General features: G+C 65.2%; 57 protein-coding genes and 1 tRNA gene (2 of these 58 cut by a window edge). 21 read left to right on the forward strand and 37 right to left on the reverse strand.

Annotation, left to right across the window (positions count from 1 at the left end; all coding sequences use genetic code 11):
- Both ACT2BZ_RS20105 and ACT2BZ_RS20110 read right to left on the reverse strand, forming a co-directional pair.
- Positions 1-249 carry the beginning of an MFS transporter gene (locus ACT2BZ_RS20105; RefSeq protein ID WP_457937183.1) on the reverse strand. It extends 972 nt beyond the left edge of the window, so only the first 249 of its 1,221 coding nucleotides appear in the window; the start codon lies at positions 247-249; its stop codon lies beyond the left edge, outside the window.
- 254 nt (positions 250-503) lie between these two features.
- Positions 504-1,325: a UDP-2,3-diacylglucosamine diphosphatase gene (locus tag ACT2BZ_RS20110; protein WP_457937185.1), complete on the reverse strand. Its 822-nt coding sequence runs from the start codon at positions 1,323-1,325 to the stop codon at positions 504-506.
- 123 nt (positions 1,326-1,448) lie between these two features.
- Here ACT2BZ_RS20110 and ACT2BZ_RS20115 point away from each other — a divergent pair, with 123 nt between their 5' ends.
- From ACT2BZ_RS20115 to ACT2BZ_RS20125, 3 genes are all read left to right on the forward strand, one after another.
- The gene (locus ACT2BZ_RS20115; protein ID WP_457937187.1) at positions 1,449-2,228 is read left to right on the forward strand and encodes an SDR family oxidoreductase; all 780 of its coding nucleotides are present in this window, start codon (positions 1,449-1,451) and stop codon (positions 2,226-2,228) included.
- Between the two features lie 184 nt (positions 2,229-2,412).
- Positions 2,413-4,779: an NADP-dependent malic enzyme gene (locus tag ACT2BZ_RS20120; RefSeq protein WP_457937189.1), complete on the forward strand. Its 2,367-nt coding sequence runs from the start codon at positions 2,413-2,415 to the stop codon at positions 4,777-4,779.
- 51 nt (positions 4,780-4,830) lie between these two features.
- Complete coding sequence (locus ACT2BZ_RS20125) at positions 4,831-6,015, forward strand: DUF2865 domain-containing protein (RefSeq protein ID WP_457937191.1); 1,185 nt, start codon at positions 4,831-4,833, stop codon at positions 6,013-6,015.
- Here the strand turns inward: ACT2BZ_RS20125 and gltX are convergent.
- From gltX to ACT2BZ_RS20150, 5 genes are read right to left on the reverse strand one after another with little or no spacing between them, the layout of a single operon-like run.
- A complete protein-coding gene (gltX, locus tag ACT2BZ_RS20130) occupies positions 5,933-7,306 on the reverse strand; it encodes a glutamate--tRNA ligase (protein ID WP_457937193.1) in 1,374 nt (457 codons plus the stop codon). The genes ACT2BZ_RS20125 and gltX overlap by 83 nt on opposite strands.
- A complete protein-coding gene (locus ACT2BZ_RS20135) occupies positions 7,303-8,553 on the reverse strand; it encodes an MFS transporter (protein ID WP_457937194.1) in 1,251 nt (416 codons plus the stop codon). The genes gltX and ACT2BZ_RS20135 overlap by 4 nt, the downstream gene beginning before the upstream one ends.
- Entirely contained in the window at positions 8,550-8,954 is a 405-nt protein-coding gene (locus tag ACT2BZ_RS20140) for a GNAT family N-acetyltransferase (RefSeq protein ID WP_457937196.1), read from the reverse strand. Before ACT2BZ_RS20140 ends, ACT2BZ_RS20135 begins: the two co-directional genes overlap by 4 nt.
- 12 nt (positions 8,955-8,966) lie before the next feature.
- Positions 8,967-10,649: an NAD+ synthase gene (locus ACT2BZ_RS20145; protein ID WP_457937198.1), complete on the reverse strand. Its 1,683-nt coding sequence runs from the start codon at positions 10,647-10,649 to the stop codon at positions 8,967-8,969.
- Positions 10,650-10,702: 53 nt separating this feature from the next.
- Positions 10,703-11,416: a DNA-3-methyladenine glycosylase I gene (locus ACT2BZ_RS20150; protein WP_457937200.1), complete on the reverse strand. Its 714-nt coding sequence runs from the start codon at positions 11,414-11,416 to the stop codon at positions 10,703-10,705.
- Between the two features lie 87 nt (positions 11,417-11,503).
- On the opposite strand from ACT2BZ_RS20150, the gene ACT2BZ_RS20155 reads away from it, so the two are divergent.
- Positions 11,504-12,067, forward strand: coding sequence for a DUF1003 domain-containing protein (locus ACT2BZ_RS20155; RefSeq protein WP_457937202.1), 564 nt, complete (start codon positions 11,504-11,506; stop codon positions 12,065-12,067).
- Positions 12,064-12,645: a DedA family protein gene (locus ACT2BZ_RS20160; RefSeq protein WP_457937203.1), complete on the forward strand. Its 582-nt coding sequence runs from the start codon at positions 12,064-12,066 to the stop codon at positions 12,643-12,645. The genes ACT2BZ_RS20155 and ACT2BZ_RS20160 overlap by 4 nt, the downstream gene beginning before the upstream one ends.
- A 4-nt stretch (positions 12,646-12,649) precedes the next feature.
- On the opposite strand, the gene ACT2BZ_RS20165 is transcribed toward ACT2BZ_RS20160, so the two are convergent.
- From ACT2BZ_RS20165 to ACT2BZ_RS20175, 3 genes are all read right to left on the reverse strand, one after another.
- Positions 12,650-13,237, reverse strand: coding sequence for a hemerythrin domain-containing protein (locus ACT2BZ_RS20165; protein WP_457937205.1), 588 nt, complete (start codon positions 13,235-13,237; stop codon positions 12,650-12,652).
- Between the two features lie 41 nt (positions 13,238-13,278).
- Positions 13,279-13,638 (reverse strand): diacylglycerol kinase, encoded by a 360-nt coding sequence (locus ACT2BZ_RS20170; RefSeq protein WP_457937207.1) that lies wholly within the window; start codon positions 13,636-13,638, stop codon positions 13,279-13,281.
- Between the two features lie 140 nt (positions 13,639-13,778).
- The gene (locus ACT2BZ_RS20175; RefSeq protein ID WP_457937209.1) at positions 13,779-14,198 is read right to left on the reverse strand and encodes a GFA family protein; all 420 of its coding nucleotides are present in this window, start codon (positions 14,196-14,198) and stop codon (positions 13,779-13,781) included.
- A 311-nt stretch (positions 14,199-14,509) separates the two neighbouring features.
- On the opposite strand from ACT2BZ_RS20175, the gene ACT2BZ_RS20180 reads away from it, so the two are divergent.
- On the forward strand, positions 14,510-15,577 hold the full coding sequence (locus ACT2BZ_RS20180) for a GGDEF domain-containing protein (RefSeq protein ID WP_457937211.1): 1,068 nt from the start codon (positions 14,510-14,512) through the stop codon (positions 15,575-15,577).
- A gap of 31 nt (positions 15,578-15,608) precedes the next feature.
- Here ACT2BZ_RS20180 and ACT2BZ_RS20185 read toward each other — a convergent pair whose 3' ends face one another.
- From ACT2BZ_RS20185 to ACT2BZ_RS20195, 3 genes are all read right to left on the reverse strand, one after another.
- Positions 15,609-16,979: a class II 3-deoxy-7-phosphoheptulonate synthase gene (locus tag ACT2BZ_RS20185; RefSeq protein ID WP_457937213.1), complete on the reverse strand. Its 1,371-nt coding sequence runs from the start codon at positions 16,977-16,979 to the stop codon at positions 15,609-15,611.
- A 129-nt stretch (positions 16,980-17,108) separates the two neighbouring features.
- On the reverse strand, positions 17,109-17,747 hold the full coding sequence (locus ACT2BZ_RS20190) for an NrsF family protein (RefSeq protein ID WP_457937215.1): 639 nt from the start codon (positions 17,745-17,747) through the stop codon (positions 17,109-17,111).
- Positions 17,748-18,284, reverse strand: a complete 537-nt coding sequence (locus ACT2BZ_RS20195; protein ID WP_457937217.1) for a sigma-70 family RNA polymerase sigma factor — start codon at positions 18,282-18,284, stop codon at positions 17,748-17,750.
- A gap of 197 nt (positions 18,285-18,481) precedes the next feature.
- Between ACT2BZ_RS20195 and ACT2BZ_RS20200 the strand changes: the two genes are divergently transcribed.
- The 4 genes from ACT2BZ_RS20200 to ACT2BZ_RS20215 are packed head-to-tail and all read left to right on the forward strand — an operon-like array spanning position 18,482 to position 20,955.
- Complete coding sequence (locus ACT2BZ_RS20200) at positions 18,482-18,763, forward strand: BufA1 family periplasmic bufferin-type metallophore (protein ID WP_457937219.1); 282 nt, start codon at positions 18,482-18,484, stop codon at positions 18,761-18,763.
- 60 nt (positions 18,764-18,823) lie between these two features.
- Complete coding sequence (gene bufB / locus ACT2BZ_RS20205; protein WP_457937221.1) at positions 18,824-19,690, forward strand: MNIO family bufferin maturase; 867 nt, start codon at positions 18,824-18,826, stop codon at positions 19,688-19,690.
- A 3-nt stretch (positions 19,691-19,693) separates the two neighbouring features.
- Positions 19,694-20,467, forward strand: a complete 774-nt coding sequence (locus ACT2BZ_RS20210) for an HvfC/BufC N-terminal domain-containing protein (RefSeq protein WP_457937223.1) — start codon at positions 19,694-19,696, stop codon at positions 20,465-20,467.
- Entirely contained in the window at positions 20,467-20,955 is a 489-nt protein-coding gene (locus ACT2BZ_RS20215; protein WP_457937225.1) for a DoxX family protein, read from the forward strand. Before ACT2BZ_RS20210 ends, ACT2BZ_RS20215 begins: the two co-directional genes overlap by 1 nt.
- A gap of 19 nt (positions 20,956-20,974) precedes the next feature.
- Here the strand turns inward: ACT2BZ_RS20215 and gor are convergent, their stop codons facing one another.
- The 3 genes from gor to rpiA all read right to left on the reverse strand — a co-directional run bounded on the left by gor (position 20,975) and on the right by rpiA (position 23,815).
- A complete protein-coding gene (gene gor, locus ACT2BZ_RS20220; protein WP_457937227.1) occupies positions 20,975-22,372 on the reverse strand; it encodes a glutathione-disulfide reductase in 1,398 nt (465 codons plus the stop codon).
- A 112-nt stretch (positions 22,373-22,484) separates the two neighbouring features.
- Positions 22,485-23,093, reverse strand: a complete 609-nt coding sequence (locus ACT2BZ_RS20225; protein ID WP_457937229.1) for a DUF2059 domain-containing protein — start codon at positions 23,091-23,093, stop codon at positions 22,485-22,487.
- A 23-nt stretch (positions 23,094-23,116) separates the two neighbouring features.
- Complete coding sequence (gene rpiA, locus ACT2BZ_RS20230; protein ID WP_457937231.1) at positions 23,117-23,815, reverse strand: ribose-5-phosphate isomerase RpiA; 699 nt, start codon at positions 23,813-23,815, stop codon at positions 23,117-23,119.
- Between the two features lie 176 nt (positions 23,816-23,991).
- Here rpiA and ACT2BZ_RS20235 point away from each other — a divergent pair, with 176 nt between their 5' ends.
- Together ACT2BZ_RS20235 and ACT2BZ_RS20240 are read left to right on the forward strand one after the other, a co-directional pair.
- A complete protein-coding gene (locus ACT2BZ_RS20235; RefSeq protein ID WP_457937233.1) occupies positions 23,992-24,687 on the forward strand; it encodes an HAD family hydrolase in 696 nt (231 codons plus the stop codon).
- A gap of 55 nt (positions 24,688-24,742) precedes the next feature.
- A tRNA-Val gene (locus tag ACT2BZ_RS20240) sits at positions 24,743-24,817 on the forward strand.
- Positions 24,818-24,854: 37 nt separating this feature from the next.
- Here the strand turns inward: ACT2BZ_RS20240 and ACT2BZ_RS20245 are convergent.
- From ACT2BZ_RS20245 to ACT2BZ_RS20320, 16 genes are all read right to left on the reverse strand, one after another.
- Entirely contained in the window at positions 24,855-25,865 is a 1,011-nt protein-coding gene (locus tag ACT2BZ_RS20245; RefSeq protein WP_457937235.1) for a LacI family DNA-binding transcriptional regulator, read from the reverse strand.
- 5 nt (positions 25,866-25,870) lie between these two features.
- Positions 25,871-27,034: a dihydrodipicolinate synthase family protein gene (locus ACT2BZ_RS20250; protein ID WP_457937237.1), complete on the reverse strand. Its 1,164-nt coding sequence runs from the start codon at positions 27,032-27,034 to the stop codon at positions 25,871-25,873.
- Positions 27,035-27,051: 17 nt separating this feature from the next.
- The gene (locus tag ACT2BZ_RS20255) at positions 27,052-27,372 is read right to left on the reverse strand and encodes a Dabb family protein (protein WP_457937239.1); all 321 of its coding nucleotides are present in this window, start codon (positions 27,370-27,372) and stop codon (positions 27,052-27,054) included.
- Entirely contained in the window at positions 27,369-28,961 is a 1,593-nt protein-coding gene (locus tag ACT2BZ_RS20260; RefSeq protein WP_457937241.1) for a GMC family oxidoreductase, read from the reverse strand. Before ACT2BZ_RS20260 ends, ACT2BZ_RS20255 begins: the two co-directional genes overlap by 4 nt.
- Positions 28,961-29,719: a 3-ketoacyl-ACP reductase gene (locus ACT2BZ_RS20265; protein WP_457937243.1), complete on the reverse strand. Its 759-nt coding sequence runs from the start codon at positions 29,717-29,719 to the stop codon at positions 28,961-28,963. Before ACT2BZ_RS20265 ends, ACT2BZ_RS20260 begins: the two co-directional genes overlap by 1 nt.
- On the reverse strand, positions 29,716-31,200 hold the full coding sequence (locus tag ACT2BZ_RS20270) for a GMC oxidoreductase (protein ID WP_457937245.1): 1,485 nt from the start codon (positions 31,198-31,200) through the stop codon (positions 29,716-29,718). The genes ACT2BZ_RS20265 and ACT2BZ_RS20270 overlap by 4 nt, the downstream gene beginning before the upstream one ends.
- A gap of 6 nt (positions 31,201-31,206) precedes the next feature.
- Positions 31,207-32,319 carry an ABC transporter ATP-binding protein gene (locus ACT2BZ_RS20275; RefSeq protein ID WP_457937247.1) on the reverse strand — a complete coding sequence of 371 codons (1,113 nt, stop codon included), beginning with the start codon at positions 32,317-32,319 and terminating at the stop codon, positions 31,207-31,209.
- Positions 32,320-32,429: 110 nt separating this feature from the next.
- Positions 32,430-33,311, reverse strand: coding sequence for a carbohydrate ABC transporter permease (locus ACT2BZ_RS20280; RefSeq protein ID WP_457937249.1), 882 nt, complete (start codon positions 33,309-33,311; stop codon positions 32,430-32,432).
- Positions 33,311-34,210 carry a carbohydrate ABC transporter permease gene (locus ACT2BZ_RS20285; protein WP_457937250.1) on the reverse strand — a complete coding sequence of 300 codons (900 nt, stop codon included), beginning with the start codon at positions 34,208-34,210 and terminating at the stop codon, positions 33,311-33,313. Before ACT2BZ_RS20285 ends, ACT2BZ_RS20280 begins: the two co-directional genes overlap by 1 nt.
- Positions 34,211-34,264: 54 nt before the next feature.
- Positions 34,265-35,515 carry an ABC transporter substrate-binding protein gene (locus ACT2BZ_RS20290; protein WP_457937252.1) on the reverse strand — a complete coding sequence of 417 codons (1,251 nt, stop codon included), beginning with the start codon at positions 35,513-35,515 and terminating at the stop codon, positions 34,265-34,267.
- A gap of 50 nt (positions 35,516-35,565) precedes the next feature.
- On the reverse strand, positions 35,566-37,092 hold the full coding sequence (locus ACT2BZ_RS20295) for an aldehyde dehydrogenase family protein (RefSeq protein ID WP_457937254.1): 1,527 nt from the start codon (positions 37,090-37,092) through the stop codon (positions 35,566-35,568).
- 2 nt (positions 37,093-37,094) lie between these two features.
- A complete protein-coding gene (locus ACT2BZ_RS20300) occupies positions 37,095-37,862 on the reverse strand; it encodes an enoyl-CoA hydratase/isomerase family protein (RefSeq protein WP_457937256.1) in 768 nt (255 codons plus the stop codon).
- The gene (locus tag ACT2BZ_RS20305) at positions 37,859-39,430 is read right to left on the reverse strand and encodes an acyl CoA:acetate/3-ketoacid CoA transferase (RefSeq protein ID WP_457937257.1); all 1,572 of its coding nucleotides are present in this window, start codon (positions 39,428-39,430) and stop codon (positions 37,859-37,861) included. The genes ACT2BZ_RS20300 and ACT2BZ_RS20305 overlap by 4 nt, the downstream gene beginning before the upstream one ends.
- Positions 39,427-40,431 carry a Gfo/Idh/MocA family protein gene (locus ACT2BZ_RS20310; RefSeq protein WP_457937258.1) on the reverse strand — a complete coding sequence of 335 codons (1,005 nt, stop codon included), beginning with the start codon at positions 40,429-40,431 and terminating at the stop codon, positions 39,427-39,429. The genes ACT2BZ_RS20305 and ACT2BZ_RS20310 overlap by 4 nt, the downstream gene beginning before the upstream one ends.
- 203 nt (positions 40,432-40,634) lie before the next feature.
- Positions 40,635-42,557 (reverse strand): L,D-transpeptidase family protein, encoded by a 1,923-nt coding sequence (locus tag ACT2BZ_RS20315; RefSeq protein WP_457937260.1) that lies wholly within the window; start codon positions 42,555-42,557, stop codon positions 40,635-40,637.
- 195 nt (positions 42,558-42,752) lie between these two features.
- The gene (locus ACT2BZ_RS20320; RefSeq protein ID WP_457937262.1) at positions 42,753-43,658 is read right to left on the reverse strand and encodes an alpha/beta hydrolase; all 906 of its coding nucleotides are present in this window, start codon (positions 43,656-43,658) and stop codon (positions 42,753-42,755) included.
- A gap of 51 nt (positions 43,659-43,709) precedes the next feature.
- Between ACT2BZ_RS20320 and ACT2BZ_RS20325 the strand changes: the two genes are divergently transcribed.
- Entirely contained in the window at positions 43,710-44,162 is a 453-nt protein-coding gene (locus ACT2BZ_RS20325) for a MarR family winged helix-turn-helix transcriptional regulator (RefSeq protein ID WP_457937263.1), read from the forward strand.
- Positions 44,163-44,172: 10 nt separating this feature from the next.
- On the opposite strand, the gene ACT2BZ_RS20330 is transcribed toward ACT2BZ_RS20325, so the two are convergent.
- The 3 genes from ACT2BZ_RS20330 to ACT2BZ_RS20340 form a co-directional block, all read right to left on the reverse strand.
- Positions 44,173-45,063 carry a sulfite oxidase heme-binding subunit YedZ gene (locus ACT2BZ_RS20330; RefSeq protein WP_457937265.1) on the reverse strand — a complete coding sequence of 297 codons (891 nt, stop codon included), beginning with the start codon at positions 45,061-45,063 and terminating at the stop codon, positions 44,173-44,175.
- A gap of 88 nt (positions 45,064-45,151) precedes the next feature.
- Positions 45,152-45,763 (reverse strand): pyridoxamine 5'-phosphate oxidase family protein, encoded by a 612-nt coding sequence (locus tag ACT2BZ_RS20335; protein ID WP_457937267.1) that lies wholly within the window; start codon positions 45,761-45,763, stop codon positions 45,152-45,154.
- A gap of 79 nt (positions 45,764-45,842) precedes the next feature.
- Positions 45,843-46,196 (reverse strand): gamma-butyrobetaine hydroxylase-like domain-containing protein, encoded by a 354-nt coding sequence (locus ACT2BZ_RS20340; protein WP_457937269.1) that lies wholly within the window; start codon positions 46,194-46,196, stop codon positions 45,843-45,845.
- A gap of 192 nt (positions 46,197-46,388) precedes the next feature.
- Here ACT2BZ_RS20340 and moaA point away from each other — a divergent pair, with 192 nt between their 5' ends.
- The 8 genes from moaA to ACT2BZ_RS20380 all read left to right on the forward strand — a co-directional run bounded on the left by moaA (position 46,389) and on the right by ACT2BZ_RS20380 (position 53,243).
- Entirely contained in the window at positions 46,389-47,384 is a 996-nt protein-coding gene (gene moaA, locus ACT2BZ_RS20345; protein WP_457937271.1) for a GTP 3',8-cyclase MoaA, read from the forward strand.
- 96 nt (positions 47,385-47,480) lie between these two features.
- Positions 47,481-48,401 (forward strand): DMT family transporter, encoded by a 921-nt coding sequence (locus ACT2BZ_RS20350; RefSeq protein WP_457937273.1) that lies wholly within the window; start codon positions 47,481-47,483, stop codon positions 48,399-48,401.
- Positions 48,402-48,438: 37 nt separating this feature from the next.
- A complete protein-coding gene (gene mobB, locus ACT2BZ_RS20355) occupies positions 48,439-48,963 on the forward strand; it encodes a molybdopterin-guanine dinucleotide biosynthesis protein B (protein ID WP_457937275.1) in 525 nt (174 codons plus the stop codon).
- A gap of 187 nt (positions 48,964-49,150) precedes the next feature.
- The gene (locus ACT2BZ_RS20360) at positions 49,151-49,936 is read left to right on the forward strand and encodes an ABC transporter substrate-binding protein (protein ID WP_457937277.1); all 786 of its coding nucleotides are present in this window, start codon (positions 49,151-49,153) and stop codon (positions 49,934-49,936) included.
- A gap of 90 nt (positions 49,937-50,026) precedes the next feature.
- Complete coding sequence (locus ACT2BZ_RS20365; RefSeq protein WP_457937279.1) at positions 50,027-50,740, forward strand: ABC transporter permease; 714 nt, start codon at positions 50,027-50,029, stop codon at positions 50,738-50,740.
- The gene (locus tag ACT2BZ_RS20370; RefSeq protein ID WP_457937281.1) at positions 50,737-51,567 is read left to right on the forward strand and encodes an ABC transporter permease; all 831 of its coding nucleotides are present in this window, start codon (positions 50,737-50,739) and stop codon (positions 51,565-51,567) included. Before ACT2BZ_RS20365 ends, ACT2BZ_RS20370 begins: the two co-directional genes overlap by 4 nt.
- Before the next feature lie 63 nt (positions 51,568-51,630).
- Complete coding sequence (locus ACT2BZ_RS20375) at positions 51,631-52,500, forward strand: NAD(P)-dependent oxidoreductase (RefSeq protein WP_457937283.1); 870 nt, start codon at positions 51,631-51,633, stop codon at positions 52,498-52,500.
- Positions 52,501-52,577: 77 nt separating this feature from the next.
- Positions 52,578-53,243, forward strand: coding sequence for a DNA alkylation repair protein (locus ACT2BZ_RS20380; protein WP_457937284.1), 666 nt, complete (start codon positions 52,578-52,580; stop codon positions 53,241-53,243).
- Here the strand turns inward: ACT2BZ_RS20380 and ACT2BZ_RS20385 are convergent.
- On the reverse strand, positions 53,240-53,731 hold the full coding sequence (locus ACT2BZ_RS20385; protein ID WP_457937286.1) for an Lrp/AsnC family transcriptional regulator: 492 nt from the start codon (positions 53,729-53,731) through the stop codon (positions 53,240-53,242). The two genes, ACT2BZ_RS20380 and ACT2BZ_RS20385, sit on opposite strands and share 4 nt — an antisense overlap.
- 106 nt (positions 53,732-53,837) lie before the next feature.
- On the reverse strand, positions 53,838-53,975 hold the 3' end of the coding sequence (locus tag ACT2BZ_RS20390; protein ID WP_457937287.1) for a uracil-DNA glycosylase family protein. 483 nt of this gene lie beyond the right edge of the window; only the last 138 of its 621 coding nucleotides appear in the window; its start codon lies off the right edge, out of view; its stop codon occupies positions 53,838-53,840.

Consider the following 53,975-nt stretch of genomic DNA (forward strand, 5'->3'; position numbering starts at 1 on the left):
GTTGGCCCGGTCGCCGGCGCGGTCGGCCAGCGCGGTGAGCAGCGGGGTCGTGAAGATGCGCAGGAACATGGGCGCCGCGAGAATGATGCCGATCTCGGCGGCGCCAAACCCCTTCGCCTCCAGCCAGAGCGGGAAATAGGGAAGATGCACGCCGATCGGGAAGAAGATGGCCGCAAAGATCAGCGCAATCCGAAACTCGAATCGGCGCGGCTTGACGAGTTGCCCGGGCGAAAGTGGCGGCAATGACATGGACGTTCCGGCATCCCACTGAAGTCGCCGGGACCGAAACGGCGGGCGGCAGCCCCGCATACCATGCCAACCACGCAGGCGAAACGGTCACGCGAGCATATGCCAGCCGGAGGAGCCGGCGGCGGGAGGCGGGTGACGACGCCGAGACGCAGCGCGTGGCGGTCAGCCGGGCTTGCGGGCGATCCGCCACGGGGCACCGGCACGGTCGGCGCGACACGCGCCTGAAAAGGCAGGGGCGAAGGGCGGCAGGTCATTCATGCGGCTTTGACCGACCGGTAGTCGATGGCAACTGGAGCCACGGGTTCGGTCAGGGCCGGTGCCTCCGCCTGGATGTGCGGCCAGTGCACTATCTCCATCGTGCCATCAAAATGCTCGACCACCGCGGTGCAGCTTTCGACCCAGTCGCCCGTGTTGATGTATTCGATGTCGCCGAATCTTTCGATAGCGGCGTGATGGATGTGGCCGCAGATGACGCCGTCGACCGAAGAGCGGCGTGCCTCCTCTGCCAGCACGTCCTGGAAGGCGCCGATGAAGTTGACCGCCTGCTTGACCTTGACCTTGGCCCAGGATGAGAACGACCAGTACGGCAGGCCGAGCGCGCGCCGCGCCCGCGTCACCGCGCGGTTGGCGAAGATCGCCAATTCGTAGGCGCGATCGCCAAGATAGGCGAGCCAGCGGGCGTTCATCACGACCGTGTCGAACTGGTCGCCGTGGATGACGAGGAATTTCCGGCCGTCGGCAGTCTCGTGGATGGCCCGGTCGGCGACGACGATGCCGCCGAAATGCGTGCCCTGGAACATGCGCAGGAACTCGTCGTGGTTGCCCGCGATATAGGTGATGCTGGTGCCCTTGCGAGCCTGGCGCAGCAGCTTCTGGACGACGTCGTTGTGGATCTGCGGCCAGTGCCAGGAGCGCCTGAGGCGCCAACCGTCGACGATGTCGCCGACCAGATAGATCGTCTCGGCCTCGTGGAAGCGCAGGAAGTCGATCAGGAAGTCGGCCTTGGCCGCCCTCGATCCGAGATGGACGTCAGAGATGAACAGCGTCCGGAACTGCTTCGGTGCGGGAACAGGCATGGCGTCTCTGTACCGTTGCTCTTGCGCACGCTAGACCCGATTCATGCAACAGGCGTATGACGGTTGCGACCGGGCGGGCCGGGACATAGCCTGCTGCAAGACAGATTCTGGAGGACTACAGGCATGGATCTCGGCATTCGCGGAAAGAAGGCAATCGTGTGCGCATCGAGCCGCGGCCTCGGCAAGGGTTGCGCCATGGCGCTCGCCGAGGCGGGCTGCGAACTGACGGTCAACGGCCGCGACGCCGAAATCCTGGCCCGGACCGCGCAGGAACTGCGCGACCGCTACGGCGTGAGGGTGACCGAGGTGCCGGGCGACGTCGCCGATCCGGCGGTGCAGAAGAAGCTGCTCGCCGCCTGCCCCGCGCCCGACATCCTGGTCAACAACAACGGCGGCCCGCCCTTCCGGCCGTTTTCCGAACTCGACCGCGAGGCGATCCTGAAGGGCGTGACCAACAACATGGTGGCCCCGCTGGAGCTGATCCAGGCAGTGATCGAGGGCATGGCCGCGCGCGGTTTCGGCCGCATCGTCAACATCACATCGCTGTCGGTCTACGTGCCGATCCCCGGGCTCGACCTGTCGTCGGGCGCCCGGGCCGGCCTGACCTCGTTCCTGGCCGGCGTGGCGCGCACGGTGGCCGACAAGAACGTCACCATCAACAACATGCTGCCCGGCAAGCTCGACACCGACCGGCTGCGCGGCCCGCACGAGCCGGGGTCGGTGGAGGACCCGGCCGAAGGAAAGGCGCGGCGCGAGCGGCTTGCGGAAAGCGTGCCCGCCAAGCGTCTCGGCACGCCTGAGGAGTTCGGACAGATCTGCGCCTTCCTGTGCTCGGTGCATGCGGGCTACATGACCGGCCAGAACGTGCCGGTGGACGGTGGACTTTACGTCAGCGCCTTCTAGGCGCGGTTCACCGCGGCGGCGGCAGGCTGACTCGATTTGTCAGCCTGCGGCAGCAAGAAGCTGAATCCGCTGGCGTTTTCGCGACGAGGCCAAGGCATCCAAAATTCGGCCTGGCAACATCGAAAACTCGCCCATGCGTGCTAGAAGCGTGACAGGAAGAAGCCCGGAGGAGACCGCAAGGCGCATGGAAACCGACAAGGAAAAGAACGCCCGTTCCGATCTCGAGGAAGCCGCGCTGTTCTTCCACAAGTATCCGACCCCCGGAAAGCTGGAAATCCAGGCTACCAAGGCTCTGGGCAACCAGCGCGACCTGGCGCTGGCCTATTCGCCCGGCGTGGCCGCACCCTGCCTCGCCATCAAGGACGACCCTGCCCTCGCCGCCGACTACACGGCGCGCGCCAATCTCGTCGGCGTGGTGTCGAACGGCTCGGCCGTGCTCGGCCTCGGCAACATCGGGCCGCTCGCCTCCAAACCGGTGATGGAAGGCAAGGCGGTACTGTTCAAGAAGTTCGCCGGGATCGACGTCTTCGACATCGAGATCGACGCGCCCGGCATCGACCGCATGGTGAGCACCATCTCGGCGCTGGAACCGACCTTCGGCGGCATCAACCTCGAGGACATCAAGGCGCCGGAGTGCTTCGAGGTCGAGGAACAGTTGAAGAAGATCATGGGCATCCCGGTCTTCCACGACGACCAGCACGGCACGGCGATCATCGTGGCGGCGGCGGTGCTGAACGCGCTGGAACTCGCCGGCAAGGACATCTCGAAGGTCAAGATCGTGACGTCGGGCGCGGGTGCGGCCGCGCTTGCCTGCCTCAACCTGCTCGTCTCGCTTGGCGCGAAGGTCGGGAATATCTGGGTTACCGACCGCTACGGCGTCGCCTACAAGGGCCGCGTCGAGGAAATGGACCGCTGGAAGGACCCCTACGTCAAGGACACCGAGGCGCGCGTGCTGGTCGACGTCATTGACGGGGCCGATGTGTTCCTGGGCCTGTCGGCCGCCGGTGTGCTCAGCCCCGACCTCTTGAAGGGCATGGCCGAAAAGCCGTTGATCCTGGCGCTCGCCAACCCGACACCGGAGATCATGCCGGAACTGGCGCGTGCGGCACGGCCCGACGCCATGATCTGCACCGGGCGCTCGGACTTTCCGAACCAGGTCAACAACGTGCTGTGTTTCCCCTACATCTTCCGTGGCGCGCTCGACTGCGGTGCGCGCGCCATCAACGAGGAGATGAAGATGGCCGCGGTGCGCGCCATCGCCTCGCTGGCGCGCGAGGAGCCGTCGGACGTCGCGGCCAAGGCCTATTCCGAGGAGACGCCGACCTTCGGGCCGGACTTCCTGATCCCCTCGCCCTTCGACCCGAGGCTGATCCTGCGCATCGCGCCGGCCGTCGCCAAGGCTGCCTGCGATACCGGCGTCGCGGCGCGCAAGATCGACGACATGCCGGCCTATGTGGAACGGTTGTCGCGCTTCGTGTTCCGCTCGGGCCTGGTGATGAAGCCGGTGTTCTCGACGGCAAAGGCGGCCCAGGCCAAGCGCGTCGTCTATGCCGACGGCGAGGACGAGCGCGTGCTGCGCGCCGCCCAGGTGGTGCTGGAGGAAGGCATCGCAAAGCCCATCCTGATCGGGCGCCCGCATGTGGTGGAGGTGCGCCTCAAGCGCTACGGGCTGCGCATCCGGCCGGGCACGGATTTCGAGCTGATCAATCCGGATGACGATCCGCGCTACCGCACCTATGTGGACCTGTTGATCGAGCTTGCCGGGCGGCGCGGCGTCACCCAGGAAGCGGCGCGCCTGATGGTGCGCACCAACCCGACGGTGATTGCAGCGCTTGCGCTGAAGCGCGGCGACGCAGACGCAATGATCTGCGGGCTGGAAGGCCGTTTCGCACGGCATTTGCGCAACGTCGCGCTGATCATCGGGCCGCGCTCCGATATCCGCCGCGACCATGACCTGTCGACGCTGTCGATGCTGATCACCCAGCGCGGCGTGATCTTCCTGACCGACACCCACGTCACCGTCGATCCGACGGCCGAGGAAATTGCCGAGATGACAGTCCTGGCGGCCGAGGAGATCCGCCGCTTCGGCATCGAACCGAAGGCGGCCCTCCTGTCCTTCTCGGATTTCGGCTCGCGCGATTCGCCGAGCGCTCTGAAGATGCGCGCTGCAGCCGACATCCTGAAGAAGGCCGCTCCAGACCTGCAATGCGACGGAGAGATGCATGCCGACAGCGCGCTGTCGGAGCCGCTGCGTCAGCGCGTCTTCCCGCATTCGACGCTGAAGGGCGAGGCCAACCTGCTGGTCTTCCCGAACCTCGACGCCGCCAACATCACCCTGACCACGGTCAAGCAGATGATGGACGCGCTGCATGTCGGGCCGATCCTGCTCGGCACCGCAAAACCGGCGCATATCCTGACGCCGTCGGTGACTTCGCGCGGCGTCGTCAACATGACGGCGATCGCCGTAGCCGAGAGCGCGCACCGGGCTCCGGAGCTGCCGTTGCTCGACCGCCTAGCGGCGACAGCGCCGAGAAAGTCAACGGAAGGTTAACCCGCCCCAGTTAGGCATAGTCATCAGTTTTCGGCTCGGGATTGGATCGAGATGGCCGCCGGACCATTCGGCCTGAGGGGGATCGCAGCAATCGCTGCGCTATGCGCGGCGCTGGCCGGATCCGCCCTGCCCACCGCTGCCGCCTCGCGCGTCTGCCGCCAGCTCGAAGCCGAACTTGCCGCCACGTACAAGCCGACCGCCTCGTCGGCACAGTTGCGCAGGCAGGATGGCTCGATCGGCAAGCAGCGCGAGCAGTTGCAGCTGGCGCGCAAGCGGGCACGGCAGGAGGGCTGCGGCTTCTCGCTGTTCGGCCGCGGCGACAAGAAATGCGCGGCCCTCAACGGCAAGATCGAGAAGATGGAGCGCAATCTGGACGCGCTGCAGCGCAAGCGTACGCAGATGGCGCGCGGTTCCTCCGGCGGCAAGTCGCGAGCCAAGATCATCGCCGCGCTCGACGCCAATGGCTGCCGCGACGGCACGACCGAGGCGCGTCGCCTGCCAGGCGGAATCGACCGCAACAGGAACATCCTCGACCAGATTTTCGGCGGGCCGATCCGCCAGCGTGACAATGCGGCCGACGATGTCGTGCGCCGGCCACTCAAAGAGGGCGAAGGCGAAAAGCTCGGCGTGCTGAAGCCGCGCGACGGGCAATGGATCAACGAGAACGGCCACATCCGCTTCACGGCGCCGCCGGGAAACTACCGCACGCTGTGCGTACGCACCTGCGACGGCTATTTCTTCCCGATGTCAAACGCCTCCTCGCCGATGGACTTCGACCGCGACCAGAAGCGTTGCGAGGCGAGCTGTCCGGGCACCGAGGTGCAGCTCTATTATCACGATGCGAGGGACGAGGAATCCGGCGACATGGTCTCGCCGGGCTCAGGCGCACCCTATAGCGAGTTGCCGACCGCCTATCTCTACAAGCAGGCGGGCGTGCCGAGCCCGGCCAATTGCGCCTGCAGCCGGCAGAAGGAATTCGAGGTCATCGCCGCGAGGCCAGCCCCGGGCGCGAATGCGACCGAAACGCCGGAAACCGCACCCGAAATGCCAGCGCCCTCGTCGATCATCACCTTCGGCGGCAGACAGGGAGCGGACAAGGCGGCGGAGCACCCGGTCGCACCGGAGCGGGAGGTGAACGACGAGGACCGCAAGGTCAGGGTCGTCGCGCCATCGTTCCTTCCCGATCCAGGAGAGGCAATAGATCTGCAAGCTCCGGGCCAGACTCAAGTCCAGTAAGCGCAAGCCGCAGCGGCTTGAACAGCATGCCGCCGCGCCGCCCAGTCTTTTCCTTGACCTCGCTCGTCCAGAGCTTCCAAGTGCCGGCATCCCATGGTTCGGGCGGCAGCAGGTCGAGCGCCGTCCGGACGAACTCGGCGTCCTTGTCGGAAAACTCCGGCGGGTTGGCCGGGCCCTGGTGCACGATCCGCCACCAGGTGGCGGCGTCGGAGAGCTTTTCGATGTTGCCGCGAACGGCGTTCCAGAAGGGCTCGGCCCGATCGCCTGTGATGCCGAAGGCAACGAGCCTGTCCCGCGCGGTATCGAAGGACATGTGGAGCAGCAGCGAACGGTTGAGGGCGATGAGGTCGTCAGGATCGAACTTTGAAGCCGACTTCGACGTCGAGGTGATGTCGAAGCGCTTGGCAAGTTCGACCATAGAGGCAACGGCCTCGACGTTATCGGACGTGCCGACGAGCACCGCGAGCGAGGCAAGCGCCATCGGTTCGATGCCGGATTCACGCAGGCCCGCGATCGACAAAGCGCCGGAGCGCTTGGACAGCCCCTCGCCCGATGCCGTCGTCAGCAGGTTGTGGTGGCCAAACATCGGCGGCTCGGCGCCGAGAGCCTTGAACAGGGCGATCTGCACGCCGGTATTGGTGATGTGGTCGTCGCCGCGGATGACGTGGGTGATGCCCATCTCGATGTCGTCGGCGACCGACGGCAGCGTGTAGAGGAAGGAACCGTCCTCGCGCACCAGCACCGGGTCCGACAGCGACGCAAGGTCGACCGTTTCCTCGCCGCGCACGATATCGGTCCAGGTTACCTCGGTGCGCTGCGTCTCGAAGGGATTGTCGGCGAAGTTCGGCAGCAGGAAGCGCCAGTGCGGCTTGCGGCCGTCGGCCTCGTGTTCGGCAATCTGCTCAGGGCTGAGGGACAACGCCTCGCGGCCATAGACCGGCGGCAGGCCGCGGCTGCGCCGGACCTTGCGGCGCAGATCAAGCTCTTCAGGTGTTTCGTAGCAGGCGTAGAGCACGCCCGCATCGCGCAGGCGGTCGGCCGCAACCTCATAGGCATCGATGCGGCGCGACTGGTATTCGGTGCCGTCCTGGAAAATGCCCAGCCAGTGCAGGTCGTAGAGGATGGCATCGGCATATTCCTGCTTCGAACGCTCCAGGTCCGTATCGTCGAAGCGCTGGATGAATCTCCCGCCGTTCTGCATGGCGAAAAGCCAGTTGAACAGCGCGGTGCGCGCGTTGCCAATGTGAATGTGGCCAGTCGGCGAAGGTGCGAAGCGAACGGTGACAGTCATGCTTGGGCCGTAGACGATGCTTCGGGTGTAAACAAGGCAGATCGGCGGCGTATTTGTTTTGCCACATAAAGCATTACAAGAGAAACAATAATGCAGTATCCGCCCATGCAGAGGATCTGCAGCGGATAGCTAACGCCCCGGTCGATGAGATAACCGGTCAGCCCGGGTCCCATGGCGGTTGCGAAGACCATGACGGCAACCGTCAGCGCGCGGATCGAGCCGAGGTGGCGCGTGCCGTAAATCTCCGGCCAGAGCGAGCCGAAAAGCGTCGTCGAGAAGCCGTAGGAAAGTCCGAGCAACGCCATGAAGACGAAGGCGCTCCATTGCCCGTCGAAGGTACCTAGCACCAGGCAGGCACAGGCCAGGGGCACAAGGAAGCCCGGGAGCAGCGCGACGCCGGAAAACCGGTCGATGAGCGCGCCCGAGACCAGCGCGAAGGTGATGGTCATCAGCGCCATGACGGTGAAGGACGAGGCGAAGAGCTCGAGCGACCAGCCGCGCAGCTCGACCAGATAGACCTGGTGGAAGAAGATCGTCGTGCCGATGAAGCCGGGCGCCATGACGCCCAGCAGCAGGATGTAGAAAACCGGGTCACGCACCACCTCGGCGCGCGTCCAGTCGGGCACGGCGGCGGCACGCGGGGCTGGATCGGTGGAGCGCGGCGTGCGCTCGGCTGCAATCAGGACCGTGATGGCCGGAAGGGCAACCACCAGGAGAAGCGCCGCGGCCAGCAGCCAGGTGTAGCGCCAGCCGACCCAGGCAGTTGCCGCCACGAAGAGCAACGGGAAGACCGCCTCTCCGCCATTGTGGCCGAGCGTCACCACCGAAATGGCGCGGCCGCGCTGTGCCGAGAACCAGCGCCCCATGGCGGTGAAGGCGGTGTGGGTCATCATGCCCTGCCCGAACAGCCTGAGCAGATAGATGGTGACGACGAGTTGCGCGATATGGACCGATAAGGCCATCGACACGGCGGCGGCCGCCAGCATCGGGATGATGATGAGGGCTACCTTGCGGACGCTGTAGCGGTCAACGATCTGACCGATATAGGGCAAGGTCAGCGCGCTGCCCAGCGTGGCGACCATGTAGAGCGTGCCGAAGCCGCCATGGGTGAGCCCGTATTCCTGCCGGATGTCGCCGGCCGACAGCGCAATGAAGAAGGTCTGGCCGATCGACGAGAAGAAGGTGAAGAGCAGGCCGCCGACCAGCCAGCGCGCGTTGTCCCGCAGGAAGACGAAGAAGCTGGTCATGGGCTCACGGGCCTGTCGAGGCGCATCTCGTTGCCGTCTGTCGCCGGCCGGAAGCCGAAGGGCGTGTAGAGGCCGTGCGCGTCCGATGTATTGAGCGTGAAGGTCGAGACGGTTCTCAGCGCCGGATGCTCCAGCAGGGATTCGACAAGCGCCCTGGCGATACCCCTGCCGCGATGCTCCGGCCAGACGATGACGTCGGAAATCCTGGCGAAGACCGCGCGGTCGCCCGAGGCGCGGGCGAAACCGACCTGGCGATTGTCGATCAGCGCGATGGCGCAGAGCGAATTGGCGAAGGCGCGGCGATTGATCTCCTCGGTCCGCTGGCCGCCCCAATAGGTGGCAATCAGCAGATCGGAGGTCGCCCGGAAGTCGAGCCGGGCAAGGTCATGAGAGATTTCCATTGTCGCCTGGAGCTAGCCCCGGTCCCGGAACTTGTTGGTGATCGGATAGCGGCGGTCGCGACCGAAATTCTTCTTCGTGATCTTCACGCCGGGCGCCGCCTGCCGGCGCTTGTATTCGGCGATGTAGAGCAGGTGCTCGATGCGGTGGACCGTCTCGCGCGGGTGGCCGCGCGCAACGATCTCGTCGACCCCCATTTCGTTCTCGACCAGGCATTCGAGGATGTCGTCGAGCACTGGATAGGGCGGCAGCGAATCCTGGTCGGTCTGGTCGGGCCGGAGCTCGGCCGATGGTGCCTTGTCGATGATGTTCTGTGGGATGACGATGCCCGACGGTCCGAGCGCACCGGGCGGCACGGTGGTGTTACGCCAGGCCGACAGCGCATAGACCTGCATCTTGTAGAGGTCCTTGATCGGATTGAAGCCACCATTCATGTCGCCGTAGAGCGTCGCGTAGCCGACCGACATCTCGGACTTGTTGCCGGTCGTCACGACCATCGAGCCGAACTTGTTGGAGACGGCCATCAGGATCGTGCCGCGCGTCCGGCTCTGCAGGTTTTCCTCGGTAATGCCTTCTTCCGTGCCCTCGAAGAGCTGCGTCAGGGCATGCGAAAAGCCGTCGACCGGTTCGAAGATCGGCACGATGTCATAGCGGCAGCCGAGCGCGCGGGCGCAGTCTTCTGCGTCCTTCAGCGAATCCTTCGACGTGTAGCGATAGGGCATCATGATGGCACGCAGCCGCTCCTCGCCGAGCGCGTCGACGGCGAGCGCTGCGCAGATCGCCGAATCGATGCCACCCGACAGGCCGAGCACGACGTTCTTGAACCCGTTCTTGTTGACGTAGTCGCGCAGGCCAAGCATGCAGGCGCGGTAGTCGGCCTCCTCCTTCTCGGGGATATTCGACATCGGCCCGTCGCTGCAGGCCCAGCCCTCGCCCGTGCGCTTCCAGGTGGTGACGGCGACGGTCTCCTCAAACTGGCTCATCTGGAAGGCCAGCGAACTGTCAGCCCCGATGGCGAAGGAGGCGCCGTCGAAGACGAGCTCGTCCTGGCCGCCAAGCTGGTTGGCGTAGATCATCGGCAGGCCACTCTCGAGCACCTGGCGGATGACCACCTGCTGGCGCACGTCCACCTTGCCGCGATAATAGGGTGAGCCGTTCGGCACCAGGAGCAGCTCGGCGCCGGTCTCGGCCAGCGTCTCGCACACACCGGCATCGCCCCAGATGTCCTCGCAGATCGGGATTCCAAGCCGTACGCCCCGGAAATTGACCGGGCCGGCGATCTCGGGGCCTGCCTGGAAGACGCGCTTCTCGTCGAACTCGCCGTAATTGGGCAGGTCGACCTTGTGGCGCTCGGCGATGATCTTGCCGCCGTCGGCAAACACGATCGAATTGTGCGTGCCGCTGTCGCGCTTCAGCGGCGTGCCGATGATGACGCCCGGGCCGCTGTCGGCCGTATCGGCGGCGAATTCCTCGACGGCGCGCTCGCAGGCGGCCAGGAAGGCCGGCTTCAGCACGAGGTCTTCCGGCGGATAGCCGGCGATGAAAAGCTCGGTGAACAGAACGAGGTCAGCGCCGTGGCGGGCGGCATCCGCCCTCGCCTCGCGCGCCTTCGCGAGATTGCCGGCAACGTCGCCGACCACCGGGTTGAGCTGGGCGATGGCGATGCGGAGCACGTCGGGAGGGGTCTTGCTGTTCATGGGAGCGGTTTAGCCCGCAACAATTCAACCGGCAATGGCGTTCGCTTGTGCCACTATTCGCCGACGTGTTCGCGCAACGTCTCGGGCGAGCGGTTCTCGCCGATAGACATGGCGAGAATCCGTGACAGGTGGGCGTAAGGCAGGCCGGTGTTGTCGTGCCACTGGTTGAGCTGCATCTGTATCCGCGCCAGGTCGCGCTTCGACGTCGGCGTCCCAGCGATTTCGAGGCCGGCGTCTCGCAGCGCGAGAACCATGTCGGGCGAGAGAATGAAGGTGTCCCAGCCGAGCCAGCGCAGCAGATACTGTCCGGTATTGCCGCCGAGCCGGCTGCCATGCTTGCCGAGATAGGCCATCAGGCCGATCTGGTCGTCGGCCGGCCACTGCGCGAGGAACTTGCCGAAGCTGCCGTGGTCGCGGGACACCGCCTCGACAAAGGCGGCATTGTCGCGCACCGACCTGATTTTCTGGGGGTTGCGCACGATGCGCTTGTCCGACGCCAGATCGTGCCAGAAGTCGTCCGGCTGGAACAACAGCCGCTTCGGCTCGAAACCGAGGAAGGCCTCCTCGAAGCCCGGCCATTTCTGCCCAATCACCCGCCACACGAAGCCAGCGGAAAACACCCGCTCGGCCATGGTCGAGAGGACGCGGTCGTCGGATAGGCCGGCGAGTGCGGCATTGTCGGGCGCAGGACCGAGCAGCGCAGCGAGGTTTGCCTCGCCGCCCTTGCGGTCGGCGGCGCGGGCGCGGATCTTCGCGAATGACTGCATGGCTCTCGCTCCGGGATTTGCGCTTTCTGCGCGGCTTCCCTCATATACCGGATCGGAATTCTCGCCGATATCAGTCAGAGGCCGGACATGCCCATTACCGTAGCCGATCTTGCCAGGCGCTGGTTCAAGCGCAACCCCGACAATCTCACCGAGGCCGAGGCCAGGGTCTTGCAAAGCGCCGTCGAACGGCGGCCGCTGTCGAAAGACCTCAACGCCGTCCAGCAGACGGACCAGTCGACGGGCGAGCGGATTGCCGACAAGATCGCCAAGGTGGGTGGATCCTGGACGTTTATCCTGGGTTTCCTCGGCTTCCTGATGGTCTGGGTGGCGATGAACGTCTGGCTGCTTGGACGCGACGCCTTCGACCCTTATCCCTTCATCTTCCTCAACCTGGTTCTCTCGATGATCGCGGCGATCCAGGCGCCGGTCATCATGATGTCGCAGAACCGCCAGAGCCAGCGCGACAGGCTCGACGCCGCGCATGACTACGAGGTCAACCTCAAGGCCGAGATCGAGATCATGGCGCTGCACGAGAAGCTCGACGAGATGCGCCACAGCCAGATCATCGGCATGCGCGACGAACTTGCCCGCATAACCGAACAGCTGGCGCGTCTCGACCAGCACATCAGGGGCGAGAAGCCGGCAGAATGACCGACAGCATCCACCTTCTGATCGAAAAATACGGGCTGATCGCTGCCTTCGTCGGCTGCCTGGCCGAGGGCGAGAGCGCGGCCATCGTCGCGGGCTTCTTCGCGCACCAGCAGGTCTTCGTGCCGTGGCAGGCCTTTCTCGCCGTGTTTGCCGGCGCCTTTGGCGGCGACACGCTGTTCTTCCTGTCGGGCCGCCGGTTCGCCGACCATGCCTTCGTCGGGCGCATGCGCGAGAAGCCGGGCTTCGACCGCGCCTACCGGCTGGTGCAGGAGCATCCCGTCTTCTACGTGCTGATCAATCGCTATATCTATGGCTTCCGGCTGGTCGGCGGCGTCGCGGCCGGCCTGTCGGGCATCAGGCTGCCGCTCTTCATGACGCTGAACGCCATTTCTTCGGCGATCTGGACGGCGCTGTTCTGCGGCGTCGGCTACGTATTCGGGATCGGCGCCGAGCAGATCATCGGCCATGCGCTGCTGAAGCACGAGCGGCTGCTGATCGGTCTGGCTGCCGGGCTTGCCGTCGCTCTCGCCGCGGGACTGGCGGCACGTTATCTCAGCCGACGACGGCGCGCAGCCTGACCTCTTACTCCACGCCGAGTGCGCGATCTCCCTTTTCGAGGATCAGCGGGACGATGAGGTCCTCCTCGTCGGCGAGGTGGCGGTCGAGCATGGCGACGAGCCGCGTATTGGCGTCGGCATAGAGGTCGGCGGCGCGGCGCTGTGCGTCATTGTCGCCCTGCAGCGCCTTCAGGAAGGCGTTGGCCGTCTCGGCGTTGGCCCCGAGGCCTTCGTGGATGGTGTGATGATCGAGGTCGAGAATGTCGAAACCGCGCTTCAGCCGCGGCTCGGCGCGGGCGAAGACCGGGAAATAGTGATGGTCCTCGACATTGTGGTGGCCGTCGAGATTGCCAAGGAAGAAGTTGAGTCGGGGCGCGAAGAACTGCGCAAATTGGGGCGCGGTGGTGCGCTCCTCGCGGTAGTCGGCGATCGCCGCGGTGAGGATGCCGCCGAGCTCGCGAAACATGTCGTGGCGCTGCAGCCACATGTTGGCCATGCCGTGGATGTTGGAATGCGCCTGCCAGTCGTTGCGCGGGTATTTTTCGGCGAGAAAGCGCAGATCGTCCGGCAGGGCGTTGCGGCGCTCGAGTTCTAGAATCGTGCTGTCGGTCATCTGCAGTATCCTTTGGTAACCGACATGTAGGACGCGGCGGCCTAGAGTTGTACCCCCCAAATCGTCTCGACGAGAGCCAACAGCCAGACAGCCGCTGCGAGAATGACCGAGATGAGCACCGCCAGCGAGCCGCAGTCCTTGGCGAGCTGAATGTCGATGTCGAATTCCTTCGACACCGCGTCGCACGACGCCTCGATGCCGGTGTTGAGCACCTCGACCATGATCAGAACCAGGATCGAACCGACGAGCAGCGCATAGCCGCGCCACGTGTCGGACAGGAACCAGGCGAGAGGGATGGCGGCCATCAGCAGGATCAGCTCCTGCTGGAACGCCGTTTCCGTGCGCATCAGCCTGCCGAAGGCACGGACCGAGTTCTGCCAGGCCTTGATCAGGCGTTCCATGCTTTTCCCCAGATCGTCGGAAGGCCGAGCCTTTACAGCATCCTGCCGACCCGAGGGAAACGGTTTTTCGTCGCATTGGCGGTCAAGACCGCAAACCGGTCACACCCGCCGACGCCAGGTCGGCAAGATGCCGCGGGTGGCTAGTCGCCGGCCACCTTGATGGCGGGCGTCGAACGCTCGAACTGTGGCAGGCCGTCGTCGATGGTGTAGTAGTCGCCCTTGTCGGCGACGAAGATATGGCTCTCGGACTTTAGCCCGCTCGGCCGGTCGAATGCGCCGGCCATCACCGAGGTTTCGGCGACCTCGTTGTGCTTCCAGAACAGAGCCGAACCGCAGGTGGCGCAAAAGCCCCGCCTGGCGAATTCCGAAGCTGCAAACCAGGTGAGGTTCTCCGCCCCCTCCACTGTTAGATCGGCGTCTGCCACGTTGGTCGCCGCATAGTAGTGTCCGGACTGGCGGCGGCACTGGGAACAATGGCAGTAGACGACGCCGCGCAGCGGCCCCTTCGCCGCGAAACGGACCGCGCCGCACAGACATCCCCCGCCGTGAACCTCACCCATCGCCTGCTCCCTTGTCGGACCGTTGTGTCGAATAACCCGGAATCGCTTTCCCTGCATCGGCCAAATGGCGGCTATCATGACGCCACGGCAGAATTTGCGAGGCCGAAGGCCGATACGGCCGAAACGCTTTGGAATTTAAGAAAGTTTTAGCGCGGCGGCGTCTATGGTCACCATGTGGGGAGTGCATCAGGGGGCGCGCTCTTCACGGTTGAGCGCATTGTCGATTTGGTACTCCTCAGGCCCCAGCCCCACCGGACAGCACAACAAGCTGGCTGGGTGAGGCGCGGGTTAGTGGCAAGGTGGGAATGTCAATGCAGGCTTCGACCGCACCGTCTGAAGACAGAACGGACTTTGCCACGAGCGTAGTCGCCACCATGCGCCAGCTCGGAATCGTCGGCCTCCCCCGCAATTACGAGATTTACTACGAGGCGCTTTCGGGCTCCAACCATGAGCTCAGCCTTGAGGTTGTCAGCCTCAGCAACCGCCCGACACAGGATCAGCTCGACCGCATTGGCCGAAAGTTCTTTCCCGACAGGCACGGCACCGGCGTCGTCGAGCATGCCCGAGAGACGATCGCGCGCGAACTCGAGGAGATTGCATCCATCCTGCGCCACGAGCGCGGACACCTGGAGAAGTACGGCCGCATTCTTGACCAGACTGCCGAAGGGCTGAACAGCCGCAACGTGATCAGCAAGGAACTGCTGCAGAAGATCGTCGACGTGATGTCGGTCGCCACGGTCTCGACCATCGACCACGGCAAGCAGGTGGTGACGACGCTTGGCGACAAGACGACCGAGCTCGAAAGCGTCAAGTCCAAGCTCGAGGAGTACAAGAAGCTCGCCGACACCGACCCGCTGACGCTGATCTGGAACCGGCGTGCCTTCGACAAGGAAATCGCGCGCATCTACAACAGCAACCGCGGCATCCTGTTCAACGCGCTGATCCTTGCCGACATCGACCGCTTCAAGGAAATCAACGACCGCTACGGCCACCCGGCCGGCGACAAAATCCTGCAGCAGATCGCCGAGATCCTGCGCACCAGCACGCGCGAAGTTTTCGTTGCGCGCACCGGCGGCGAGGAATTTGCGCTTATCGTCGAGGGTGCCAGCGCCGACGCCACCATGGCGATTGCCGAGCGTATCCGCGTCGCAATCGAGGAGACGGAGTTCGGCGGCGGCCAGAGCCCGACGGTCTACTGCAAGGTTACCCTGTCGATGGGCATTTGCATGGCTTCCGAGGCCGACGGCCCCGAAGACCTCTATTCCAAGGCCGACCGGGCGCTCTATCGCTCGAAGGTAGCCGGTCGCAACCGGGTCACGCATTACAGCGCGCAGCCCGAACAGGCAGGAAAGAACTGGCTGCTCTACAAGAAGGACTGACCGGCCGCGCCAGGCGGCCGGCAGAGATGGCTCAGCCGTTGGCGACCTTGCGCTCGCTCATGTGGCTCTTCTTCAGAAGCTCCGACACCAGGAAAGCAAGTTCGATCGCCTGATCGGCATTGAGGCGCGGATCGCAATGCGTGTGGTAGCGGTCCTGCAGTTCCTCGTCACGAATGGCGCGCGCGCCGCCCGTGCACTCGGTGACGTTCTTGCCGGTCATCTCGACATGGATGCCGCCTGGATGCGTGTCCTCTGCGCGGTGCACCTCGAAGAAGGACTGTACCTCCTTGAGAATGCGGTCGAAGGGCCGCGTCTTGTAGCCGGCCGCCGTGATGGTGTTGCCATGCATCGGGTCGCACGACCAGACGACGCTGCGGCCTTCCTTCTGCACAGCGCGCACCAGCTTCGGCAGGTGGTCGCCGACCTTGTCGGAGCCGAAGCGCGCGATCAGGGTGAGACGGCCGGGCTCGTTCTCGGGGTTCAGCAGGTCGATCAGTTCGAGCAGGCCGTCAGGCGTCAGCGACGGGCCGCACTTCAGGCCAAGCGGGTTCTTGATGCCGCGGCAGTACTCGATATGCGCGTGGTCGGGCTGGCGGGTACGGTCGCCGACCCAGATCATGTGGCCCGACGTCGCGTACCAGTCGCCCGACGTCGAATCGACGCGGGTCAGCGCCTGCTCGTAACCGAGCAGCAGCGCCTCGTGGCTGGTGTAGAAATCGGTCTCGCGCAGCGCGTAGTTGCTCTCTGACGTGATGCCGACCGCCGCCATGAAGTCCATGGTCTCGGTGATACGGTTGGCCAGCACCTCGTAACGCTCGCCCTGCGGACTGTCGGAGACGAAGCCGAGCATCCAGCGGTGCACGTTCTCGAGGCTGGCATATCCGCCCTGGGCGAAGGCGCGCAAGAGGTTGAGCGTCGCGGCGGACTGGCGGTAGGCCATCTCCTGGCGCGCCGGATCCGGGATGCGCGACTTCTCGTCGAACTCGATGCCGTTGATGATGTCGCCACGGTATGACGGCAACGTCACGCCGTCCTTCGTCTCGTTGTCGGAGGAACGCGGCTTGGCGAACTGGCCGGCAATGCGGCCGACCTTCACCACCGGCTGCGAGCCGGCGAAGGTCAGCACCACCGACATCTGCAGGAAGACGCGGAAGAAGTCGCGGATGTTGTCCGCGCCATGCTCGGCAAAGCTCTCGGCGCAGTCGCCGCCCTGAAGAAGAAATGCGTCCCCGGCAGCGACAGTCGCAAGCTGCTTCTTCAGCTTGCGCGCCTCACCCGCAAAGACCAGCGGCGGAAAGGTCGCGAGCTGCTTTTCGGTGGCAGCGAGTGCGGCCTGGTCCGGATAGGCCGGCACCTGGCTGATGGGCTTGCTTCTCCACGAGTCCGGCGACCATTTCGTCATTGTCTTGATCCAGCATATTGGTGCCGCTGCAATGCGCCGCGGCTTGTGTGTCCCTGACGGGAAGGCGGCTCAATACACGAAGCGGGCAGTTGATTCCAGCCCGGAATGCCCCGGCGCGGAGCAGCGCACCTACCAGCGCGCGAAGAGTCGGCCGGCTACGAAGCCGGCAATCACCAGCATGGCGATGGCGAGCGGGTACCAGGTGGCGACGAAAAACGGGGAATCGTCGTTGCACTGGGCGGCGTAGAAGGTGGCCGAAACGCCACCGGCAAGCAGGCCGGCGACGGCGCCGGCAAGCCCCGGTCGCGTGGGCGCGGAGTAGCGCAGCGCCGTGACAAAGACGGCCAGCGGCAGGAGGCCGATCAGCGGGATGAATGTGAGGCAGACCGTGCTGTTGTTGCCGATCCAGTTGGCGCGCCAGACGTCGGACGGCAGGGCGATGAATTCGAGGCCGACGGCGCCTGCAAGCAGCGCCGGCGCGACGAGGAGAAGGCTGATCGGCAGGGCAAGGCTGGCACCTGGCCGCGCGAGCCTGACGATGAGGAGGAGCGCAGCGCCGGCGAGCGCCAGAGTGACGACGAACTTGAACAGGAAGCGCACCGTCTCGGCGGCCTCGGCAATGTCGGGCCGCGGCCCGAGCAGCACGGCAAAGACCAGGGCGGCAAGCGCGCTCGCCGCCAGGGCGGCACCGGTCCAGGTGGCCTGCAGTGACGGACCGCGAGGTGCCGTGTCGGCGTTGAGCGCCCTGATGAGATCGTCGGTCTTCATCTACTGTTGTCCAAACCGCCTGGCGATTGCCGTCAGGCCACGGTGCAAGGCAACGCGCACCGCCGTTTCCTTCATGCCGAGCTTTTCGGCTGTTTCTCCAATCGAGCGGCCATCTACCGAAATCGACGACACCACGGCCTTCTGGCCTGTGGGAAGCGTTTCCAGCACCCGCTCGATTTCGTGCTCGCTCGCCGTTTCCGGTTCATCGATGGCGAGCGTCTCGGCAATCTCGCCGATCTCCACCTCGATCACGCGCCCGCGCTTGCGGAAAGCGTCGACGAGCTTGTAGCGCGCAATGCCATAGAGCCACGGCGAGATCGGGCTCTCCTGCCGCCATGTATGGCGCTTTACGTGAACTGCAAGCAGCGTTTCCTGCACGATGTCCTCTGCGTCGATACCGCCATGAACGATCCTGCTGCGGCAGAATCCGCGCAACAGTGCAGCGGTCCGCTGCAGGAACTGCTCATAGGCACGTTCATCGCCTGCAATGGCGGCCCGCATCAGCCGGGCAAGCTCGGCCTCCTGATTGCCGCTCACAAGCGATTGCTCCTCATGCTTCGCTGATCCCGCCGTTTTGTTACTTGCCGGGCCAGAAATTGTCCAAGCCTAATGAATTGCCGGTCACGAAAGCGTGTTTGAAGCGCGGCGTAACAATCTCCCGGACGGTGCCGAAATGCCCCTTGCGAGGCCGACGAACGGCACTCGCCGCAGTGACACTCACAGGAGAAGACACGATGAACCGTCAAACGCTCGCCCTCGCCCTCGCCGGCTCGCTCGCCACCGCTTTCGCTACAGCTGCCGTCGCAGCGCCGCTGGCGCCCGAGAAAATGGAAGGCATGGAGAAGTGCTACGGCATCTCGCTCGCCGGCCAGAATGACTGCGCCGCCGGCCCCGGCACGACCTGCGCCGGCACGTCGACCAAGGACTACCAGGGCAACGCCTGGAAGGCCGTTCCGGCCGGCACCTGCACCACGATGGACGTCGACGGCCACATGGGCATGCTCGAGGCCATGTAATTCTTCCGGGCGGGAGGTTCGCCCCCCGCCCGACCCTTCCGACAAGACCGGGAGACCAGTATGCTTCGCAAATCCGCCCTACCCGCTCGCGCCGGCCTCGGTCTCAAGCCGACCCATTATGCCGACATCATGAGCGGCGAGCCGGACGTCGGCTTCTTCGAGGTTCACGCCGAGAACTACATGGGCGACGGCGGCCCTCCGCATCGCTATCTCGAAGCGATTTCAGCAATTTACCCGATATCCCTACACGGCGTCGGCCTGTCGATCGGCGCCGAGGGCCCGCTCGACAAGGCGCATCTGGCGCGGCTGAAGGCGCTGATCGAGCGCTACCGGCCGGCCTCGTTCTCCGAGCACCTCGCCTGGTCGACGCATAACAGCGCCTTCCTGAACGACCTCTTGCCGCTGCCCTATACGCCAGCGACGCTCGACCGCATCGTCGGCCATGTCGACGAGGTCCAGCAGGTGCTCGGCCAGCGCATGCTGCTCGAAAACCCGTCGACCTACGTGCTCTTCGAGGAAAGCACGATCGACGAGATCGACTTCCTGGCCGCCGTCGCCGAACGCACCGGCTGCGGCCTGCTGCTCGACGTCAACAATGTCATGGTCTCGTCAGTCAACCACCGGCTCGACCCGGTGCGCTACATTGACCGCTTCCCCGTCGAACTGGTCGGCGAGATCCATCTCGCGGGCTATGATGAGGCGATCGACGGCGCCGGCGACCGGCTGCTGATCGACGCACATGCAAGTGCGGTGCTCGACGACGTCTTCGCGCTCTATGGCCACACGCTGTCTCGCACGGGCCCGGTGGCGACACTGATCGAGTGGGACAACAACGTGCCTGACTTCGGGACGCTGTTTGCCGAGGCAGGGCGCGCCGAGGCCGTGATGGCCGGGCACGCAGCCCGCAAGACGCTTAAGGTCGCCTGAGCCATGCAGGCAGCCACAAGCCAATCCGATTTCGTCGCGTCGCTGCTCGATCCGGCCGCGGCTGCCCCCGCCGGCGTGACCACGATGCGCGGCAGCCCGGACGCCGCGCGCTTCGACGTCTACCGTAACAATGTGATGGTCTCGCTGATCGGCGCGCTGGAACAGAAGTTTCCGGTCTGCCGGCAGATCGTCGGCGAGGAATTCTTTCGCGACATGGCGCGCCTCTTTGTCAGGCAGACCAAGCCTTCCTCACCGCTGATCTTCCTTTACGGCGACGACTTTCCGACCTTCATCGACGGCTTCGAGCCGGCGCGGCCGGTTCCCTATCTCGGCGATGTCGCCAGGCTCGAAGTGGCCTGGATGCGCGCTTACCACGCCGCAGATGGCACGCCGCTCGACATCGCGGCCATCGCGGCCATCGGTCCCGAGGCGCTCGCCGCGTCACGCATCGTCTTGCATCCCTCGGCCGCGCTGCTGCGCTCACGATGGCCGGTCGGCTCGATCTGGGAGGCGCACCAGCACCAGCCGGTTGCAAAAATCGGCCGGTCGGGCGCCGAGACGGTGCTCGTCGTGCGGCCGGGCGCCGAGGTGAATGTGCACATTGCGCCACCGAGCGACCGCGCCTTTGCCGAGGCTCTGTTTGCCGGCGCAACGCTCGGCGACGCCGCCCAGGCCGGCAGCCTGGACAGGGATTTCGACTTCGGCCGCGCGCTGGTCGGGTTGGCGTCGCTCGGCATCATTTCCGGTCTGCAACCTGCTTCAGAAAGTGACAATTGATGGCCATGACCCTTGATTCGGAACGGAAATTCCTGCCAGGCGTCATCGGACGCATCGAGGCGATGCTGGCTGCCATTCCACATGCGCTGCCGCTGCTGGCGCTGCGGATCGCGATCGCGGTGCCCTTCTACAAGTCGGGCCTGACCAAGTGGGACGGCTTCCTGCAGCTGTCGAACGGCGCGCGCTACCTGTTCACGCAGGAGTTCAAGCTGCACATTTTTGGCAACCTTGTGGCCTACCCCTACCCGGTCGCCGCGGCCACGCTGGCCGGCATCGGCGAGATCGTGCTGCCGATCCTGCTGGTACTCGGCATCGGCACGCGCTTCGCGGCACTCGGCATTCTGGCCATGACAGCGGTGATCCAGATCACCGTGCCGGAGGGCTGGGCGAATTTCCACCTGCCCTGGGCGGCAATGGCGTTGACGCTGGTCGTCTTCGGCGGCGGCGCGATCAGCCTCGACCGCCTGCTCGGACGCTCGGCCCGCTGAAGCGGCGCCGGCCGTCGGGTCAGGCGGGCCCGACGCGCTCGCCGTCACGCACGAAGTAGCTCGGCTTGTACATGGTGACGAGTTCTTCCGCCGCAGTCGGGTGAACGGCCATGGTGCGGTCGAAATCATCCTTGGTCAGGCCGGATTTCAGCGCAATGCCGAGAAGCTGCGCCATCTCCCCAGCGTCTGGCCCGAGGATGTGGGCTCCCAATACCAGGCGCGTCTCGGCATCGACGACGAGCTTGGTCAGCATCTTCTCGTCGCGGCCGGCAAGGATGTTGCGCATGGGCCGGAATTCCGCCCGGTAGATCTCCAGCTCGCCGAAACGCTTCGAGGCCTCGTCCTCCGACAGGCCGACCGTGCCGATCTCCGGCTGCGAGAAGACCGCGGTGGCGATGCATTCGAGGTCCGGCTCGACCGGGTTGCCCTTGAAGGCAGTCTCGACGAAGCACATCGCCTCGTGGATCGCCACCGGCGTCAGTTGCACGCGGTCAGTGACGTCGCCGATCGCCCAGATGTTCGGGACGTTCGTACGCGACAGCCCGTCGACCACGATGTCGCCCTTCGGGCCCATCTTCACGCCTGCAGCCTCAAGGCCGAGTTCCTCGGTGTTGGGGATGCGCCCGATGGCCAGCATGACCTGGTCGGCCACCAGCACCTCGCCGCCGGTAACGATGGCGGCCAGCCTGCCGTCGTCATTCTTCTGTATGTCCTCGAAAATCGTGTGGCAGAGGATGCGGATGCCCTTTTTCTCCATGTCGGCATGCAGCATGCGCCTGAGATCCATGTCGAAACGACCGAGAATCTCCTTGCCGCGATAGACAAGCGTCGTCTCGACGCCGAGGCCGTGGAATATGTTGGCGAATTCGACAGCGATGTAGCCGCCGCCGGCGATGACGATCGACTTCGGAAGTTCGGGAAGATCGAACACCTCGTTGGAGAAGATGCAGTGTTCGTGGCCGGGCAGCGCTGCATGCGGATTGGGCCGGCCGCCGGTGGCGATCAGGATCTGGTCGGCGGTGACGGTGCGATTTTCGGCCTCGATGCGCACGGTGTGGGCATCGACCAGCGTTGCCCGGCTGTGGAATGCGGTGCCGCCGGCCTTCTCTACGCCCTGCTCGTAGAGGCCTGACAGTCGGCCGATCTCGCGGTCCTTGGCGGCGATCAGCGTCGGCCAGTCGAAGCTCGCCTCTGGCACGCTCCAGCCGTAGCCGGCGGCGTCGGCGAAATGCTCGGGAAATTGCGACGCGTAGACAAAAAGCTTCTTGGGGACGCAGCCGCGGATGACGCAGGTGCCGCCGAAACGGTACTCCTCGGCGACCGCCACCCGCTTGCCGAGGCCGGCGGCCACGCGCCCGGCCCGCACACCGCCCGAGCCGCCGCCTATGACGAAGAGATCGTAGTCGTAGCGGGTCATTGCTGGGCTTCCTTGCAGTTTGGCTGATGCGAAACAGTTAGGGGCATGGGGCCAAAATGAAAAGCCCGGCGAGAGCCGGGCTTTGTCGATCGGGTAAGGAAGTCGGCGTCGGTTACTGGACCGGCGCGTCAAGACCCTTGAGTTCAGGCGCTTCCGCCTGCGGCTCCGCGGCACTATCTGCAGGCGCAGGTGCGGGGGCCGGTTCGGACTTGACCTGGGCTGACACTTCAGCCTCGAGTTCCTTGCCGACCGCTTCGGTCAGGTCGCGCGCTATGCCGCGCTGCCAGATATCGGCCGCCTTGGCGACCTCGCGGGCGACGATCGGCCCCTCGCGCAGCAGCTTCTTGCCGGCGTCGGTCTGGTAAAAGGCAGCGATCGCATTGAGATCCGGCTCAGAATAGATGCGCGCATAGGCGAGCGCCACCTCACGCTCCAGGTCGGCGCGGCGGCTTGCCATTTCGATCGTCTTCTTGTCGACGGTCTGAACGATCATTTCCTGCAGGTCTGGGTTCTGCTGGATCAGCTGCTGCTTCAGCGCAAGGGCGGCTGACGGCAGTATGTTGTCATAGGCATCGGTGGCGTGGACCGCGCTGATTGCCGCCTTGGCCGCCTTGATGTGGCTTTCGGGGATTTCCTGGGCAGACGCCTGGGATGCAAACGCGACGAAGGCCGTCGCCACCACGACCCGGGCAGCTTGGCGAACGCTGGATACGAAATGCATGATCGGAAGGACTCCCTCTGTTTCTATCGATTTGGGCGGACGACCCTGATGCCGCCCTCGCCTGCAATTATCGCCTGTTCGGCCATCCCGAGGAACATGCCATGCTCCACGACACCCGGAACGGCATGCAGCGCGTTCGACAGCGCTCTTGTATCCGGAATACGGCCAAAAGATGCATCCAGGATCAAATGACCGCCGTCTGTAACAAATGGCTGGCCTTCCGTCATCCTCAATATAATCGGCCCCGCAAGGCCGAGATTTTCGACCGCCCGTGCGATGGCGATCTCGGTTGCGCGCAGGCCGAAGCGGTTGACCTCGATGGGCAATGGAAAGTGGCCGAGCGTCTTCACCAGCTTGCTCTCGTCGGCGATCACGATCATGCGCGCAGAGGCCGCCGCGACGATCTTTTCGCGCAGCAGCGCGCCGCCGCCACCCTTCACCAGGTTCAGGGCGGGGTCGATCTCGTCGGCGCCGTCAATGGTGAGGTCGAGTCGCGGCGTCTCGTCGAGAGTCGACAGCGCAACGCCAAGCTCGGCGCAGAGGCTTGCCGTGCGCTCGGACGTGGGCACGCCGGTGATCTTCATCCCGCCCGCAACCTTGACGGCCAGCAGGCGGACGAATTCGTCGGCGGTCGAGCCTGTGCCGATACCAAGGCGCATGCCGTCCTCGACGTGGTCCAGTGCTGCCTGTGCGGCGCGAATCTTGAGTTCTCTCGCGTTCATCTGGTGACTGCCGCCTCCGGATTGGGGTCGCGGCGCTGGTACCATCTTTGTCCCGGCTGGCAAAGGCCCCATGCCGGCACCAGATCTACCCCGGCTTGCGTCGGCGCGCCGTGCGGGCTATCCGCCATCTGCACCCGACCGAACGGGTCGAAAGAATGCATGCAGGAACGACTTCCATGAGCAAGCCGATTATCGTCTTCGACCTCGACGGCACGCTCGTCGACACCGCTCCCGACCTGCTCGAGAGCCTGAACCACACGCTGGGCACCGGCGGCGCGATGCTGACCGACACGGCTGGCTTCCGGCAATTCGTCGGCCACGGCGCCAGGGTAATGATCGAACGCGCCTACAAGGCGCAGCAGCGCGAGTTGCTGGTTGAGGAGCACGACCGGCTGTTCGACATCTTCCTCGATCACTACGGCGCCAACATTCCCGGCCGCTCGCAGCCTTACCCGGGCGTCGTCGCGGCACTGGAGCGCTTCGCAGGCGCGGGCTACATCATGGCAGTCTGCACCAACAAGACCGAGGATTTTTCCAGGCGCCTGATCGGTTCGCTCGGGCTCGATGCGCATTTCGCCGCGATCTGCGGCCAGGACACGTTCGACCACCGCAAGCCTGACCCGCGCCATCTGACCGAGACGATAGCCATGGCCGGCGGCAATCCCGGCCGCGCCCTGATGGTCGGCGATTCGCGCACCGACATCGACACCGCCAAGGCGGCGGGCATCCCGGTCGTCGCCGTCGATTTCGGCTACACCGACCGCCATGTGCGCGAGTTCGAACCGTCGAAGGTGATCTCGCATTTCGACGAGCTGACGGTCGAACTGGCAAACGGGCTGATTCAGGCGACCGCCGGCCACACGCGTTCTTGACTTAGCCGCCGGCCGCATCCTATATCGCGGCTCGCTTGGCCTTCGGGCTTCGAGCGGGCGATTAGCTCAGCGGGAGAGCACACCCTTCACACGGGTGGGGTCGCAGGTTCAATCCCTGCATCGCCCACCATTTCCTGCCCCACTTTTCCAGTGTGCCTGAATCCAGCCTAGCTCCCCGGCCGACTCGAATCGCGGACAATCAGTTCGACCGGCGTGCGGGTCCTTTCCGGCGGCAAGATGCCCTCCTCCAGCCAGGCGAGCAGCGTTTCGGCCATGCTTTCGCCGAAACCGGCGATGTCGCAGCGCACAGTCGACAGCGTCGGGTAGACCTGGGCGCAGTCCTCTATGTCGTCGAAGCCGACGATCTTGAAGGCGGAGCCGACAGCCCGGCCGATCTCGGCGCAGCCCGACAGCATGCCGAGCGCCACGAGGTCGTTGAAGCAGAGCGCGGCGTCGGCTTCCGCAAATTCGGCTGCGAGTCGGCCAGCCGCCTCGCGGCCGAAGGCGCGGCTGGCCCGGCCCGACATCACCAGCGGCTCGACGCCGGCGCTGGCAAGTGCCTCGAGATAGCCCGACATGCGTTCGTTGGTGACCGCCCTGCCCTCGACCCCTCCGACAAAGGCGATGCGCTTCGCTCCGGTCGTCAGAAGATGCTCGGTCGCCACCCGGCTGCCGGTCAGGTAGTCGGGCGCGGCGAAGGGGAAGCTTTCGGTGTCGGGCATCACCATGCGCAGAACCTGCATGGCCGGGATGCCGGCACGCGCGATCGGCCCGAATGTCGCCTGTTCATCGCCATAGGCAGGCGAGATGATGAAGGCCGAGACGCCGTGCTCGATCATTGCCGAGACGACCTGCGCCTGCAGCGCCGGGTCCTCGTCTGTGTTGGCGACGACGGCGGCGTAGCCCCGCGCCGACAGCGCCATCTGCAGGGAGGTGGCGAACTCCGTGAAGAACGGGTTGCGCAGGTCGTTAATGACCAGTCCGATCAAGCCGGCATTTGCCGAGCGCATATTGGCGGCAGAGCGGTTGTAGACGTAGCCGATACCGGCCATCGCCTCGCGCACGGCGGCGCGGGTCTCTTCCTTCACCTGCGGGCTGTTGCGCAGGACCAGGCTGACGGTGGACTTCGATACGCCCGCGGTGCGGGCGACGTCGATGATGGTCGGCCTGCGCTCCATGGCTGCTATCCGATTCCGTGCAGCTTGAGCAGGACGCCCATGCGCTGCTCGGCCAGATCGGGATGGGTCAGCAGGCCGGCGGCGTCGGCCAGGCGGTAGACCTCGGCATAATGGACGATGTCGCGGCTCGACTGGAAACCAGCCGGCATGATGAAGTGCTTCTGGTGGCCGTTCAGCCAGGCGAGGAAGGCGATGCCAGCCTTGTAGAAGCGCGTCGGCGCGCGAAAGATCTCGCGGCTTAGAGGCACGGTCGGCGCAAACAGCCGGTGGTAGGTGTCCATGTCGCCCTTGGCCAGGGCCTCCAGCGCCTGCGCGGCGGCAGGCGCGATGGCCGCGAAAATACCGAGAAGCGCATGCGAATAATGCTCGCCGTCGCCGGCGATGAGGTCGGCATAGTTGAAATCGTCGCCGGTATAGAGCCGCACGCCGTCCGGCAGGCGCCGGCGGAAGGCCTCCTCGTGCGCCTGATCGAGGAGGGAAATCTTGATGCCGTCGACCTTGGCGGGATTTTCGGCGATCAGGTCGAGAACGAAATCGCTCGCAGCCGCGACGCCCAGCGAGCCCCAGTAGCCCTTTAGCGCCGGGTCGAACATGTCGCCCAGCCAGTGCAGCACGATCGGTTCTGCGGCATTGTCGATCAGCCGGCGATAGACCTTGCGGTAGGTGCCGGGACCGGCGTCGATGGCGGTGAAGGCGCGCGAGGCCATCAGGATGAGCTGCCCGCCGGCCGCCTCGATGGCCTCCATCTGGGTCTCGTAGGCGGCGGCGATCGCCTCTGCGCTGCTAAGATCTTCGAGTCTGAGATGGTCTGTGCCGGCGCCGCAGGCAACGCGCGGCTTCATCGGGTGGCGCTTCGCCGCCGCCATGGTTCGCTCGATCAGTTCCTTGGCGGTAAGCCAGTCGACGCCCATGCCGCGTTGCGCGGTGTCCATCGCCTCGGCAAGCCCTAGTCCCTGGTCCCACAGAGACTGGCGGAAGGCGAGCGTCGCGTCCCAGTCGACTGCCGGCCGCGTGTCCCACGGGTTGCGTTCGCGCAGCGGGTCCGAGACGACATGCGCGGCGGCGAAAGCGGTCCGCGTGAGCGGCACGGTCGGCGTACGCGGCACCAGAGGCGTGCCGGAGAGGCTGTAGTCCTCGAGGCGATTGTTCGCTGTTGGCAGGGTCAGCATGGCAGGCTCCGTTGGGGTCAGGCCGTGCCGGACATGGGCAGGTCGAAGACGAGGATGCCGTCGAGCCCGCCCTGGGCACTCGCAACCAGCGCCTCGCCGACGGCACGGTGATCGGGATGCGCCTGGTAGGCGGCGAGCGCCTCCCAGCCGGCAAAATCGACGGTGAAGCCATGCATGTAGCCGCGCTCGATCTTTTCCGGGCTCTCCGAGCGCCCCGACGCGATGGCGAGCACACCCGGAACGACGCTGCGGATTGCGTCGAGGTCGGCGAAGATTTTGGCGATGGTCGCGTCGGACACCTCGGGACGGAAGCGGACGAGGACGATGTGGCGGATCATGCTGTCACCCTGTGCTGCGCCTTGATCATGTCGGCGGCCTTTTCGCCGATCATGATCGCGGCTGCATTGGTGTTGGAGGAGACGACGGTCGGCATGACCGAGGCGTCGGCAACGCGCAGCCCCTCGATGCCGTTGAAGCGAAGCTGCGGGTCGAGCACGGCCTCGGCATCGCTGCCCATGCGGCAGGTGCCGGCGGCATGGTGCGAGGTCTTGGAGTGCTGGCAGATGAAGTCGAAATAGTCCTCGTCCGTCTTCACCTCAGGCCCAGGCAGACGCTCGGCCTGGATGAAGGGCCTCAGGGGATTCTGCACCAGGATGCGCTGCGTCAGCTTGAGCCCCGCAATCGACATTTCTCGGTCGCGCGGATTGTGAAGATAGTTCGGATCGATCAGGGGGGCTGCGGCCGGATCGGCGCTTTGCAGGCGCACCGAGCCGCGCGAGCGCGGACGCAGGTAGCAGGAGTTGAGCGTCACGCCGCCCTGCGGCATGGCGGCGACGCCATGCTCGATGCCGGTACCGAGGCCGAGGTGGAACTGGATGTCGGGCGAGCGGGCCTCCGGGTCGGCATACCAGAAGCCGCCTGTCTCGAAGAGCGAGGAAGCGACCGGTCCCTTGCGGGACAGCAGGTATTGCAGACCCGCCAGCACCGACAGATGCGGCTTGGCAAAGCGGTCATAGGTATGCGGGCCGGATACCTCGCAGATGCAGTAGAGGTCGAGATGGTCCTGCAGATTGGCGCCGACGCCCGGCTGGTCGTGCACGACGGCAATGCCGAGGCTCGACAGGTGCTCGGCCGGGCCGATGCCCGAAAGCTGCAGCAGCCGCGGCGAGCCGATGGCGCCTGACGACAGGATGACTTCGGCCGAGGCGGCAAGCCTTGTGCCGTCCATCATCTCGACACCCGTGGCGCGGCCCTTTTCGATGATGAGGCGGCGCACCTGGGCGCCGGTTCGCACCGTGAGGTTCTTGCGGCCGCGATTGGGGGCCAGATAGGCCATCGCCGCGGAGGAGCGCCGCGCGTTGCGCTGGGTGAGCTGATAATAGCCGACGCCGTCCTGCGTCTCGCCGGTCAGGTCGTGGTTGCGCGGAATGCCGAGGGCGGCGGCGGCCTCGAAATAGGCCTCGCAGATCGGCAGCGGCGCGATCGGCTGGCTGACACCGAGCGGGCCGCCCTTGCCGTGGTAGCGGTCCTCGAAGGTGTCGTTGTCCTCGGCCTTGCGGAAATAGGGCAGGACGTCGTCATAGCTCCAGCCGGTGCAGCCCATCTGGCGCCACTCGTCGTAGTCCTGGGCATTACCGCGCGTGTAGATCTGGGCGTTGATGGCGGAGCCGCCGCCGATCACCTTGGCCTGGGTGTAGCGGAACACGCGGTCCTTCATGTGCCGCTGCGGCACCGAGTTCCAACCCCAGCTGCCGATGCCCTTGGTCATTTTCGCGAAGCCGGCGGGCAGGTGGTAGAAGGGATGCCAGTCGCGACCGCCGGCCTCGAGCAGCAGCACGCTGACGGCCGGGTCCTCCGTCAGCCGCGCGGCGATGACCGAGCCCGCCGAGCCGCCGCCGATGACGATGAAATCGTAGCCTTTTTCCATCACAGCCTCGCAATCGACAGGCCGCCGTCGACCGGGATGACGGCGCCGTTGGCAAAGGCCATCTGGCCGGTAGCGAGCGGAACGACGATCGAGCCGATGTCGGCGGGCTGGCCCCAGCGGCCGGCCGGCACGAGGCCGGCCTCGATGCGCGGGGTGTATTTGTCATGGACGGCAGCAGTCATGCCGGTCTCGATGATGCCCGGACGCAGCTCGAAGACGCCGATGCCATGCGGCGCGAGGCGCACGGCGAAGAGCTCGGCCATCATCGCGGCACCTGCTTTCGAGATGCAGTATTCGGCGCGCTCGACCGACACCATGGCGGCGCTGACCGACGTAACAAAGACCATCGAACGGTAGTGACCAGTCTCGCGGGCAAGCATGCGCTTCGCCACGTGCTGAGCGAGGAAGAAGCCGCCTCGCAGGTTGATGTCGAGCACGGCATCGAAGTTCTCCGGCAGAAGGTCGAGCATGTCGCCGCGCAGCTTCGCCGGGACGCCCGCATTGGAGACCAGGCAGTCGACCGCTCCGAATTCGGCCTCGACGGCGTCGAGCAGTGGCGGAACGTTGCCGAGGTCTGACAGGTCGTGGCGAAAGTAGCGCGCGTCTGCTCCCAGCTTCCCGAGCGCCGAGACAACGTCTGCATCGTCGGCCGCGGCGAGCGAGGCAAGCGCGACGGCAAAGCCTGCCTTGACCAGCGCCTCGGCGACGCCGAGGCCGATGCCCTGCTGGCCGCCGGTGATGAGCGCGACCGGCTTCATGCAGAATGATCCCGTCGAATTGTGTCGGCGGCGCGCAGCGCCATGGCCGCGACGGTCAGCGCCGGGTTGACGGCGGCGGAGGTCGGCAGGCAGGCGGCGTCGGCGACGAAGAGGTTCGAGTGGTCGAAAGAGCGGCACTCGGGATCGAGCGCGGCACTCGCCGGGTCGGTGCCGATGCGCACTGTGCCGCACTGGTGCGACGGCACGCGGCCGTCGAAAAGGCGCGACAGCACGACGGGGAAGCCGGCGGCGCGCGCAGTCGCCCTGATCTTGCCGACGAGGCGGTTGTGGGCGACCATGTTGGAGCGCCGCCAGATCAGCTGGATATCGCTGCCATTGAGCACGATGCGGCTTTCCGGGTCCGGCAGGTCCTCCGACATGGCGTAGAGGTCGACCGCGTGGCCGGAGACGTAGCTGGCAACGGGCTTTGGCAGGAACCGGACATTGGCCTGCAATATGTCGGGTACGACGCGGCCGAGCAGCTGGATGTTGCCGAGCGGCGGACCGCCCTCGCCGTCCGACAGGTACCAGTCGTTGATGCCGAAGGTCTTCTGGTAGACGGAATCGTTGCGGAAGCGCGGGTCGAAGGCGATCAGCGCGCTGGCATTGTGGTTCATGAAGCAGCGGCCGACCTGGTCGGAGGAATTGGCAAGACCCGAGGCAAGCAGCAGGACCGCCGACTGCACCGCACCGGCGCAGAGTGCCACGGTGGCGGGCGTCAGGCGGTGCGTCTCGCCATTCTTCTCATAAACGACCTCGGCGATGCGCTTGCCGTCCGGGCCGGTCTTCAAGCCGATGACCCGAGCGCCGGTGACGAGTTCGACATTGTCATGCGCGAGCGCGGAGGCCAGGCCGCAGGTCTCGGCGTCCATCTTGCCGGAGCGCGTGTCGGGATAGCCGTCCCAACCGGTCTTGCCGCCCCTTAGCCAGCGCTCGATATCGACGCCAAGCGGCAGGTCGAACGGGCGGGCGCCCGTGGCCTCCAGCCGGGAGCGCACAGCGGCGATTGCCGGTTCGTCCGGCACCGATGCAAAGGGATAGGGACCGGCATGGGCGGGTTCCGTGGGGTCCGAGCCAACGTCGCCACGCACCTGGTAGAGCTTTTCGGCAGCCTCATACCAGGGCGCCAGGGTCTCGTAGGGAAACGGCCAGGCCGGAGAGACGCCCTCGGCGTGCTGCATCTCGGCGAAGTCCTCCGCCCGGTAGCGGATCAGGACGGCGCCGTAGAGCTTGGTGTTGCCGCCGACCTGGTAGTAGTTTCCGGGCGCGAAGCGGCGCCCGGTCTCGTCGAGCCAGGTCTCGTCGGACAGGAAGGCGCTGTTGCGGAAGATGCGGTTGGGATCACGCGCCGGCGCATTGTCCGGTATCTGCGCGCCCCGCTCGAGGATGACGATGCGCGCGCCGGTCGGCGCCAGGCCGGCCGCCAGCGTGGCGCCGCCCATGCCGCTGCCGATGATGACGATATCGGGCGAGGACTGCATGGAAAATCAGCCGATCCGCAGCTCGGTCTTGGGGTCGAAGGCGACCGCCTTTTCCATGTTGATGGCGAAGGGGAAGGTCTGGCCGGCGCGCACGTCGACATCGGCGCGGAAGCGGCCGGTGACCTCGGTGCCGCCGAGATGGCTGACGACGAAGGTGTCGGAGCCGGCCGGCTCGGTGACGTCGACCATTGCCTCGATGCGGTGGATCGCCTGCGACTTGCGGTCGGCGCCGTCCTCGTCGGTGATCGCCTCCGGCCGGATGCCGAGGATGATCTCCTGGCCGTCATGCGCGGCCATGGCGTTGCGGGGGGCGAAGGGCAGCGAGACGGTCGAGTGATCGGCAAGCCCGACGCGCGCCACGGCGGCGCCGTTCTCGACCGCGACCCTGGCCGGGAAGAGGTTCATCGAGGGCGAGCCCATGAAGCCGGCAACGAAGATGTTGGCCGGGTTGTCGTAGATTTCCTTCGGCGTGCCGAGCTGCTGGACATGGCCGCCAAACATGACGGCGATGCGGGTCGACAGCGTGAGCGCCTCGATCTGGTCATGCGTGACGTAGACGATGGTGGTGCCGAGCTTCTGATGCAGCTTCTTGATCTCGGTGCGCATGTCGACGCGCAGCTTGGCGTCGAGGTTGGAGAGCGGCTCGTCGAACAGGAAGACGTCGGGGTTGCGCACCAGCGCCCGGCCCATGGCGACGCGCTGGCGCTGGCCGCCGGAGAGCTGGCCGGGCTTGCGCTTCAGGAGCGGCACGATCTGCAGGAGGTCGGCGACCCGCGCCACGGCCTTGTCGCGCTCGGCCTTCGGCACGCCGTGCATCTCCAGGCCGAAGGCCATGTTCTGCTCGACGTTCATGTTGGGGTAGAGCGCGTAGGACTGGAACACCATGGCGATGTTGCGATCGGCCGGGCGCACGCCGTTCATCGAGCGGCCCTTGATCGCGATGTCGCCCGAGGTGATCTCCTCCAGCCCGGCGATCATGTTGAGCAAGGTGGACTTGCCGCAGCCCGACGGCCCGACGAGGACGAGGAACTCGCCTTCCTCGACCGAGATGTTGGTCTCGTGCAGGACCTTGACGGCGCCATAGGCCTTGGTGGCGTTGTTGATGTCGAGGAATCCCATCAGACCTCTCCTTGAATTTCAGTTGCCGCCGGCGCCTCGTTCGGGCTCGGGGCGTTCGTCATTGAGAACGCGTCACAGGCGCGTCTTCTATCGCTACGCTCGACCATTCCTCACCCCTTCACGCTGCCGGCCATCAAGCCGCGCACGAAGTAGCGGCCGGCGACGATGTAGACGAGGAGCGTCGGCAGTGCCGCCATGATCGCCCCGGCGAAATGGACGTTGTATTCCTTCACACCCGTCGAGGACTGGACGAGGTTGTTGAGCGCCACCGTCATCGGCTGGCTGTCGAAATCCGAGAAGCTGGCGCCGAACAGGAAGTCGTTCCAGATGTTGGTGAACTGCCAGATGATGCAGACCACGGCGATCGGGCCCGACGACGGCAGCATGATGCGCAGGAAGATGGTGAAGAAGCCGGCGCCGTCGATCTGCGCGGCGCGCACCAGTTCGGTCGGGAACTGCTGGTAGTAGTTGCGGAAATAGAGCGTCGAGAAGCCGATGCCGTAGACCAGGTGAACGAAGACCAATCCAGGCACCGTGCCGGCGAGCCCCATCAGGCCGAGCATGCGGGCCATCGGGATCAGCACCATCTGGAACGGGATGAAGCAACCAAACAGCAGCAGCCCGAAGACGATGGTGTCGCCGCGGAAGCGCCACTTGGTCAGCACGTAGCCGTTAAGTGCGCCAAGCACGGTCGAGATGGCGACGGCCGGCACGACCATCAGGATCGAGTTCAGGAAATAGGGCTTCAGCCCGGTCGCCGCGACGCCGATCTGCGCCGTCGACCAGGCACTCGCCCAGGGCGCGACCGTCCATTCCTTCGGCAGCGCCATCATGCCGCCGGACTGGATTTCCGACAGCGGCTTCAGCGAGTTGACCACCATCACGTAGAGCGGCAGCAGGTAGTAGATGCAGAACAGAGCGAGCAGCGTGTAGATGACGAATCGGGCGCCGGCGCCCGTGCGCACGACTGTGGCGGTTGCGTTGGTCGCCATCACTTCGGCTCCCGCAGTTCGGACCAGATATAGGGGATCATGATCGCGGCGATCGACATCAGCATGATCGTCGCCGAGGCCGCGCCGATGCCCATCTGGTTGCGCGTGAAGGTGTAGGAATACATGAAGGTCGCCGGCAGCTCGGTGGCCGTGCCCGGTCCGCCGCCGGTCAGCGCGATGACGAGGTCGTAGGACTTGATCGCCATGTGGGCGAGCACCACGAAGGCCGACATGAAGGCCGGGCGCAGCTGCGGGATGACGATGCGGCGGTAGAGCGCCCAGTTGGACGCACCGTCGATCTGGGCGGCCTTGAGCACCTCGTTGTCGATGCCGCGCAGACCGGCGAGGAACATCGCCATGACGAAGCCCGAGGTCTGCCAGACCGCGGCGATGACGATGGTGTAGATCGCCATATCGCTGTCCTTGATCCACTCGAAGGTGAAGCTTTCCCAGCCCCAGGAGCGGACCACCGCCTGCAGTCCGATGCCGGGATCGAGGAACCACTTCCAGGCCGTGCCGGTGACGATGAAGGAGAGCGCCATCGGATAGAGGTAGATGGTGCGGATAAAGCCCTCGGCGCGGATCTTCTGGTCGAGCAGGATCGCAAGCGCGAGGCCGAGAGCACAGCAGATGACGATGTAGAGCGAGCCGAAGATCAGCAAATTGTCGATGGCGATGCCCCAGGCGCGGACCTGGAACAGGCGCGAGTAATTCTGCCATCCGACGAGCTCGAAGCTCGGCAGGATGCGGCTGTCGGTGAAGGACAAATAGAAGGTGAAGGCGATGAAGCCGTAGACGAAGACCAGCACGATCACGAGGCTGGGGCTCAGCACGATCTTTGGCAGCGCGTCGCGCAACCAGTCCCCGCCGCGACTGCGGTCCTGAACGGTCATTGTCATCGGTTGTCCTCCCGAACGGGAAAGGGCGACTGCCGCCCTTTCCCTTTTTCGCTCTTACTGGGCCAGCGAGACGGCGTTGACCATTTCCTTCACGGCGGTGTCGGAATCGTACTCGCCGTTGAAGTGTGCGGTGATCACGTCATACATCGCGTTCTTGATCGATGCCGGGTTGGCATGGCCATGCGCCATCGAACCGAACAGGTTGCCCGACGACGATGCCGCAGCCAGGTCCTTCATGCCCTCCTTGCCGCAGGCGTCGAAAGCCTCGTCCGGCACGTCGACGCGCGCCGGGACCGAGCCCTTGACGACGTTGAAGGCCGACTGGAACGACGGCGACATGATCGCCTTGGCAAGTGCTGCCTGCTCGGCCGACACCGCATCGCCCTGCTTGAACATGGCGAACTGGTCGGAGTTGAAGGTCACCTGCTGCTGCGTTCCGGGGAAGCGGAAGCAGAGGAAGTCCTCGCCCGGCTTCTTGCCGGCATTGAGGAACTCACCCTTGGCCCAATCGCCCATGAACTGGAAGGCGGCGTCGCCGTTGATGACCATGGCGGAAGCGAGGTTCCAGTCGCGGCCCGAGAAGTTGTCGTCGACGAAGGAGCGGATGACCGACATGCGGTCAAAGGTTTCCTTCATCTGGGCGGAGCCCAGCGCAGTCGGGTCGAGATCGACGAAGGCGGCCTTGTAGAACTCGGGACCACCGGTCGACATGGCGACGGCGTCGAAGATGGTGGCGTCCTGCCAGGGCTGGCCGCCATGCGCGACGGCGGTCTTGCCGGCGGCCTTGACCTTCTCCATCGCCCCGACGAGTTCGTCCCAGGTCGACGGCTGTGCGATGCCGAGCTCTTCGAGGAGAGCCTTGTTGGCCCACACCCAGTTGGTGGAGTGGACGTTCACCGGCGCGGCGACCCACTGGCCGTCATACTTGGAGAACTTCTGCAGCGCCTCCGGCACGACCGCGTCCCAGCCCTCGGCCGAAGCGATGTCGTTGAGGTTGGCAAGCGCGCCTTCCTTGGCCCAGTCGGTGATGTCGAAGCCGAGCATCTGCACGGCGGTCGGGGCGTTGCCCGAGGTGACGCGGGCGCGCAGTACGGTCATGGCCTGCGTGCCACCGCCGCCGGCGACGGGCATGTCCTGCCAGCCGATACCCTGCGTCTCGAGATCCTTTTTGAGAACGGTCAAAGCCGAAGCCTCGCCGCCCGACGTCCACCAGTGCAGCACCTCCACATCGCCTGCACGTGACAGCGACGTGGCCGATGCCAGTGTCGCTGCCGCCATCAATGTTACCTTGAAGAACCTACGCATGACTTTCCTCCTGTTTTGGTGCGTTGGTATCCATTTCCCGATGCCTGTCGTCAGCCGGCACTCACCCAGTTTGCCCGGGTCCTGCCGATGCGCATTGCGACTGTCTTGACTTCGAGAAATTCGTCGAGGCCGTAAGGCCCTATCTCCCTGCCCTGGCCGCTCTGCTTGAAGCCGCCGAAGGTCATCTCGGGATATCCGTCCATCCATGTGTTTGTCCAGACCGTGCCGGCTTGCGCGCGGCGCGCAAACTCGAGGCAGGTGTGCACGCTCTCGCTCCAGACGCCGGCGGATAGCCCGTAGGCGGCATCGTTGGTCAGTGCGATTGCTTCCTCCAGCGTGCGAAATGTCAAGACCGACAGCACCGGGCCGAACACTTCCTCGCGTGCGATAGCCATGTCCGGCGTCACACCGCGCACCACGGTCGGCTGATAGAACTGGCCGGGAAGCCCAGGAACCGAAAGCGGCGCGCCGCCGAGGCAGACATCGGCACCGGCCGCGACGGCGTCGCGGACATAGCCGTCGATCTTGTCCTGGTGCTGGCTGGTGACGATGGCGCCGACCTGCGTGTCAGGGTTGAGCGGATCGCCGAAGGCTACCTTGCGCGACAGCGCCACGACCTTGTCGACAAAGCTTGCGGCAATGTCCTCGTGCACGATGATGCGGCTCGACGAGTTGCAGCACTGGCCAACGTTGAAATAGACGCCGAAGGTGACTGCATCTGCGGCGCCGTCGAGGTCGGCGTCCGGGAAGATGACCTGCGGGTTCTTGCCGCCGAGTTCGAGCGCCACCTTCTTCAGCGTGCCGGCGGCGGCGACCGAGATCGCCTTACCGACCGCGGTCGAGCCGGTGAAGGTGACCATGTCGACCTCCGGGTGGCTGACCATCAGGGCGCCGACCGGCTGGCCGTGGCCCAGCACGATGTTGACGACGCCGGCAGGCACGCCCGCCTCGACCAGCAGCTCGCCCATCATCACCGTGGTCGACGGCGTCATTTCCGACGGCTTGATGACGCAGGTGCAGCCGGCGGCGAGCGCGAAGGGCAGCTTCTGGCTGAGGATCCAGAATGGAAAATTCCACGGCGTGATGATCGAGACGACGCCGATCGGCTCCTTCAGCACGACGCCCAGCATGTCCTCGCCGAGCGTGTTGTGGCTGTCGCCGTGCATGGTGCGCGCCAGCGAGGCGGCGTAGCGCCAGAGGTCGGCCGCGCCGCCGACTTCGCCCTTCGACTGCGAGATCGGCTTGCCGCTCTCCAGCGTCTCCAGAAGCGCGATGCGGTCGACATTGGCCTCGATGAGGTCGGCGACCCTGAGCAGGAGGGTGGCGCGCGCCTTGCCGGAAATGCGGCTCCAGACGCCTGAATTGAAAGCGGCGCGTGCAGCATCTATGGCGGCCTCCGTCTCGGCCTCGCCGCCCTTGGCGGAGCGGCTGACCAGGATGCCGTGCGAGGGCGACAACCGGTCGAAGGTCGCGCCACCGGCACTCGCGCGCCATTCGCCGCCGATCAGGTGGCGGCCCTCGAAGGGGGCATCCGGGAGATCCGCCTTCGTGGCTTCGATGAGGTTGAGCTCGGTCATGGTCATGTTCCGGGAAATTCGGGTTTGCGTTTCTCGCGGAAGGCAGTGACTCCCTCCGCGCGGTCGGCGGTTGCGGCAATGGCAGCACTTCCCAGCGCCTCGATCATCGCGCCGGCGTCCTCGCCGCGCGCGGCGTGGATCATCGACTTGGCGATTTCGACTGCGCGCGGCGACAGCTCGGCAGCGCGCGCGGCGATGGCCTGGGCTGCGGCGCGCGGATCGTCGGCGACCTCGGCCACGAAGCCGAGCGCCAGCGCCCGCTCTGCGCCGATACGGCGTCCGAACAGCGCCATTTCCTTGATCACCGGCTCGGGCAGCAGCCTCGCCAACCGCTGCGTACCGGACCAGCCGGGCACGATGCCGACGCCGGCTTCGGGCAGTGCGATCGTCGCCCTCGGCGCCATGACGCGGATGTCGCAGGCGGCGGCGAGTTCAAGCCCGCCGCCGAAGGCGTGGCCGTTGAGCACGGCAATCGTCGGCTTTGAGAGCCGCGCCAGCCGGTCGAAGATGCGGTGGCCGTCGCGCACCCAGTGGCGCGCGAACTCGGCCGGCGAAAGATCGCCCCAGCCATTGATGTCAGCGCCGGTGCAGAAGGCCTTTTCACCTTCGGCGGTGACCAGCACGCAGGCGATACCGGCCAGCCTCTCGATCGCCTCGAGATGGTCCGCCAGCTGGCCGAGCATGGCGACCGTGAAGCAGTTGAGCTTTGCCGGATTGTCGAGCCTGAGCACGGCGACAGGACCCTGTATCTGGAGGTGGACGGCGCTCATGGCGTCCACCCCATCGGGCCGGCGCCGAACAGGGTCTTGGGCATGACCTTGGCGTTCTCGGCAAGCTTCACGCGACCCTGCGAGGCGCCGACGATGTCGGTCTCGGGCACGATGCCCGGCATGATCTCGGTCGCGACGAGGCCGTCCTCGCCAAGCCGGATGACGCAGCGCTCGGTGACGTAGATGACGTCCTGGCCCTGCTCGCGCGCCCGCCGGCCCGAGAAGGTGACGTGCTCGACCTTGTCGACCATCTTCGTGAACTTTCCGGGTTTTGCGACCTTGACGCCCGCTTCGGTGAGCTCGATCTGCGCACCCGCCTCGAACCAGCCGGAGAAGACGATCTTCCTGGCATGCGCCGTGATGTCGACGAAGCCGCCGCAGCCGGCCGTCAGGTAGGGCTTCTTGCCGAGCTTCGAGACGTTGACGTTGCCCTCGGTGTCGACTTCGAGGAAGGACAGGAAAGACATGTCGAAGCCGGCGCCCTGGAAGTAGATGAACTGCTGCGGCGACGGCACGTAGGCATCGGCGTTGGAGGCGCAGCCGAAGGCGAAGTCGGTGAGCGGCATGCCGCCGACAGCACCCTGCTCGATTGCCCAGGTGACCGCGTCGGGGTGGCCTTCCTCGAGCAGGATGCGCGGCACCATGGCGCTGATGCCGAAGCCGAGATTGGCTGTCATGCCCTCTCTCAGTTCCATTGCCGCGCGGCGCGCGATGACCTTCTCGACGCCGTGCTCGGCCAGCTTGAAGCTCGACCAGGGGCGCATGACCTGGCCGGAGATCGCCGGGTCGTAGAGCGTCTCGCAGGTCTGTTTCTGATCGGGATCGATGACGACGAGATCGACGAGGTGGCCGGGCACCCGCACGTCATGCGGTCGCAGGCTGCCCGCCGCAGTCGTCCGCTTGACCTGGGCGATCACGATGCCGCCATTGTTGCGCACGGCAATCGCCTGCTCAAGGCCTCCGAGATAGGCGCCCTCGTGCTCATAGGTGAGGTTGCCGCGCTCGTCCGCCGTGGTGGCGCGCAGGATGCAGACGTCGGGCTGGATGTTGGGAAAATGCAGCCAGGTCTGGCCGCCGAATTCGACGCGCGACACGATCGGCGCCTCGGCGCCCTTCGCGTTCATCGCGCAGCCCTCACGGATCGGGTCGGCGAAGGTGTCGAGGCCGACCGTTGTCAGCACGCCCGGCCGGCGAGCGGCGGCCTCGCGGTGCATGTCGAACATGATGCCGGAAGGGACGTTATAGGCGGCGACGCGCTCCTCGACGATCATCTTCCATATCTCGGGCATCGGGAGGCTGGACGGGCCCGACGGATAGGAGCCGGCAAGCACGCGCTTCAGCAGCCCGTCCCTGGCGATGTGGTCCATGCCCTTGACGCCATACATGTCGCCGGCCGCGATCGGGTGCAGCGCGGTGATGTCGCGCGGATGACCCTCGGCCCCAAAACGCTCGCCGATAGCCTTCAGCACGAGGTCGGGGCAGCCGAGCGCCGATGAGGACGACACGGTGACGACGGCGCCGTCGGCGATGCGCGAAGCCGCTTCGGCTGCGGAAACAAGTTTGCTCATTCGATGCCACCATAATTGACGGTCTGGCGGGCACCGCTGCGGGCCGCCTCGCGCACGGCAAGCGCCACGGCGAGCGACTTGACGCCATCTCGGCCGTCGGCTGCCGCCCTGCCCTCGCCGCGCACGGCCGCGGCGAACTCCGCGACGCCCCTCTCATAGAGGTCGTAGCTATCGTATGGCACGGCCTCGCGGCCCGATGCGGTAACCAGTTCGATCTCGCCCACCGGCTGCTGGGTCATCACGCCGCACGCGAAGATCGAGCCCTCGGTGCCGTGCACCTCCAGACCGGAGCCGGCGAAGGGGTGGGTGAAGCTCTCGTGGCTCATCACCATGGCACCCGACGGCATTGTCCAGACTGACATCGCCGAGTCCTCGACCCCTTGCCCCATGCCGGACGACGCCATCTGGGCGACGGCCGTCTGCGGGTCCTCGCCAGTGAGGAAGCGGGCAACGTCGGCATCGTGCACCGTGATGTCGGGAATGACGCCGCCGCCGGCTTCGGCCGAGGTTATGCGCCAGCCCTGCAGATGGGCGGGCAGATGGACGGCGTGAAAGAGACGCAGCGACAGCACCCGGCCGATGCGGCCCGACGCAATCAGGTCTCGAATGGCGCGATGGCTGCCCGAGCAGCGCAGATGGTGGTTGGTCGCGAAGACGAGGCCGGCAGCTTCAGCGGCGCGTACCATCGACACCGCGTCTGCGACCGACATGGCGAGCGGCTTTTCGCAGATCAGATGCTTGCCCGCCTCGATGGCGGCCATCGCCTGGGCAAGGTGCTTCTCGTTGGTGGTGGAGATGTAGACCGCGTCGACCCTGGCATCGCCGAGCGCCTCGCCGAGATCGGTGCCGGAGCCCGAAATGCCATGTTGGTCGGCATAGGCCCTGCCGCGTTCGGCCGAGCCGCTGACGACACGCAGAATCTCGGCGCCCTCTTGGGCGCGGATGGCCGGGATCATGTATTGGGCAGCAATAGTGCTTGCACCGACGAGCGCCCAGCGCATCGGCTCCTCCCTCATATGGAACGTTCCAATCAAACTAATGGAACGTTCCAAAATGAGTCAATGGGCACGACCGTTTTATTGTCGCGGGTTTTCGCAGACTCTCGGAGCCCATACGTCTTCGCAAGCGAGCTGGTGCCGAAACCAATGACGCCCCGCGAATGCACGGGGCGTCGGAATGAAGCGGAGGCGGCGTCGAAATACCGTCAGCTACTCGGCGTGCGGGCTTCCTCGGTCTTCTCGAGCGCGGCCTCGAGCCGTGCGTCGCGACCGTAGACATCGTCGAAATACTCGACCTTGCCGTTCTTGTCCGGCCAGGCGGTGAAATAGGCGACGTAGACGGGAATCTTGCGCGTCGTCTTCTCCGACGAGTGCCCCTGCCGGAGCTTCGCCTCGACGTGCTCGATGCTGGTGCCCAGTACCGCCGCCGCCATGCCGCGCGGGTCCTTCAGGCGCACGCAGCCATGGCTGAAGGCGCGCGCGTCGCGGTCGAACAGCTTCTTCTGCGGCGTGTCGTGCATGTAGATGGCATGCTTGTTGGGGAACAGGATCTTCAGCTCGCCGAGCGCATTGGCCTCGCTCGGCGTCTGGCGCACATTGTAGGGGACCCTGGAGCCGTAGGCGTACCAGTTGACCGAAGAGGACGAAACGCGGCGCCCGCTCGCATCCGTCACCTCGTAGCCGGCGCGGTCGAGATAGCCGGGGTCGTTGCGCAGGCGCGGCAGCATCTCATTGACGATGATCGACTGCGGCACGCCCCAGTAGGGATTGTAGTCCACCTGCTCGATCTCGTCGTAGAAGAAGCTGGTCTGGTTTGACGGCTTGCCGACCACGACGCGCATGTTCAGCTTTTCCTGACCGTCCTCGATGTAGCGTGCGGTATAGGCCGGCTGGTTGATGAAGACGCGGTCGTCGCCAAGACGCGACGGCAGCCAGCGCAGCTGCTCGAGCGCGATGACGACCTTCTCGATTCGGTCGGCGCGCGAATTCCCGGCGAGAGCACTGACAGTGCGCGGACCGACGACGCCATCAGGCCTCAGGCCGGCCTTTTGTTGAGCCGCCTTGATGACGGGCACCAGGTCGTTGCCATAGGTCTCGGTTGTGACCGTACGCGACAGCAGTTCGCCGTATTCGCCGCCCATCTCGTCATCGAGGTCGCGGGCAATGATCTGAAGCACCTTCGGAAACTCGGCGCTCTCCTGGCCAGGCTTAAGCAAGAGGTCCGAATCGACGACGATGTCGTTCTCGGCGCTCGCCTTCAAGGCCTCAAGCTCGACGCGCAGACTGCGGTATTCTGAACCCTGCGGGTGGTGCGATTCAAGCGAGGCACGCAGGTCGGTAGCCGCGGCCAGACGCTTCAATTCGGCGACACGGTCGATCGGCTTCAGCGGAAGGTCGTAGTAGCCGGAGATGCGGTCGGCCACGACGCGCCCGTTGGTCGCGTCGCTGATATAGCGCAGAACGCGTGCCGTCAGCGTCATCTCGAAGCGGATGAGGTCCTGGTTGCGCGCCGCGTCGCCGGCGGACGACTGGCTGCGCGACGGTACGGCCAGGCTGTAGTCGACGGGCGACAGGCCGTGGCTGCCGGCTTCGCCGAGTACGCGCAGCGCCTCGCGGCCGCGCTCGTTGACGTCGTTGTCGCTGACCCAGATGAAGTCGGGATTGGCGGTATAGTAATCGACGATCGCCTTGCCAGCCTCGGACTCGGCCAAAAGCTCATAGCCGGAAAGGCCGGACACCGCCTCGCGGAAGGCCGTCGATGCCGTTCCGTCGAGCGAGGCCGACTGGCCTATCGCGGCCAGCGGCGCGAAATCCACCTTGCGCAACGCGTCGGCCCGGTAGGTGTAGTAGGACGGGGCGGAAATCTTGGCCGGCGCCGCGCGCACGACGTTGTTCCTCGGTGCGGGTTCGACCGATTCCAGCGGACGCTTCACCTGGCGCTGCGACCGGAAGGTCTGGCCGCTTTCGCGCTGGCTGCCACCGAGCGGCCGGCTGCTCAGGCTTGAACCGGAGCCGCCGAAAAGCCTGTCGAAAAGCCCCTGGGCGTCTGCCTGCGGCATGCCGAAGGAAAGTGTCGCCGCAAGCGCCGTGAGGGGAAAGAGAACCGCCTTTCGAGCAAAGATTTTCATCGATCATCCATTCCGATTTGCCGCGCAACCACTCGTAACACCAGAAGGCGGATGTAAGGCGCAACGTTATCGATTCATACCCGTATCACCAAGTTCTCACAGATTCGGCGTGCAGTGTTGCGCATCGGCTTCACAACATTGTGAGGCTGCGGCAGGTTCCACGCTGTTTCGGCGAGGCCGTTTACGGCAGAGGTCTCAGAGGGCCGTGACGGGCTCACAGATGAGGAAATCGAGGGCGCGTCGCAGGACGCCGGGATCGGCAAGGATGCGTCGGTGGCCGAGGCCTGGCGCCCAGTGCAACGCGACATGGCTGCCGGCCCTGGCATAGGATGAAGCATGATCGGCGGCGACCTCGCGGTCGTCGGGCGCATGGACGACGAGCGTTCGCGCCGGCACCAGGGCGAGCTGGCTGGTGCCGTCATAGCTTTCGAGCGGATGGCCGGCCAGCCGCTTTACGCGCGCTGCGACCGAGGCCCTGGTGCGCGGGCCGATCCCGAGCATGCGGTAGAAATCGTCGAACACGGCGGGCAGCGAACTCGGCGCGGCAATCAGGACCAGGGCGGCAGCATCGACCGGCGCAATACCGGCAACGGAACCGGCGAGCGCATTGACGGCAACCGCGCCACCGAAGGAGTGGCCGACGACAGCCGCAAATGGGCCGAACCAGTCGCCGGCAACGCGCACGGCGGCAACCGCGGCGGGCAACGTCAGGCGGCGGCCGGACGATTCCCCATGGCCCGGCAGGTCGAGAGAAACGACACGGAAGCCGGCATTCCTGTACAATTCGATCAGCGCCTTCATGAACTGCGTACGCGAGCGCCAGCCGTGCACGACGAGCACGGTGCCGGCGAAGGGCCGGCCGTCGAGCGGGCGGAATTCGTGTACCGCAAGGCAGCCGATGCCGCAGGGAATGCGGTGGTGGCGGGCCTCGGCCATGAAGCCGGCCGCGCGCTCGACCGCCCTCGCCTCGCCCGGCGACATCTTCTCCGGGTCGGGCGTACGGGCAAACAGCTCGAAGGCGACACGGCCGGCCAGACGCGGCGCGACATGCTCGGCCAGCCCGAAGGCGGTGCGGATGACCTTGACGCCGAATGATGCCATGATACTTGTCCGAAAACAGGTTCGTTCAAACATGAACATAATAGTTCAACCATGAACAGTTCGCAAGACCTCCCGTGGGACAATCCGCGCTTTCGCAACTGGGTCGCCGTGGCGCGCGCCTGCCATGCGGTCGAACGGGCGGTCGCAGTCGCGTTGGCGCCGCTGGACCTGAAACCGGCGCAGCTCGACGTCTTGATGAACCTCTATCGGCACCCCGGCATGTCACAGCACGAACTGGCGCGAAAGCTGCTGGTTGGGCGCTCCAACATCACCATGCTCCTGCCGCAGATGGAGAAACGAAACCTGCTGCGCCGCGACGGTGACGAGAAGGACAAGCGCGTGCTTCGCCTCACGCTGACCGACGACGGCGTAGCGTTGCTGATGAAGGCACTGAAGGTGCATACGGCGTTGATCGAAAAGGCGATGAGCCAGTCAACACCGGCAGAATGCGACATGCTGGGCGACCAGATGCGCCGTGTCGCCGAAGTCTTGAAGTGCGACTAGCCCGGAAACTCTAGGCAGCCGCCCGTTCAGCCCTTCGCCCGCGCGGCGCGCTGTCGCGCTTGCCGAGATAGGGGCGCGCCCAAGCGACGCATGCTGCGGCAACGCCGACAGCCAGCACCCACCAGGCCGGACGGATCGAGAAAGCGAACTGCAGGTTTGCGGCAAGGACCCTGCCCGGCGGAATGCCGGTGGCAAGCCCGTACCAGGCATATTCGATCGCCGCGGTGGCGAGCGCCGCGATGATCGCCGCACCGGCAAGCACCAGGGGCGACGACAGATCGAAGCCGCGCCAGTGGGCGACGCGGTAGAGCATCAGCAGCGCGAACAGGCCTGCCATCAGCGTCGGCTCGTAGACATCGGCCTTCGACTGGATGAAGAAGTGGAAGGCCGCGAGCAGGCCGATGGCGTAGACGATCCTGTGCAGCCGGCCCCAATTGCGGCCGAGCCGGCGGATTGCCGCGTCCGTCGAGGTGGAGCCCAGCGCGACCAGACCGAGAAGCGCGACGAAGCCGATCGTCAGGTAGTAGCGCTGCACGATCTCGAGCGCCGCCTTGAGGACGTCGAACTTCAGGTCCCATGTATACAGAAAGAGGTGCCCGAGCGCGTAAAACAGTGCCGCCAGCCCGATCATGCGGCGCACCATGATGAGCTTCGGCCAGTTGGCGATGCGGCGCAGCGGCGTGACGGCGAGCGACAGCAGCAGGAAGCGGATCGCCCAGTCTCCGGTCTCGTGGATGGCCTCGGTGATCGGCCGCGCGCCGAGCAGGCCGGGCGACCCGGCAGGCACCAGTGTGCCCTGCGCCGCGGACAGGGCCAGAAGCAGCGCCGGCAGGCACAGGCCGGCAAGCACGGCCGCCTTCAGCAGAGAGAATCTTCCGGCCCGGTCGGTCCAGGGTGTCATGTCGCGTCGGCTCCTGCGTTCATGCAGGCTATACGTTGCCGACCGCCGGTTTGTTACCGCCGGCCGGATCACATCGAGTTGAAGCAGGCTACCACATCGAGGCCTTCGCGCGTTCTGGCCATTCGCGGTCATAGGCCGCACCGTCGATCGACTTGCGGCTGGTGATTTCGAGGATGCGACCGGGCGTCGGCAGCGAAGCCGGATCGACGTGGCGCGTCGCATCCCACAGGCTGGAGCGGTGGATCGCGCGCGCACACTGGAAATAGACGTCTTCGACAGAGACCACGATGACCGAGCGGGCCGGCTTGCCCTCGACGGCGAAGGAGGCGCATAGCTCGGCGTCGACGCTGATCAGCGCGCGACCGTTGACCCGGAGCGTGGTCCCGGAGCCCGGCACCAGGAAAAGCAAGCCGACGCGCGGGTCTCGGATGATGTTTTTCAGGGAATCCGCCCGGTTGTTGCCGCGACGGTCAGGCATCATCAGCGTCCGGGGGGTGTGGACGCGCACGAAACCCGGCAGGTCGCCGCGCGGCGAGCAGTCCAGCCCCTCCGGCCCGCAGGTCGCCAGCGACACGAAGGGCGAGGCCTCGATGAAGGCGGCGTATTCGGGGATGACGTGATCGAGCTGCTTGACCAGCGAGGACTCGCCGGGCAGTCCGTAGAGCGCTTCCAGCTGCTCGATCGACGAAATCACGGACATGGCACGCTCCATCTTCGGGAAATCCATCTGGCCTCTGCCCGTGACACTATCGTGACAGACGGCGAGCAGGTCGCCTCGTCTATCGGTCGCGCGACAGTCCCTTGGCTTCGAGCGAGGCGAGATAGGCGGCCCAGACCTCGTCCTTCTCGTGGCCGAGCTGGTGCAGGTAGTCCCAGGTGAAGATGCCGGTGTCGTGCATGTCGTCGAAGGTGATCCTGACGGCGTAATTGCCGACCGGCTCGATCTTCATGATGCCGACTGTGCGCTTGCCGGGCACGGTGACGCGCTGGTCGGGCGAATGGCCCTGCACTTCCGCCGACGGCGAGGCGACGCGCAAGAGCTCGGCCGGCAGCTCGAAAGGCTGATGGTCCGAAAAGGTAACCGTCAGCGTCCGCCGATCCTTCGAGACCCGCAATTCCTTTGGCGCGCTCATCCACCGTCTCCCGAAGTTTCCAGGGGCCAAAAACGCCCGTCGCGGCGCAGCCTTAGCGCCCGGCCGCGCCGGATGCACGCCCAATCATTGCCATTTGCCATGCACCACTACCTTGAACCAATAGCCACGAGCCATCAGATGGTTGTATATGGTCGGCACAGGGTTGCCGTCACAAGCATCGGAAGCGCATTCATGGACATGATCGATCCCTTCGGTCGCACCGTCAGCTATCTCCGCGTATCGGTCACCGACCGTTGCGACTTCCGCTGCACTTACTGCATGGCCGAGAACATGGCCTTCCTGCCCAAGAAGGACCTGCTGACGCTCGAGGAACTCGACCGCCTGTGCACGGTGTTCGTCGAAAAGGGCGTGAAGAAGCTGCGGCTGACAGGCGGCGAGCCGCTGGTGCGCAAGAACATCATGCATCTGGTGCGCCAGCTCTCGCGCCACCTCGAAAGCGGCGCGCTCGAAGAATTGACGCTGACCACAAACGGCTCGCAGCTGACGCGCTTCGCGCCCGAGCTGGTCGATTGCGGCGTCAAGCGCATCAACATTTCGATCGATACGCTCGATGCCGACAAGTTCCACGCCATCACCCGCTGGGGCAATCTCGACAAGGTGCTGGAAGGCATCGACGCCGCCCAGGCTGCTGGCCTGCATGTCAAGCTCAACGCAGTCGCGCTGAAGGGCTTCAACGACACCGAAATGCCGGAGCTCATGCGCTGGGCGCATGGCCGCGGCGCCGACCTGACGGTCATCGAGACGATGCCGCTCGGCGAGATCGACGAGGACCGCACCGACCAGTACATGCCGCTCTCGCTGCTGCGCGCGCAGCTCGAGGAGCAGTTCACGCTGACCGACATTCCCTTCAAGACCGGCGGCCCGGCTCGTTATGTCGAGGTCAAGGAAACCGGGGGCCGCCTTGGCTTCATCACGCCGATGACGCACAATTTCTGCGAGAGCTGCAACCGCGTGCGGCTGACCTGCACCGGCACGCTCTACATGTGCCTCGGACAGGAGGACGCCGCCGACCTGCGCGCGCCGCTGCGCGCCTCGGAAGGCAACGAACTACTGTCGCAGGCGATCGACGAGGCGATCGGCCGCAAGCCGAAGGGCCACGACTTCATCATCGACCGGCGTACCAGCCGCCCCGCTGTCTCACGCCACATGAGCGTTACCGGCGGCTGAGCGACCACGCGAACTGATCCAAGCGGCGCACGCACCCTGCGGTTGCGGTTTCGTGGCTTCCTGCTAGAGCAGCGGAGCCGAAACGCGGAATTTCCCTTGCCACTCTCGCCCAATCTTACCGCCGCTCTCTTCATGTGCCTTTCCATGGCGGGCTTCACAGCCAATGACGTGATCGCCAAATACCTGTCCGATTCGATGAACATGGGCCAGGTGATGCTGCTACGCGGCCTGTTCGCGACGCTGTTCATCGCCGCGCTGGCCTGGCACCGGGGTGCGCTCAAGACACCGCGCCTTGTGCTTCAGCCGCTGGTCATGCTGCGTGTGGCGGGCGAAGCGCTCGCAACGATCACCTTCCTGATGGCGCTTGCCCATCTGCCGATTGCCAATGTCGCGGCGGTGCTGCAGGCCCTGCCGCTCGCCGTCACCATGGGGGCGGCGCTGCTGTTCGGCGAAGGCGTCGGCTGGCGCCGCTGGCTCGCCATTGTGGCCGGCTTTGTCGGCGTGGCCATCATCGTGCGTCCCGGATTCGAGGGTTTCAGCGCCTATTCCCTGCTGGCATTCCTGACGGTCTGCTTCGCCGCGATGCGCGACCTCGTCACCCGGCGCATCTCGCACGAGGTGCCGACGCTGTTGATCTCGACGGCGACGGCGGCCACTGTGACGCTGTGCGGCCTGTTCCTCGTCGGACCGATGGGCGGCTGGGCGACGCCGACCGCGCCGGATCTCGTACAACTTGCCATCGCGGCGGCCCTTCTGCTCGTCGGCTACCAGTTCATCATCCTGGCGATGCGCCTGGGCGAGATCTCCTTTGTCGCGCCGTTCCGCTACACCGGACTGTTGTGGGCAATCCTGCTCGGCTTCCTGGTCTTCGGCGAACTGCCGGACTTGCCGATGATGCTGGGCGCCGCCATTATCGTGGCATCGGGACTGTTCACGCTCTACCGGGAAAAGGTGGTCGGCCGCTCCATGGTATCGTCCCAAAGCGTCGGACCGGGAATGGCGCCCGACGGGCTGTGAGAGACGGGGCCGCACGGATGGCCGGGATGGCAGACTGATGCAGCGCGTGATCGGCATCACCGGTTGGAAGAATTCCGGCAAGACGACGCTGACCGAGCGGCTGGTCGCCGAACTGACGTGGCGCGGCTGGACGGTCTCGACGGTCAAGCACGCGCATCATGGGTTCGACATCGACCGGCCGGGTACCGACAGCCACCGCCACCGCGAGGCCGGCGCTCGCGAGGTCGCGATCGTCTCGGGCCGGCGCTGGGCGCTGATGCACGAATTGCTCCACGAGGAAGAACCGCCCCTCGAAACGATCCTCGCAAAGCTGTCACCCTGCGACATCATTCTGGTCGAAGGCTACAAGCGAGAGAAGCACAAGAAGATCGAAGCGCGGCGCCTTGATGCGCTCGAGCACACGCCGCTCAGTGCAAGCGATTCCGGCGTTATCGCGGTCGCCGCCGACCACGCCCTACCCGGCGAGAGCCTGCCTGTCTTCGACCTCAACGACATTCCCGCGATTGCCGACTTCGTCGAAGCGGCTACCGCGCTGTCGGCGCCGAAACGTCGGGGCGACTGACCGAGCCTCCCCTTGTGGGATGCCGCAGCGGCAGACTGATCGCCGGCTAACCTAACTTTCCGTACGAGCATTGTTTGGTATTGCTTTTTCGCTGGAAACAGGCGGATTATCGCCATCTGCAGCGGCACGAGCCGCGGCCATCGATCACCGGGCCTGCCCGGGAGAATTAAACCGAGAGGGGTTAAGTATGCTTGGAATGAAACGCGTCACGCTCGCAGTTTCGGCAGCGGCATTGGCACTTGTCTTGTCCGGTGCGACCAGTCAGGCGCAGACGGCACTGAAGATCGGCACCGAAGGCGCCTACCCGCCCTTCAACAACCTGACTGCGGACGGCCAGCTCGTCGGCTTCGACATCGACATCGCAAACGCGCTTTGCGAAGAGATGAAGGTGACCTGCGAATTCGTGACTCAGGATTGGGACGGAATCATCCCGGCTCTTCAGGCTGGCAAGTTCGACGCTATCATCGCGTCGATGTCGATCACGCCAGAGCGCGCCGAGAAAGTCGACTTCACCGGCAAGTATTACAACACGCCGCCGGCAATCGCCGCGCCGAAGGATTCGACGCTCACCGGCGTCTCCAAGGAAGATCTTGCCGGCAAGATCGTGGGCGTGCAGGGCTCGACCACGCACTTCAACTATTCCACGGCGACCTACACGGACTCGGAAATCAAGTCCTATCCGACAGCGCAGGAATATCAGCTCGACCTCGCCAACGGACGCCTCGATGCCGTCAACGATGACATCTCGGTGCTCGAGGAATGGCTGAGCACGCCGGAAGGCGAATGCTGCAAGCTGATTGGCCCGGTCCAGTCGGTCGATTCCATTCACGGCCCAGGCGCCGGCATCGCCGTCCGCAAGGGCGAGACCGAGCTTCGCGACAAGCTCGACGCCGCGATCAAGGCCATCCGCGCCAATGGAAAATACAAGGAAATCAACGACAAGTATTTCTCCTTTGACGTGTACGGCGGCTGACGGGGAAGCCCGCAAAAACAAAAAGCACAAACGGCGGGAGCCAGCTCCCGCCGTTTGCATGATGAAGGCAACAATCCGTAAGGAGTGGGGATGGACAGCGTCTGGACGCTGCTCAGTTTTGGCCCGAAGGGCTGGAGCGACGACATCGCCTATGGCGTCCTGGTCACAATTTCGCTGGCGCTGGCAACGCTGCCGATCGGCCTCGTCATCGGCTTTTTCGTCGCCGTCGCCAAGCAGTCGAGCGAACCCTCGCTGCGCATGGCCGGCAATGTCTACACCACGATCTTCCGCGGCCTGCCAGAACTCCTGACCCTGTTCGTGGTCTTCTATGGCGGCCAGATCGCCGTCGGCCAGATCATCCGCTTCTTCAGCCCCGGCACCGTCGTCGAGATCAACAGCTTCGTCGCCGGCATGATCGCGCTTGGCGTCGTCTTCTCGTCCTATTGCAGCGAGGTATTCCTGTCGGCCTTCCGTGCCATACCGGCCGGCCAGTACGAGGGCGGCTATGCCATCGGGCTCTCCAAGGGCCAGACCATGCGGCTGGTGGTGCTGCCGCAGCTGATCCGCATCGCCCTGCCCGGCCTTGCAAACCTCTGGCTGAACCTGCTCAAGGACACCGCGCTCGTCTCGGCCATCGGCCTGCCGGACACGCTGCGCCAGGCCGGCATCGCGGCGCGCGTCACCAAGGAGGCCTTCCTGTTCTTCGGGGTTGCCTGCCTGGTCTTCCTGGTTCTGGCGATGATCTCCTCGGTCGGCATCCATGCCATTGAGCGCAAGGTCGGCAGCAGCGGGGTAACGCGATGAGCGTCGCCGAGAACCTGGCAAGTCAGGTCGAGCGCCCGCCTGAGCTGCGCCGCCAGTGGACGCGCGGGCGCATTCTCGGCCACGCTCTGGTCGGCCTCTGGATCCTGCTCGGGATCGGCCTTGTGACCTATCTCTTCGGCGCCTGGAATCCCGCGCTCTTCGAACGCTACCTGCCGCTCTACTGGTCCGGCCTGCAGGTGACACTGGCGCTGGTCGGCGCCTCGATGGTCATCGGCGCGCTGCTCTCAGTGCCGATTGCCTATGCGCGCATGTCGAGCAACCGGCTGCTGAACAGCCTTGCCTACGCCTATGTCTACTTCTTCCGCGGCACGCCGCTGCTGGCGCAGACCTTCCTCGTCTATTACGGGCTCGGCTCCTTCCGGGCCGAACTCGACGCGGTCGGGCTCTGGACCTTTTTCCGCGACGCCTGGTACTGCGGCGTTTTTGCCTTCTCCCTGAACACGGCCGCCTACCAGGCCGAAATCCTGCGCGGCGCCATCGAGAGCGTGCCGCGCGGCCAGTGGGAGGGTGCGGAATCGCTCGGCCTGCACAGGTTGCAGACGATGTGGAAGGTGATCCTGCCGCAGGCGATGATCGTGGCGCTGAGGCCCTACGGCAACGAATTTATCCTGATGGTCAAGGCCTCTGCGATCGTCGCCATCATCACCGTTTACGACCTGATGGGCGAGACACGGCGCGCCTATGCCCAGACCTTCGACTTCCAGACCTATATCTGGGCGGGGCTGATCTACCTGTCGATCGTTGAGGCCTTGCGCCATTTCGTCGACTGGGTCGAGCGGCGCATCACGATCCACCTCAAGCGCTGACTCCAACCGTCTCGCATGATGCGCTAACAACACCGGACAACCGGACTGAAAGGATTCACAAAAATGGCAACGGTCGCATTCCTGGGACTTGGCGTGATGGGTTACCCGATGGCGGGGCACCTGAAGAACAAGGGCGGGCATGACGTGACCGTCTACAACCGGACGACGGCCAAGGCCGAAAAATGGGTCGCCGAGCACGGCGGCGCATTCGCCGCGACGCCGGCAAAGGCTGCGGAAGGAAAGGATTTCGTGTTCTCCTGCGTCGGCAATGACGACGACCTGCGCTCGGTCACCATCGGCCCGGACGGCTGTTTCCAGGCCATGGCCAAGGGAGCCATCTATGTCGACAACACCACCGCTTCGGCCGAAGTGGCGCGTGAACTCGCAGAAAAAGCCGACGCCGGCGGTTTCGGCGCGCTCGACGCACCGGTTTCGGGTGGCCAGGCAGGTGCCGAAAACGGCGTGCTGACCGTCATGGTCGGCGGCGAGCAGGCGGTTTTCGACAAGGCACGCCCGGTGATCGACAGCTTTGCCCGCATGGTCGGCCTGATGGGCCCGGCCGGCGCCGGCCAGTTGACCAAGATGATCAACCAGATCGCGATTGCCGGGCTGGTGCAAGGTCTCGCCGAAGGCATGCATTTCGGCAAGAAGGCCGGTCTCGACCTTGAGAAGGTGATTGAGGTGATTTCCAAGGGCGCCGCCGGCTCCTGGCAGATGGAGAACCGCCACAAGACGATGATCGCCGGAAAGTACGATTTCGGCTTTGCCGTAGACTGGATGCGCAAGGATCTCGGCATCTGCCTCGACGAGGCCGACCGAAACGGCGCGAAGCTGCCGGTGACCGCGCTGGTCGACCAGTTCTACAAGGAAGTGCAGCAGATGGGCGGCAAGCGCTGGGACACGTCATCGCTGCTGGCGCGGCTCGAAAGGTAAGCTTGGCAGCCGGGCCCGACCTCTCCCGCCTTTCGCCTGCCTCGACGGCGCAGGACGTTCTCCGATTTCTCCGCGAAATGGGCTCGGAGAAAAACCGCCAGGGCATGCGCCGCTATGGCATCAGGGTCGAACTAGCGGTTGGCGTGTCGCATGGCGTGCTGCGCCAGGTCGCGCGACGCATCAGGCGCAATCACGAGCGTGCATTCGATCTGTGGGCGGGCGGCATCAGGGAGGCGCAGTTCATCGCCGCCATGACCGCGGACCCTGAGCGCTTCACCAAGGAGAACGCCCGGGCCTGGGCGGCCGATTTCGATTCCTGGGACATCGTTGACGGCGTCTCCGACCTCTTCGTCGACACGGACCACTGGCAGACGCTTATCCAAGAGTACGCAGCAGACGATCGTGAGTTCGTGCGGCGCGCTGCATTTGCAATGATCGCCTTGTCGACTGTGCACCGGAAGCAGGAGCCCGAGGCAGTATTCCTCGATTTCCTTCCGCTGATTGAACAGCACGCGACTGAACCGCGAAACTTCGTCAGAAAGGCAGTCAACTGGGCGCTGCGCTCGATCGGCAAGCGATCGCAGACACTCAACGCCGCAGCACTCGAGACCGCCCGCCGGCTGGCGGATTCAGCCGACAAGACATCGCGCTGGAACGGCAAGGATGCCATCCGGGAACTGACGGCCGAAAAGACGCTGGCTGGAATTGCGAGACGTGAAGCGAGCCGCCGAGTCGGACGCTAAGCGGACTTCGCGCCACTCTCCTTGTCGAGCACCATGTAGTCGAGCGGCATTTCGGTCGTGTACTTGATCTGCTCCATGGCAAATGACGAGGACACGTCGCGGATCTCGATCTTGGCGATCAGGCGCTTGTAGAAGGCGTCATAGGCGGCGATGTCGGGCACGACGACACGGATCAGATAGTCGATGTCGCCGCTCATGCGGTAGAACTCGACCACCTCCGGAAAATCCTGGATCACTTCCGAAAAGCGCTTCAGCCATTCGTTGCTGTGCGAATTGGTGCGGATAGAGACGAAGACGGTGACGCGTGCGTTTATCTTGACCGGGTCGAGAATGGCGACACGCCGCCTGATCACGCCCTCCTCCTCGAGCTTCTGGATGCGGCGCCAGCACGGCGTTGTCGAGAGGCCGACCTTCTTGGCGACATCGGCAACAGCAAGGGTGGAGTCTTCCTGCAGCAGACGCAGAATCTTGCGGTCAAGGCGGTCCATGAAAATACTCCGGAGGCGGTATAATCATCCATATTCACAGCAAGCGAGCGCCCCCGCAAGAAAGAAATTCCCTTAAAGCGCCAAAAACTGGGACTGGTTTGCCCTGTTAGCTCGAAGTGCGGTCTGCGATTTCCGCTTTGAGAAAAGGCAGCAATTCACTCTCGAACCATGGATTGCGCTTCAGCCAGCCAGAATTGCGCCAGGACGGATGCGGCAGGGGCAGGACGCGAGGCTGCTTCCCCGA

The organism is Mesorhizobium sp. 10J20-29, from assembly GCF_054130485.1.

Excerpts from the sequence above, each read along its gene's own strand:
- ACT2BZ_RS20295 (WP_457937254.1), bottom strand. The coding sequence starts at position 37,092 with ATGACCGAGCTCAACCTCATCGAAGCCACGAAGGCGGATCTCCCGGAT.
- ACT2BZ_RS20180 (WP_457937211.1), top strand. The coding sequence starts at position 14,510 with ATGCAGGCTTCGACCGCACCGTCTGAAGACAGAACGGACTTTGCCACG.
- ACT2BZ_RS20330 (WP_457937265.1), bottom strand. The coding sequence starts at position 45,063 with ATGACACCCTGGACCGACCGGGCCGGAAGATTCTCTCTGCTGAAGGCG.
- ACT2BZ_RS20285 (WP_457937250.1), bottom strand. The coding sequence starts at position 34,210 with ATGACAATGACCGTTCAGGACCGCAGTCGCGGCGGGGACTGGTTGCGC.
- ACT2BZ_RS20110 (WP_457937185.1), bottom strand. The coding sequence starts at position 1,325 with ATGCCTGTTCCCGCACCGAAGCAGTTCCGGACGCTGTTCATCTCTGAC.
- ACT2BZ_RS20225 (WP_457937229.1), bottom strand. The coding sequence starts at position 23,093 with ATGCATTTCGTATCCAGCGTTCGCCAAGCTGCCCGGGTCGTGGTGGCG.
- ACT2BZ_RS20360 (WP_457937277.1), top strand. The coding sequence starts at position 49,151 with ATGCTTGGAATGAAACGCGTCACGCTCGCAGTTTCGGCAGCGGCATTG.
- ACT2BZ_RS20375 (WP_457937283.1), top strand. The coding sequence starts at position 51,631 with ATGGCAACGGTCGCATTCCTGGGACTTGGCGTGATGGGTTACCCGATG.
- ACT2BZ_RS20380 (WP_457937284.1), top strand. The coding sequence starts at position 52,578 with ATGGGCTCGGAGAAAAACCGCCAGGGCATGCGCCGCTATGGCATCAGG.
- ACT2BZ_RS20255 (WP_457937239.1), bottom strand. The coding sequence starts at position 27,372 with ATGATCCGCCACATCGTCCTCGTCCGCTTCCGTCCCGAGGTGTCCGAC.
- ACT2BZ_RS20250 (WP_457937237.1), bottom strand. The coding sequence starts at position 27,034 with ATGCTGACCCTGCCAACAGCGAACAATCGCCTCGAGGACTACAGCCTC.
- gltX (WP_457937193.1), bottom strand. The coding sequence starts at position 7,306 with ATGACTGTCACCGTTCGCTTCGCACCTTCGCCGACTGGCCACATTCAC.
- ACT2BZ_RS20305 (WP_457937257.1), bottom strand. The coding sequence starts at position 39,430 with ATGAGCAAACTTGTTTCCGCAGCCGAAGCGGCTTCGCGCATCGCCGAC.
- ACT2BZ_RS20270 (WP_457937245.1), bottom strand. The coding sequence starts at position 31,200 with ATGCAGTCCTCGCCCGATATCGTCATCATCGGCAGCGGCATGGGCGGC.
- ACT2BZ_RS20170 (WP_457937207.1), bottom strand. The coding sequence starts at position 13,638 with ATGGAACGCCTGATCAAGGCCTGGCAGAACTCGGTCCGTGCCTTCGGC.
- ACT2BZ_RS20115 (WP_457937187.1), top strand. The coding sequence starts at position 1,449 with ATGGATCTCGGCATTCGCGGAAAGAAGGCAATCGTGTGCGCATCGAGC.
- ACT2BZ_RS20385 (WP_457937286.1), bottom strand. The coding sequence starts at position 53,731 with ATGGACCGCCTTGACCGCAAGATTCTGCGTCTGCTGCAGGAAGACTCC.
- bufB (WP_457937221.1), top strand. The coding sequence starts at position 18,824 with ATGCTTCGCAAATCCGCCCTACCCGCTCGCGCCGGCCTCGGTCTCAAG.
- ACT2BZ_RS20280 (WP_457937249.1), bottom strand. The coding sequence starts at position 33,311 with ATGGCGACCAACGCAACCGCCACAGTCGTGCGCACGGGCGCCGGCGCC.
- ACT2BZ_RS20135 (WP_457937194.1), bottom strand. The coding sequence starts at position 8,553 with ATGACCAGCTTCTTCGTCTTCCTGCGGGACAACGCGCGCTGGCTGGTC.
- ACT2BZ_RS20335 (WP_457937267.1), bottom strand. The coding sequence starts at position 45,763 with ATGTCCGTGATTTCGTCGATCGAGCAGCTGGAAGCGCTCTACGGACTG.
- ACT2BZ_RS20310 (WP_457937258.1), bottom strand. The coding sequence starts at position 40,431 with ATGCGCTGGGCGCTCGTCGGTGCAAGCACTATTGCTGCCCAATACATG.
- moaA (WP_457937271.1), top strand. The coding sequence starts at position 46,389 with ATGGACATGATCGATCCCTTCGGTCGCACCGTCAGCTATCTCCGCGTA.
- ACT2BZ_RS20150 (WP_457937200.1), bottom strand. The coding sequence starts at position 11,416 with ATGCAGTCATTCGCGAAGATCCGCGCCCGCGCCGCCGACCGCAAGGGC.
- ACT2BZ_RS20275 (WP_457937247.1), bottom strand. The coding sequence starts at position 32,319 with ATGGGATTCCTCGACATCAACAACGCCACCAAGGCCTATGGCGCCGTC.
- ACT2BZ_RS20370 (WP_457937281.1), top strand. The coding sequence starts at position 50,737 with ATGAGCGTCGCCGAGAACCTGGCAAGTCAGGTCGAGCGCCCGCCTGAG.
- ACT2BZ_RS20145 (WP_457937198.1), bottom strand. The coding sequence starts at position 10,649 with ATGAACAGCAAGACCCCTCCCGACGTGCTCCGCATCGCCATCGCCCAG.
- rpiA (WP_457937231.1), bottom strand. The coding sequence starts at position 23,815 with ATGAACGCGAGAGAACTCAAGATTCGCGCCGCACAGGCAGCACTGGAC.
- ACT2BZ_RS20210 (WP_457937223.1), top strand. The coding sequence starts at position 19,694 with ATGCAGGCAGCCACAAGCCAATCCGATTTCGTCGCGTCGCTGCTCGAT.
- ACT2BZ_RS20140 (WP_457937196.1), bottom strand. The coding sequence starts at position 8,954 with ATGGAAATCTCTCATGACCTTGCCCGGCTCGACTTCCGGGCGACCTCC.
- ACT2BZ_RS20200 (WP_457937219.1), top strand. The coding sequence starts at position 18,482 with ATGAACCGTCAAACGCTCGCCCTCGCCCTCGCCGGCTCGCTCGCCACC.
- ACT2BZ_RS20325 (WP_457937263.1), top strand. The coding sequence starts at position 43,710 with ATGAACAGTTCGCAAGACCTCCCGTGGGACAATCCGCGCTTTCGCAAC.
- ACT2BZ_RS20245 (WP_457937235.1), bottom strand. The coding sequence starts at position 25,865 with ATGGAGCGCAGGCCGACCATCATCGACGTCGCCCGCACCGCGGGCGTA.
- ACT2BZ_RS20260 (WP_457937241.1), bottom strand. The coding sequence starts at position 28,961 with ATGGAAAAAGGCTACGATTTCATCGTCATCGGCGGCGGCTCGGCGGGC.
- ACT2BZ_RS20320 (WP_457937262.1), bottom strand. The coding sequence starts at position 43,658 with ATGGCATCATTCGGCGTCAAGGTCATCCGCACCGCCTTCGGGCTGGCC.
- ACT2BZ_RS20215 (WP_457937225.1), top strand. The coding sequence starts at position 20,467 with ATGGCCATGACCCTTGATTCGGAACGGAAATTCCTGCCAGGCGTCATC.
- ACT2BZ_RS20290 (WP_457937252.1), bottom strand. The coding sequence starts at position 35,515 with ATGCGTAGGTTCTTCAAGGTAACATTGATGGCGGCAGCGACACTGGCA.
- ACT2BZ_RS20185 (WP_457937213.1), bottom strand. The coding sequence starts at position 16,979 with ATGACGAAATGGTCGCCGGACTCGTGGAGAAGCAAGCCCATCAGCCAG.
- ACT2BZ_RS20365 (WP_457937279.1), top strand. The coding sequence starts at position 50,027 with ATGGACAGCGTCTGGACGCTGCTCAGTTTTGGCCCGAAGGGCTGGAGC.
- ACT2BZ_RS20175 (WP_457937209.1), bottom strand. The coding sequence starts at position 14,198 with ATGGGTGAGGTTCACGGCGGGGGATGTCTGTGCGGCGCGGTCCGTTTC.
- ACT2BZ_RS20300 (WP_457937256.1), bottom strand. The coding sequence starts at position 37,862 with ATGAGCGCCGTCCACCTCCAGATACAGGGTCCTGTCGCCGTGCTCAGG.
- ACT2BZ_RS20160 (WP_457937203.1), top strand. The coding sequence starts at position 12,064 with ATGACCGACAGCATCCACCTTCTGATCGAAAAATACGGGCTGATCGCT.
- ACT2BZ_RS20190 (WP_457937215.1), bottom strand. The coding sequence starts at position 17,747 with ATGAAGACCGACGATCTCATCAGGGCGCTCAACGCCGACACGGCACCT.
- ACT2BZ_RS20265 (WP_457937243.1), bottom strand. The coding sequence starts at position 29,719 with ATGAAGCCGGTCGCGCTCATCACCGGCGGCCAGCAGGGCATCGGCCTC.
- gor (WP_457937227.1), bottom strand. The coding sequence starts at position 22,372 with ATGACCCGCTACGACTACGATCTCTTCGTCATAGGCGGCGGCTCGGGC.
- ACT2BZ_RS20125 (WP_457937191.1), top strand. The coding sequence starts at position 4,831 with ATGGCCGCCGGACCATTCGGCCTGAGGGGGATCGCAGCAATCGCTGCG.
- ACT2BZ_RS20155 (WP_457937202.1), top strand. The coding sequence starts at position 11,504 with ATGCCCATTACCGTAGCCGATCTTGCCAGGCGCTGGTTCAAGCGCAAC.
- ACT2BZ_RS20315 (WP_457937260.1), bottom strand. The coding sequence starts at position 42,557 with ATGAAAATCTTTGCTCGAAAGGCGGTTCTCTTTCCCCTCACGGCGCTT.
- ACT2BZ_RS20340 (WP_457937269.1), bottom strand. The coding sequence starts at position 46,196 with ATGAGCGCGCCAAAGGAATTGCGGGTCTCGAAGGATCGGCGGACGCTG.
- ACT2BZ_RS20165 (WP_457937205.1), bottom strand. The coding sequence starts at position 13,237 with ATGACCGACAGCACGATTCTAGAACTCGAGCGCCGCAACGCCCTGCCG.
- ACT2BZ_RS20120 (WP_457937189.1), top strand. The coding sequence starts at position 2,413 with ATGGAAACCGACAAGGAAAAGAACGCCCGTTCCGATCTCGAGGAAGCC.
- mobB (WP_457937275.1), top strand. The coding sequence starts at position 48,439 with ATGCAGCGCGTGATCGGCATCACCGGTTGGAAGAATTCCGGCAAGACG.
- ACT2BZ_RS20235 (WP_457937233.1), top strand. The coding sequence starts at position 23,992 with ATGAGCAAGCCGATTATCGTCTTCGACCTCGACGGCACGCTCGTCGAC.